Consider the following 57,671-nt stretch of genomic DNA (forward strand, 5'->3'; position numbering starts at 1 on the left):
GTTTATAAACAGTCTATCGAGGGAGTAAATGGTGAAAAGTCAAAAGTGGGCTTTCAGGCAGGCCTGGGTGTGAATATTCCCACAGGAGCAGCAAATTTTTCCATTCAGCCGGAGCTGAACTTTATAAGTAAAGGTACAAAAATCAAAAACGCATTGGTCAACCAGAATTTTAATTTCAATTACATAGAAGTTCCGGTTTTAGCGAAGTACAGCTTCGGACCCGTCTATGTAAACGCAGGACCATCAGTGGGCTTTTTAATGGGGAAGAATAATGCTGTAAAAGCGGTCTATGGGAAAACAAAAACTATCGATTTTGGGCTGCAGATGGGAGCGGGAGTTGCCATTCCAGCAGGACCGGGTAAGCTTATTGTTGACGGAAGATATAATTTAGGTTTGAGTAATATTTCTGACGCTAAAGGAGCGGCAATCAAAAACAGAGGTTTTGCAGTATCGCTTGGATATGCGATTTCCTTATAATAGTTGTTTTCAATGTTGGTCGGAGCCCTTCGGTTTTAACTGCAGGGCTCTTTTATGAAATAATTTGTAAGTTTTGAAACAATTTTTATAAAAAAATTTCAATCTGAATACGCCCATACGACTAATATAAAATTACAGCGCTAACAAATAGCATACACACTAAAAGATTTTAAATTGAAAAGCCTGCTCAAAAGTTGATGCAGGCTATGTTAATTAAATATAGAAGTATCTTAAAAATCCATCCAGGCCTTAAAAGACGATGCTTTTTCCCGGCTGATGATCAATTCTGCTTCAGGCTGGTTAATGAGTTCAATCTTTAATTTACCGTTGAAGTCATTAAACACATTTTTTACAGAATTAATATTAATAATATACTGTCTGTTGGCTCTGAAGAATGATTTTGGATCCAGCTGTTTCTCCAGTTCTTCAAGGGTTTGCGGAATTACTTCCGAAGATTTTATCAGTTGGGCTTTGGTAATTCCCAGGTCAGTAAAAAAATATAAGATATCTTCGGTTAAGATTGTTTTGTAGCCATCTTTATGAGAAATCAAAAATCTTTTTCTAAACTCCTTTGGCTGAATATAGTTTAACAAACCTTCTAAAGCAGTTCCTACAAAGGGAATGCTTTCCATAAAGCCTTCATATTTCTGCAATGCTGCTTCTAATTCTTCCTCTTCAACAGGTTTTAGAAGGTAATCCACACTATTATATTTAAAAGCCTTTACGGCATACTCGTCATAAGCAGTTGTAAATATGACGGGACACCTCACGTCTACCTTAGTGAAGATCTCAAAGCTTAGACCGTCGGAAAGCCTGACGTCCATCATAATAAGGTCAGGCATGGGATTATTTTCAAGCCATTCTACAGATGAAGCAATGGAATCCTCTACTGATTGTATTTCAGCATGAGGCCTTAATTTTAGGATCAGCCGCTTTAAGCGGTCCGCATTTGGTTTCTCGTCTTCAACGATCAATATTTTTCTAAACTTCATATAATGGTATTTTTGCAATAAAATCTTTATCTGTTTTTAATATCAAGGGTTTCCTGTCCCCCATGAATTCAAACCTGCTTATGATGTTTTTAATTCCAATTCCGGAAGAATTGTTATTATTAAGTAAAGGTACCAAAGAATTGTGCACAACAAGGTAGCGGTCTTGGGTAGTATAAATTTTTATAACAAGAGGGTTTGTTTTTGAAGTCTGATTATGTTTCAGTGCATTTTCAACCAGAAACTGGAGGGTTAACGGCGGTATGAGCATATTCCGGAAAGATCGATCAATAGCAATATCGAAACGTACGCCTTCCCCGATTCTCTTTGTGATCAAATAAATGTAAGCATCCAAAAATTTAAGTTCTTCATCCAATGTTATATTATCTTTTTTTGAATTCACTAATAAATAACGGTACACTTTAGCAAAGCTTTCAGAATATTCGTATCCTAATTGCTGATCTTCCAATATTAATTCTGAAAGAACACTCAGATTATTAAAGATAAAATGCGGGTCGATCTGCAGTTTCAAAGCTTGCAGTTCTGCGGCCATCGCTATTCTTTTATGCTCAGAGGCTTTTAATTTGTGTTGAGCTGCCTCAATAGCTGTCTTTTTCCAACTTTCCAACAAGTAACTACCTGTATTAATAGCACTTATCAGCAAAGAAACCATTATATTAACGGCAATCCACTGAGCCAAGAAAGTGTATTCCTGTATAACCGTATACTTAATGTCAGTAGGACCATAGACATAAAAAATAGAATAAAAGAATAAGACAATAATAATACTTCCTATAATCTGTAAAAGAGCCTGCGTTAGAAGCTTTTTTATATTGCGGACATCCCATGAAAGTTTTTTTTGTAAGAAATTATCTATCAGCATACTCAGTTCCGAGATTACGATTGAAATCACTAAAACCCACAGGAAATCTTCTATAATCACGGACCATGGCTTGTCAATATATTCCTTGTATGCAAAAGGATCAATTAAGTACGTTAAAAGATAGAAAAGCATAAAAGCAATAAGCCATACTGCCATTCGTCTTTTCATTTTATTAAAGAATCCTGTGTTCTTTATCATTTTTATAAAATAGTTTTAATGTAAGCGGTAAAGGTACATATTGCAACTTCCTTTCATTGTTATTTTTAGGTCAGACGGTAAAAAATACTTCTGAAACGTAAATTTAAATACTTAAAGCGATCATCCTACACTTCAAAGCCGAAAATTGACATTTCAGGGCCTTTATAATCATTGTCACCTAATTTTTTAGAAACAACTTCTTCTAAGATAGTACATTTGCAATGTCTTTAAAATAGTATGTGAACAAATAGACGGATATGAGCTTTAGCATCTATTGCTGAAAGTCTTCTACTGTCGGCGGAGGGGGTTGAATCTTATAGACTGCATCAAAATTTATATAACAAAATTGCACAGCAATTGTTTTGTGTCTATGGATAAAAGCAAGAATTAATATCAATAAAAATCTAATCTGTACAATTGCCCTTAGAGGGCGTTGTTATTCCAATTAATCTTGTTTATAGGATCGGAGTCTGCTCTGGTCCTTTTTGAGCGTTTAGTTTTGGGAAGTTTTTTTCTAATTTGATGTAAATGATTCTATTAAAAATTCTGATAAATATTATTTTGCAGATGTGAGCTTCCGATATTCCGAGGTGCTGAAATCAGGCACTTAGAATTATGCGTTTTACTTGACATTATTCGGGTTGCCATTTAATTCGTGAAATTGTTGTTACATATATGAAGTTCACTTGTAACCATAATCAATTTGTCAATTTTTATTGTGCAATTATCTATGCTGATGAATGTATAAGTAAGTTTTATATTTTGATGATCTATCAAGACTAAGATTTTACTGAGCCTGTGTTACTGGCTCCACATTTCTTATGCGATCATAAGAATTGGATTGAATGACGTGACACTTCAATTGATGATTTTGCCGTCTGATCTTCTATTTTTGCTGTTTCACTATATTATCCGAATAATAAAGCCAATGGTTACGTATTTTTGAAATGCAGACGATAAATTCTTGTGTTGATCAGAAAACCGGACACTATTTGAAGCAGTTCATTCAGAGCGTCTTAGCAAGGTTAGTTTCTTCAGCCGAAAGGCAAAATTTTGTGTTTAATCTTGTGATTTAGGATTGGCGATAGTCAATCCTATTTTGTACGTGTAACAGCTGCCTTAATACTTACTGATGTACTGTCTACTTAGAATATAGTCAGAACCTATTCATCTCTAAAGCGAAGCTCTCCGGATTGTATAGACTGGCAGATGATGTATTCATTGCTGCTAACTGTTTAGTACCTCATTAACAATACAGGCCACAGATTATAATTTAATTGGCATTGTGGTCAGTATGAAAGATAAGAAACCGGTTATCAATACAAATGATTCATTATATACACACTTATAATATGGTGTTTTTGTCCTGATGTGACCGCACCTATTTATTTAAATAATATACATTTTTATCTTCAATACCATCATTATTTTGATCATAGTCGTCATATAGTGATAGCACCAGTTCATCATTATTCAATCGTTCGACCTTGTAAATTTCCGTATGAGAGGAGTTTGATCTCTTAGCCGCTATCGTCTGTGCTGTCTGATCGTAGTTATAAATTCCGGCATCTTCATAATCAAACTGGCATTGATTATTTTGTTTAAGAAAATATCTGATCGCATATTTTCCGTCGCTCTTAAACTCGAAGGTTGTATTTGCATCACAACCGGTCAGCGTTTGGGAATATAAAACAGTAGTATTGTCGCTTCCTGATACAACTTCCGCCTTGGAAAATTTCCAATTTGCCACAATCGATGCTGCATTGTCTTCGTTGTCATTATCGGTTTTACATGAAAGTAATAACAGACTCACAGCTCCTAATATATAAAGTTTTGTCATCTTAAAATACATTGATTGATATGTTTAACATAACAAAGTAAATGCCAATCAATTTTGTAACCTTCGACTATTTTTAACAGCGCCTAATGGTTATGCAAGGAATTTAAATTTTAGACTTATTCATTTTCCATTTCTATAAAAATAAAGGGAAACGTAGGCGGCAGTCATGACGTTGTTGCCTCCTCAATAATGTTCAGAATTTGTAGAGGGTTTATACTAAAAAAATAATTCCAACTGATACAAAATATATGTACATTTCACCAGAGCCCTTGTTAGGTTGGACTTCACAGTTTACCATCTGTTTGTCATGATAAGGCTGTTTCTTTATTTTATCATCGTATGGGACTACTTCCGCACTGTGGTGGTGGCATTTCTGAGGTGTCGTCTGTTCTAAGGCGGTATTTGCATGTCCGCTTGTACAGCGCTGGATATTGCATGCCAAGCAATTACCGATTACCATGTTCAGCATCTGTCCCGTATTATTAATATATCTGCTGGTGAGTGCTTCAAAAAGTTGTTTCAATTTAATGCCTTTAAAAGATTATACTCAGCATTTTAACGTCATCATGCAAAAAATCCCGACTATTGCCGGGAAGTATGGTTAAAATACAACTGCACTATACAGTCTTTAATTTTCAAAGGTAACTTTACCATTTTCATCATACTTTTTAACCTTAGAAGGTAAATTCATTTGGTTACCATTATAATTTGCTACTTGTTTAAGCTTTCCGTTCTCGTAATAGTCTTTCCATTCTCCTACTTTTGTTTCTTCATCTGATTGATATTGACCTTCAGATTCCAGGCTTCCGTTTTCATAATAACTTTTTGAACGGATTTCCTGCGAAGAAATATTTATAATTTTAGCCAATTTTCCGCTTTCATAATACTCTTTCCATTCACCCACCGGCTCTCCATCTTTGTAAGTTCCTGCCTCTGCCAGGTTTCCGTTTTCATAATAATTTTTTGTCTCTCCGTTGATTTTTCCGCCTTTAAAAGTTACCGTAGATTGTATTTTTCCGTTTGTATAATAGGTTGTCCCGTCAATTATTTCGCCATTCTTGAAGTGGGACAAAGTTCTTAACATTCCGTTTTCATCATACTCTTTGGCTTCTCCGGTCTGTTTTCCGTCTTTATCTACATATCCGGATAACCTGAGTTTTCCGTTTTCGTAATATTCTTTATGTTCTTTATTTTGAGCGAAAGTATAAGTGCTGCTCATGAGCAATAAGCTAGTAATGATTGATTTCATAGTTCTTTCTGATTATTTTTCATCAAATATATTATTCTTTTATGACATACTAACACACATATTTAGCACGCTAGTTTAAACAGAAAGCCCCCAACACATTGAAAGCGTTGGGGGCTTATATAAAATTCCCTTTTTTTATTATAAAGCAGTCGCAGTATACGTTACGGTTTGTGTATACGTTCCCGCTGGTTTTCCTAAAATATCAGAAGAAGATGATTTTGCCGCTGGAATCGTGTAGTCCAGATTCAGTGTTAATGCACTTCCCAACGGTGCATTTGACACCAGATTTTGCTCAGCTACAGATAAAACAACAGTATTTTTTGTTCCGCCCATGGTTCCGGAAGCAGCAGCAGCTTTGATGGTCAGAACATTTACAGGGATTACGTTGGTTCCATTCATGAAATTCGCACCTCCTGCTTTTACTTTTACATTAAAATTCTTTGTTGAAGTCACTTTTAAAGAGTTGGCTTTAGTAACCGTCTGATCAGAGTTGTAATCTGCTGCAGTAGCATAGTTAAAGTCAACTGTATTGCCGATTGCCGTACTTCCCGCGTCGATAGAGATGACATCATTCAGGGTAATGTTTACGGTTGTTGTTGCCGTAGTATTCTGAGCCTGAACAGTGTTTGTTCCTGATACGAATGCTCCGATAGTTAATGCTGCGATAGCGATTTGCTTTTTCATAAATGGTATTGTTTTATTTTTTATTCCTGTTTAATTGTTCTCTGTTGAACATTACAAATGTGCATCAGCGAAAAAAGTTTCTCTGTAGTGAAACATGGAAGTTGATGTAGTGAAATCGCCACACGTTTTTCGATCACCCGTTTATACAGAAAGCCCACAACACTTCAAAGTGTTGAGGGCTCATAGAACTGCTTTTTTATTATAATCGGTCGCAAAGGTAAGGAACTAAAAAATCAGAATAGATATTATTGAGGGCTCCTAAACAACCGATCACATTTGTAAGCCAGATATAGACTTCTTTATAGAATAGGGTTTACTGCAGCTAAAGCCTGACGGGGATCGTCCAGAAACAACTGGTAAATTTTTTCAGTATCTCCCACATGAATTTCCAGTTCATTATTTTCAAAACTGTTGAGAAACCATGCTGCAACTTGTGCAGCGCTAATCTTGGGAGCATCCAGTCCTTTGGCCAATGGTGTTTCTGTTAATGGGGCATCAGGTCAAATACTTTGATTTCAGATCCTTTTCGCTCCAATGCCAGACGTGAGGCAGTCGCAAATGAATGCAGGGCAGATTTAGTGGCGCTGTACGTTGGATAGGTAAGATTCGGAACAAACGCCAGCCCGGAGGTGGTAAATACAAATGCCGCATTTTCCTGATCAGCTAAAATAGGTTCCAGACCATGTGCCAATTGCACGTTGGCAAGATAGTTTGTTGCCATTTCTGAATGTGAATACGCTGAATTATAAAGATCGCTAAACAAAGCATAATCATTGGCTATCCCCGCATTGAGGATGGCAATATTCAGATCGCTGTGCTCAATCTTTAATTTTTCTATAAAAGTTTTCAATGCCTGTTCATCAGCAAGATCAATTGTAATGGCGATTGCATTAACCAATTTTTCAGCCTCTGTGATCAGCCGGTCAGCCGTTCTGTCCGCCATGATGACGGTATTGTTTTTTTTACTGAACAATTTGGCAATCTCCAAACCGATACCACTTGCGGCTCCGGTTATCAAAATTTATTTCCGGTAATTTCATAAGTATATATTATCGTTGTTTGACTGCTCAACGCGTACATCAGGTTTGGTCCTCCAAACACTGACGAAGATTATGATCCAGAATCATATTCCAGCCAAGCTCAAATCGCTGATAGGCAAAATGTAGATCCTGAGGAAAGCTGCTCAGTCCGGTGTGAGTCAGCCTTAAGACTGTCATATTACCTTGGCCAAACAGTTCAAAAGTAACTTCCGAGTAGCCGGGATAGTCTTGATAGCCCCAGCTGTGTGCCATTAAGCGATCATTTTCTAACCGTGTTATCCTCCAATTTTTCTTATAAGTCGAACCGTCATCCGCAAACCTGAAAGCATTACCGACTTTTAGATCGAAATGCTTAATCTGTGGAAAATACCATATCTTCATAAGTTCGGCATTGGTTAAAGTCTGCCACACCTGTATGACACAAGCATTGTAAACCAGTTCTATTTCAAAGCAATCATTCATATCACGAAGTTAGATAATTACGAAGACAATAGCCCTGATTATTGAATCGGATTGAGTATCTTTAAGGATACCAAATTTAATTTAACAGTGATTGTAATAAAAGCAAAGACGATCACAGTAATCAATAAAATGGGTTATTATGAAGGATCGAGAAAAGCATTTGCTGCACAGAGATGTATAGGATGCAGTGGAACTAATTGGAGGCCGTTGGCGTGGCGCTATAATGGCGTCATTATGCGGCAGCCCGAAGCGTTTTGTAGAATTAAAAAGCGACTTGCATCCTATTACCTCACGAGTACTGACAAAAGAGCTTCGATATTTAGAGCAAAACAAACTCATCATTGTTGAGTATGGAAACGGTGCAAAAAATGCTGTTTGCTATGCCCATTCCGAACATGGGAAGAGTTGCGCACCGGTCATCTTGCAGTTACGTGAGTGGGCTGTAAAGCACCGGAAGCTTATGCTTGAAACATTGAGGACGGAACATTAAAAAATAAGGTATCCTATATTTAATAGTGTTTTTCAGTTTTATATTGTTCGGTCAGTTTCAAGCTTGACGTCGGGCAGGGGGGAACCGGTTTTTTGCTCACTACCGCATATGGTGAGGATGTTGAGAATTATGAAGTTGACTGGCAGGGAAGGCCGTAAAAGAAATATTTTGATCACTTACAGCCGCCACAAACTCCATTCTGATTGTATGGCCTGCGGCTTGATTTGTTTCAGCCTGTTGTAGAAATTCAAAAAGTTTTTATTCCAGATGGAAAAGTTATGCGTAAACCGGTATTCTATAATTTCTGAGCCTATAGCTATTTTAACCTGCCAGATGCGGCTGTTATTGATTTGAATACTGGTCCTGCTAAGTTCGGTGATATCAACGAGCGGATACCTTAAAACAGTGCCTGGCTTGTCAACAGCATAAAAAAAGCGCTCATCATAATATAAATCCTGATTATTAACCAATCGTTTTTCCAGGCCTAATAAAAAAGGTCTTTGTGAAATTTTATACAAGGTAGGAGTTTCAAAAAAGTTGCCGCTAACATCTATTCGGTATTGTGCAAGAAGATGTCCATTATCCGTACTTATATTTTGTTTTGCAAGTTTAAGATGTTGAAGGACGGTTAATAGGATAAGAACGGCGTATATCGAATTGAGAACTACTAAAATAGTTACAAATGATTGATGCTGAGATAAGGTAAGGGTGATGACCACTGTTAATACAGCATAGATTAGCGTCGGGATGAGAATTCGTTTGATCATATAATTATTTTAGCGGTAATACAAATTGATATAGAGACAATAATCAAAAACTTTTCAACACGGTTTGTTTTAGTGCATATTGCCTTTTATGATAATATCGGGATTATATTCAACTGCTTTTTCAATAAGATGTCTTTTCTGAGCTGAGTTGTTGTCTACTGCAAAGAAGAAGGTGCCCCCATTTACTTTATGGAATATCACCAGCCTGTTTTGTTTTCCCCGTGTAAAGATGTTGGTTTTAATCGTAATTTCTTTCAGTTCTGTAAAGTGAAATTCAGGTTGTCGTAACCACTTAAAAACCCGAATTTTACCTGAATAAATAATAAAAGAGGGAAGATACCTTTCTGGCCAGGAACGCGACTCGCTTATTTGTTTCAAAGTTTCCAGATCATTAGCATTCATAACAGCCAGGACCTCTCCATAACTTCTGAAGAAAGAGATACTCAGGATAAAGGTAGTAAGAAGGATGATAAACTGGATGACGAACAGGGGCACAACATAACCATAGCTCGGCAGCTGGAGTTGCTTGCCGAAAAAGGTGTAAACGATTATAAACGATGCGATAAGAACAATAAATATTCCAAGTATAATACCGGTTATTATTTTGTTACTATTAATCTTTGTTAGAAACTTCGCACGATATTCGTTATTATCCATTGGCTTGAAATTTTGAACTCATGAATGAATGCCTGCAATATAAAAGCCAAAACCAGTGCGGATATAATCAACCTTAAAAGGAAACTGATCTGAAACACATCTCTGTACATGAGGTATCAGAAATGATATACCATTATTAGACTGCAATGCCGACCTTATTGCCAGCCTTTGACAAGTACAGTAAATTAGAACTTAAAAATTATTTACACACAGAAAATATATAAAGAAGCAGCATTATGTATAAGCTTTGGCAACTGCAGGCGGGAATTCGAATCAGGAGAAACCGGTAACGCTATTTTTTCTTACCTTTTTCAAACCAGAGGTACAGGCTTCATCTGATTTGATCACGGTGATTTCATAGGCAGATATAAATTTTTTCACTATAATTTCAACTACGTGAATGATTTCCTTGCTGTTGGTCAGGCCCGTATACTGATACAGACCTTTCGGCAGATAATAGTCAATTTTCGTTGTTGCATCCAGAACTTTTGTATATTTAAAACAATTATTTTGCAAAACAATATTTAATTATACCTTCATTCAGTTACCTATGCGTACATCTTTAAAACCAATCTGTACATTTTTCTTATTTCTCTTCAGCTTTTGCTTTCATGCACAGCCAGCGAACGCCTTATCTCTTTCCGATAAAATCTATGGTCTTTCAAAATTCTGGAGTGAGGTCAATTACAATTTTGTATACCTCTATAAAGTAGACAAGCAGCAATGGGAGGCAGCTTATAAAAGGGCTATCGAAAACATTCAGCATACTACAAGTGATTATCAGTATTACAGGGAACTACAGCGTTTATGTGCCGTTTTAAAGGATGGTCATACCCAGGTCTATCTTCCGGAAAACATTGAAAAACAGCTGATGCTGTATTCCTTTGGAGAATACAGAATCGTTCCCATGAATGTTGCCGGAAAGGTATTGATAACGCAAATCAATAAAAGCAAATCTAAAGAAATTCCCTTCGGCAGCGAGATCGTAAAGGTGAATGGTATTCCTACCCAAGCCTATATCAATGAGTCTGTAAAACCCTATATTTCAGTATCTACCCTACATGAGCTTAATAACAAGGCGGCTGCCTTTCTTTTCAGAGGTTTTGAAGGAGAGCGTTTCAATATCGAAATACGCACACCGAATGGTAAGATCAGAAGTTTGACACTGACTCATGCACCAACGGAAGAAAAAGATGTATTTCCCGACTCGATGCCAAGCAAACCTAATTTTGAGCTGAAATGGCTTCAAAACAAAATTGCCTATATTGGAATTCATACGTTTAATGATGCGGAAGTGGTAAAAAGCTTTGAAGAAAAGCTACCGGAAATTCAAGCTGCAAAGGGTATTATTATCGACCTGCGAAACAATGGCGGCGGCAGTGCTAAAAATGCTAAAAATATTGCAAAGTATTTTATAGAAGGCAACTTATTATATGGCGAAAGAACATACAGCAGAGAGATTATACCGACTGATCGCGGAATAGGTTCTTTTCTCACTGCCGAAGACACCCTGAAAGGCAAACCGGAATGGGGACTTTCTGCTGAAGACTCGAAGGCTTATTTCAAAGCTTATCTTGGCAGCAAGTTCTATGAATATCCTTATGCACCTGACACCTTAGCGGCCACTGTAAAACTCCTGATGCCCACCATTGTTTTAACGGGGAATTATACGAATTCCGCAGCTGAAGATTTTTTGATCTTTTTGGATGGTCAGAAACGGGTAAAAAGATTGGGAGAATATACCAGTGGTAGTACCGGGCAACCGTTGCAAATTGATTTGCCAGGAAATGCCACCGCATGGATCTGCACAAAAAGGGCTACATTTCCGGACGGAAGGGAGTTTGTTGGAGTCGGGATAGAACCTGATATCCTTGTAGAAAGGACGACAAATGATATTTTATATCCGCTCAAATATGATTCACAACTTGAAAAAGCTGAGAAATACATAATGAAGATTAAATAGAATTTCAGCGTTTTTTTTAAAACTCATTTTCTAATTAATTTCTATGCCCTAGAAGGAACGCTCCATTATATTGATCATCAGCTGTTAAAGGAATTATTTAACGATAAAAATTGTAACGGAAGATCTAATATGCGAAAAGATGGCATAATAGGAGTATTGAACGGTATAGGTCAAAGTATATTTCAAGTGGTAATTGATGGATGATGATGTATTTCAAAAACTTTGAAATATAGATTCAACTGTTAAATGAATAAAATTTGCAGATCCTGAGATTAAATCTTTTAAAATGATACGCATTGATAGAGGTGAATATCAAATAGGATGGTAGAGCAATTAATTAATTGATCAAGATAATTAATACGACAGTAACTTGTAAGGAGCTATTATGAATTTAGATCTCATTACGTTTATTTCAGAATATAATCGATTACAAATGATTAGTAATTCGAATAGTTCAGCCGAGAGAAATTTCAACAATCCTGAACAGCGAATCTATTTAATAGCTTATCAAAATCTTCTGATGAAACAGTGGATTTGCTTGAGGATTCAATGCTTTAGCAACCGTAGACGATGAAATCATAAGAATACCATGATTTTGACGTTTAACAATATGATTCTTCTATAAATTGAATTTGCCTTTAGTGTTACGTTTGCAGTTTGATTTTCTTAACTTTGAAAAATGAAAGAAAAGGTAAAAAGAGTTGTTTCGGAGTTTAATACTGAATTAAAACTAAAAGGTTTCCGTGCATTCCAGATTGAACAGGACGGAAGCGAAACCCGTGTGTACAGCAGAAAAGAATTTTATAAGATCTGTCTTACGACAGGAAAAAGTAAGATTCATTATTCTGATAAAAGCTTCGAGCAGGAAGGCACGGTGCTTTTTTTCGGAAATCCGCATATTCCGTATTCCTGGGAAACCATTTCAACAACTTATAAAGGCTATACCATTCTTTTTTCTGAGGAATTTTTTAAAAATTCTGAACGTTCCGAAAGCCTCCAACAGTCTTCTTTCTTTAAAATTGGCGGAACTCCCGTTCTGAAAATTACCGAAGAACAGAGACTCTTTCTCAATACCATTTTCCAAAAAATGATTGCAGAGCAGGAAAGCGATTATGTTTACAAGGATGAGCTGATTCGCAATTACATAAGCTTGATTATCCACGAATCTCTGAAGCTGGAACCTGCAGAAGATTTTGACCAAAACAAAAATGCAGCATCAAGATTATCATCCGTTTTTCTGGAACTGTTGGAAAGACAATTTCCCATCGAAACTACAAACCAATCTCTGCAATTGAAATCAGCTCAGGATTTTGCGAAAAATTTGAATGTTCACGTTAATTATCTCAATCGAGCTGTGAAAGAAGTTACCGGAAAATCCACTACGACTCATATTACGGAACGAATTCTCACAGAAGCAAAAGCATTGCTGCAGCACACCGACTGGAATATCTCAGAAATAGCGTTCGCATTAGGATTCGATTATCCAACATATTTTAATAATTTCTTTAAAAAACAAACCGGAACCAATCCAAAAGCATTTCGTTTGGCTGAGGTTTGATTTTCTTAATTTTTGGTTTGATTATCATTAACGGTTAGCACTCCGCTATTTCTAATTTTGTATCAGTAATTTTTAAACAAAATTCAGATATGAAAATAGTAACAACAGTGGTGGCTTTGTACTTTCTTTTCATCGGACAGGCATTTGCGCAGAATAAAAAATCAAATCCAGGAAAAATGAATACAACAGAACAAAACGAATATTATACTTTTCAGCTCAGCGATAAAGTTACCCGAAAAGCGGTTACCTTTAAAAACCGTTACGGAATCATACTTTCCGGAGATCTATATCTTCCAAAAAATAGAGGAAACGAAAAACTTGCGGCTTTGGCAATCAGTGGACCGTTTGGTGCGGTGAAGGAGCAGTCTTCCGGTTTGTATGCCAATCAAATGGCGGAAAGAGGTTTTGCCGTTATCGCTTTTGACCCTTCTTACACAGGCGAAAGTGGTGGCGAACCGAGAAATATAGCTTCGCCCGATATCAATACCGAAGATTTCAGTGCGGCTGTTGATTTCCTGGGGCTTCAGAAAAATGTGGACAGAAATAGGATCGGGATCATCGGGATTTGCGGATTTGGAGGAATGGCACTGAATGCTACTGCTATAGATAAGCGAGTAAAAGCCGTTGCGACTACAAGTATGTATGATATGACAAGAGTAATTTCTAAAGGATATAACGATGTAGTTACACTTAAACAACGAACAAAAACGCTCGTAGAGCTAAACCAGCAAAGATGGAAAGATGCGGAAACAGGGGAACAGGCATATCCATCTTCTCATCTTCCGGAAAAATTAACGGGCAGTGAACCTCAATTTGTAAAAGATTATTTTGATTATTACAAAACTCCAAGAGGTTTTCACGAGCGTTCAGTAAATTCAACCAAAGGTTGGAGATTGACCAGCGCGCTTTCATTTATGAATATGCCCATTTTAAGTTACATCAAAGAAATTTCACCGAGACCTATGCTTTTAATTGCCGGTGAAAATGCGCACTCAAGGTATTTTTCTGAAGACATTTACAAAATGGCTGCGGAACCAAAAGAACTGATGATTATTCCGAATGCGGTTCATGTTGATTTATACGACAAAGTAGATGTGATTCCTTTTGAAAAACTGGAAAATTTCTTCCGAACCAATTTAAAATAATTGAACATTGCAATAGCTGAATCTGCTTTTTAAAATAATGGATTCAGCCTTTTAATTTTCTAAATATTTAATAATGAGCTTTAACGAAGATATCTTCACCAGACTAAAAAGTGGTGAAACAATAATGCCCAATGACCCGGAAATTCAAAAATTACTGGAGGCTTCTTATGAGGTTAAAAAGCAATTGATTGAATTAAATAATTCCACAGAACCGGATGATATTTTGAAAATATTAAGTCAAATTATCGGCAAAGAATTGGAGAATGTAGCGGTGTTTACGCCTATCTACATCAATTACGGAAAAAATCTTAATATCGGAAAAAATGTATTCATCAATTTCGACTGTACTTTTCTGACTCTAGGTGGAATTACCATTGAAGACGAAGTTTTAATAGGCCCGAAAGTAAGCCTCATAACGGAAAATCATCCTTTAGAACCTCAATACAGAAAAGGATTAATTGGAAAATCTATTTTAATCAAGAAAAATGCATGGATTGGAGCCAATGCAACCATTTTGCCGGGAGTTACGATTGGGGAAAATGCGGTGGTAGCAGCCGGAGCAGTCGTTTCTAAAGATGTTCCGGACAATGTTGTGATGGGAGGAATTCCTGCAAAAATCCTCAAAACAATTGAATCATAAATTAAATGTAAAACAATGAAATATTTAATCATCATTCTTTTAGCGTTTAGTCCAACTGTAATTGCACAAAATAAAATAAATTCAAATAAAATAAAATAAAATCAAAGAAAATGAATGTAAATATCCCTACAATAAGTGATTTTCCAACAGGCGAAGAAAACACGGCTTTTGCACAATATTTTATAGGTAAATCCTATTTGGCGCCGCTTACAAGCAATAAAAATTTAAATGTTCCCCTTTCTAATGTTACGTTTGAACCGGGTTGTCGTAACAATTGGCATAGCCATACAGGCGGACAACTTTTGATCGTTGTGGGTGGAGAAGGTTTATATCAGGAAAGAGGAAAACCCGCACGTCGTTTAAAACCTGGAGATATCGTAGAAATTGCTCCGAATGTTGAGCATTGGCACGGTGCGACCGCTAACAGCTGGTTCTCGCATTTAGCAACGAATGGAAATCCGCAAACCAATCAAAATATTTGGCTGGAAGCTGTTTCCGATGAAGAATTTGCGGAAGCCAACAAAAAATAATTTTAGATTGATTTAAATACAAGTGAGTTTTTATAGAGATATGAAAATGCTGTATTATTCCGACAAAGAATTAAATGTGAAGGGAACTGCAGTAGCGAATAGCAAATTAATACTGATGGAAGAACCAGGAAGTACTATTGTAGTTGATAATAACAGGATATATGTTGCGGATATCGATGCTACGGTAAGGAACGAACATAACCACACATTCTATCTCAAATAGGTGCAAGTTCATTTTAGTGTTCATATAAAAACATTAAATTTGACATTATTTATTCTAAAAATGAAGGATATCCCTGTTAGGAAAATCAATCAACAAGATGAGGCACATCTGTCCAACAGTTATTCTGTCAGGGATATTGCACCGCTGCTTGCCAAGAATGATATGATACAGGAACTCCACAGACACGATTTTTTTTATATTTTAATCATTAAAAAAGGATCAGGCCAGCATGATATAGACTTTACCCATTGTACCATACAGGACCATACCGTTTTTGTCATGCGCCCGGGACAGGTACATCGTCTTGATTTAAAAGTAAAAAGTACCGGCTATCTTATTCAGTTTAAAACGGATTTTCTGTATTCTCATAACCGTACCTCACAAAATCATTTGACAAAGCTGATACAAAATAATACCTATCGGCTAGAACCAGAAGGGTTTACGAAAATTGAAAACATTATATTGAATGCATTGAAAGAATATGCAGAAAAAGAAAAAGGATATCAGGAAGTTCTGAAAGCCAATCTAAGCATATTCCTGGTTGAACTGCTTCGACAAAGACAAAAAAAAATAACACCGTCAGTTGCTACCAGTTCATACACACAGGAAAAATTAGAACAATTTCTAGAATTGGTTGAAGAAAACATTACCACGCATAAGCAAGTGTCGCAGTATACAGATTTGCTTCATATCTCTTCATATCAGTTGAGCACAATTACTAAATCTCTATTAAATAAAACCCCGTCCGAAATTATAAACGGCCATATCATTCTCGAAGCTAAACGTCAACTTTTGGCTACATCCAGCCAAGTCAGTCAAATTGCATATAATCTTGGTTATGAAGATCCTTCCTACTTTACAAGGTTTTTTAAAAAACATACCAAAGCATCTCCCGAAATATTCAGGCAGAACTTCAGATAAGTCCTATCGATTCTCATTTTTGTCCTAACAGCATCACTTTCTGCCGAAGTAATTTTGTTCTGTAAATTATTTCAAAAGAAAAACATTATGAAAACAAGAATGAAATTAATGGCTTCGCTAAAAATATGGCTGGCTATTTATCCGTCAATCACACTTCTTTTATTCCTGTTTGGTAAAGCATTAAATACGTTACCGATTTATCAGCGAGCATTCATCTTAACCGTTGTACTGGTTCCGTTTATTGTATTCATTGGAGTTCCGCTGGTTGACTTTATTATACGTCAATTCAGTGTAAAAAGATAATAAATAAGTAAGCATTTATATAAAACCGCTATTAAACTACTTAATACGACAAAATTTATAAACACGATGGTTTTGTGATGATTGCAGTCACTTTTCCATTTTATTTAAACAACTTTATTATGAAAACAGATACAAAACAATTTGACGTAATTATTATTGGAGGAAGCTACTCCGGTTTGGCTGCTGGAATGGCTTTAGGCAGGGCTTTAAAAAAAGTACTTATTATTGATAGCGGCAAGCCGTGTAATGCCCAGACACCATATTCACATAATTTCCTCACTCATGATGGGAATACGCCCTAAAGACATTGTTACCTTGGGAAAACAACAAGTAGAAAAATATTCCACGGTAAGCTTTTACAATGGGATTGCAGCTACCAGCAGAAAAATCGAAAATGGATTTGAAATTGTAACGGAAACAGGTAGTGAATTCCAGGCTAGAAACTCATTTTTGCTACAGGTATTAAAGACATTATGCCAAAAATTGAAGGATTTGCTGAGTCTTGGGGAATTTCTGTTATTCATTGCCCATACTGCCACGGTTATGAGGTTCGGAATACAAGAACAGGTATTCTCGGTAATGGAGATTATGCATACGAGCTTTCAGAAATGATTAATAATTGGACAAAAGATTTAACAATCTATACGAATGGAAAATCAGCCCTAACCAATGAACAAGTGAAAAAACTGAAATCTCACAATATACAGATTGTTGAAAAGGAAATTAAAGAGCTGAATCACATCGATGGCCATATCCAAAATATTATATTTAATGACAATACGGCTTTAGCAATTACAGCATTATATTCTTCCCGCGCATTTATACAGCATTGTTCAATACCGGAAACATTGGGATGTGAAATTACCGAGGACGGGTATTTAAAAGTCAGCGGATTCCACGAAACCTCTGTTGAAGGCATTTACGCTTCAGGTGATAACACCACCCGAATGAGAACCGTCGCCAATGCAGTCGCAATGGGTACTACCGCAGGAATGGCAGCCAGTAAAAAGTTAATTTTAGAACAATTCTAAAATCTATCCACTCAATTACAGTCATTTTTAAATATTACTGAACTCAAATTTCCTCATTGAGATATCATAGTAAATACTTTTTAAAACAATTTGAAAAACAAATTAATCATAAAAATCATAGTTATGAAAATTATCATTGTAGGTGCAACCGGCACTATGGGAACATATTTGGTAAAAGCTCTGGAGAATGAGCACGAAGTAATTAAAGTTGCTTCCAAAGGAGGTGATATCTCAGCTGATATTACTTCAACCGAATCAATTGAGAATATGTTCAGACAAGCGGGTGCGTTTGACGCATTAATTTCAACTGCAGGTCCAACTTTTGTCGGTCCCTGGAGCAAACTGAATAATGAAACCTTCAGAAATGGTGTCGAAGGAAAGATGATGGGTCAGATCAATTTGGTGTTGATCGGTCAGAAATACATTAATCCCAAAGGATCGTTTACATTAATTACTGGTGCATTAACTGATGAACCGCAAGTAAATTTTGCAAATGCCTCAGCGGCTAACGGAGCTGTAGAAGGATTTGTCAGGGCAGCAGCCATCGAGTTGGAAAATGGGATCCGTATCAATGCAGTAAGTCCTACGGTAATTGAAGATTCACCGCAATATTTCCCTTATTTTCCGGGAGAAATTCCAACCACTATGAGACAATTGGAATTTATGTTCAGAAAAAGTGTATTCGGAAAAATAACAGGACATATTATCAAGCCATAGTCGCGAGAACAAAAGATCCGCAGGTCATTATTGCATTTCTAATGAACTGAGGTTGTTATAGAATGGCAGGTTTAAATACCTTTTTACAACAAGTATCGGCGCTTATGATGATTATAGACCAACTGGATATCCGCGACCTGCTTAACGAATAGAAGTCAGGGGAAAATTCAGCTATCCTAAAATGCTTCTAGGGTTCCATCCTTGGGTAGCTGAATATATTTATTCTAGCAGAAAACTGGAACAGGCATTACCCAAGATTCTGCTCCACCCATGCTGTCCCCTTAGTAATAACCATTTGTTTTTTCTCAGTCATATTAAATAGAAATTCAGCAGTCGCAACGCCTTCGTATACATCTGCGCTCTCACCATCCCTGAAAACTTGATCTGGATAAGAAACATTTACTATAAAGCTTAAGTGTTTATAATCTTCAAATTCAATTTTAAATTTTAAAAAATAAGTTATGCCTTTTCTACTTATAAAGATAGGACCCAGGGGAGTTGTGATTGTATTTAAGAATATGCTTTCACCATTTACCAAAAATGTTGCATTGGAAGGCATCGGAACATTTTCCTGGGGTACGACACCGAATTTTGTGTAATTGGAAAGATGGAGACCATTATCCAATTGGATATCTTGTAATAGCCATATCACTTTTCCTGTTGATCCGTTTGGAAATGCCCCATATTCATGATCCATCCAGGTTAAACCGCTAACTTTAATTTCTTCGCTACCTATTTTTATGATGCCGCTAGCCCGTAAATTCGTTAAAGAATAATAATAATTATTTCGTGTGATCGGACTTGTACCGTTGGGATCTACAAGATTACAACCTGTTCCCCAAACAAGCAACGGAGGGCCCTGCTGAAAGAAATCGAGATCAAGCTCACAAGGGGTTTTTATATTAGAATCAGGATCAATATCTGTAAAAGTTGCTTGTACTGACATATTGAGTGGATTACTATCCACAGCCGACATCGCAACAGCACCATCCGTACCACTTTGTCCTAATGCTACAAACCATGGTTGTGTTTTATCATATTGTGCCCAATTCGATGGGCAAGGCATGGTAACATTTACTTTTTGGTAATTACGTTTATTTTTAACGTCAGTTATTTGTATTTGTGTAAAAGCATAACTGTATCCAGCTGAATTATCTTTCATCCCTGCGGCATTAATTTCGAAACCGAAAGTGCGGCCGTCTTCAGTAAATAATGTTCCTACATGCCACCACCACTCCGTAGGTGCACCGGTATGAGCATACTGATCATCCGGTAAAATGATGGAGGATGCGTTTTCTTGGTTTTCTTGATTCTCAGACATATTAGTTTATTTTTAATGTATTAAGTGACTTTATCAGGGATATTTATTACAAAAATTTATATCAAATGACACATCTTAATTATTTTTAAGCAGAGCACCCATATTGTTATGATTGCCGGCCTGCATAAATGTTTAAGATTTCATTTGCTTACACATACAACTCAAAGAATAATTATAAAACGTTTTGTAAAATTCAAGGATCTTATTAGTTGTGATCTTTTATCTCTAAAAATATATATCCTGACAATCCAAAGTAACGAAGATTTCTTTCCTTTTTATAGAGTATAAATACTATATTAATCGTTACGTAGAATTACGGCTCATTACAAAACAGATCAGAAATAAAATATGTAGCTAAGGCAAACAGAATTTAATTTATTGATTATATACCTCAAATAACTAATTTTGTTAATTAAACGGTTGTCACCAAACATTCAGCAATTAATCCTGTTGAGATTGTTTTATTGTTACTCTCCTTTATCGTTTACAGAACTATAAATAGCTTTACGAAAGTCATATAATCAGATTGACGCAATGCGTTTGAAAGTTATGTGCAATTTTATTACAAATTCCTAATAAATGTTGAAATGAAAAAAATGATCATATTTCTAATTATTTTTTGTTCTTACAAAACTTTACTTTCACAAAATAAAATTGAGTTTAATAAATTTCCTTTTGACATTGAAACCTTAAAGGATTTATCCTATAAGAAAGATTCAATAATGCCGAAATTTATGGGTGATAAGTTTTATTATATAAATACGAATACCAATAAAAAAATATCAGAAACTGGCTTTCAAGTTGCCTATCCGTTTGTTGGTAGAAAATCCTCATTAGTAAAAATAGATGACAATTTCGGAATAATTGATATTGATGGAAACTTATTAACCAGACCAATATATAAAGTATTTCAGTTGTGGCATACGCCGATGCGGGACAATTTTGTTGCACTTTGTCATACAGATAATTGTTCTTCATTTGAAGTCTTTGATTTAAAAAAAGGAGAATTTATAGTGCCTGGTAATGGATGTGCGGAACCTTACTTTGAAACAGAAAGGATAATTCCATTTAAAGGAAAAAACAAAAAATATGGTGTAAATAAATTGGATGAAAATTATCAAAATGGAAAAATGATAATCCAACCATTATATGATACTATTTACTGTATCAGAAGGAGTTTAATTGTAGCCAGAAAAAATGGAAAAATAGGAATTGTCAATGAAAATAATAATGCTATATTGCCATTTTCCTACTCTAAAGTTATTCTTTCTAAAGATCCAAATCTTATCGGTTTAAAAATAAACTCAAAGTGGAAATATTATAATTTATATAATAAGCCAATTTTAGTTTTAGAAAGTAAATTTGAATGTGAAAATATTGGAGAAATTATCATTAAAGACGGATTTGGGATTTATAAAATAAATAATAAATACAATGTGTTATTTAAAGATGGAACTTCATTAAATCAGAATTATGATTGGATTTCAGACAAAGGTACAATGGCAATAGACAACAATAAGGTATTTATATTTGGAAACGACAAAACTCCATTTCTATACTATGAAAAATAAAACTGGGCATTAACAAGAATTTTCCAAAAGTGGGCTGAAGTGCTCCAATGAACATTTGTACAAGGTTCACCGGTAGTAATTCTATTGAATTTTAGTGCTAAAAATCCACGCCGTTGGCAAGCCTCAAATGTTACTAATTCTTAAATAAGATTTGATTGCAAATTGTATGTTTGGGGATATTTTTGCAGTAGTATTTTTCGGTTTTTTGACTTAATGATCAAATAATTTTCAATATCATTAAAACAGTAGTTTTTATTTGATCTCGATGACCTATATACATGACACGGCCTATCGTTGCAGGTAAGCACTTGTAACCCTCTCAGGTATTTCGGAAATAGACTTTTAAAAAGATTATTTATTGTTACTATTACAGGCTATGTGTAAAGCGGATACTCAAGAACTTATATACCTTAAAATTCCATGAGGTTTACAACATCATATTATACATTGCCGGAATCTGTCCTTACTATACAAACCGCCCGTGTGAAGGTACGGCCAGAGTGTCGAAATCATCAGCAAGCCTATTTAGGCCAAATCTCAATTCTTCACCTTCCATGTATTGCCCGTGTCCTGAAATCACTAGGGACGGGGCTAAATCTCTTAGCTTGGCTACCGTATCCCTGGCGGCCGCCCAATCTGTCGTTAAGTATCGGGGAGGCCCCTGTACTTCACGTTTCTGAACCAGGACTTTGTAGAATGAATCCTGTTTCACCGTTATAAAAGCGTCGGCAGAGATCAGGATACGGTCTTTCTCACGAAAGAAGACCACCTGACCGGGAGAGTGGCCAGGCGCGTGGATCCAGCGCCATTCGCTGAGTCCCGGTAATGTACCATCCTCCGGATAAGCAGATACACGTTCGGAAATATCTATGGGTTCATGCGGATAAATAAAAGACAGCTTGGCCAGCAAACCGCCTTCAACAGAAGCGTCAGGTTCAGGATATTCCTGTTTTCCGGTAAGGAAAGGAATTTCCAGAGGATGGGCATACACGGGGACATCCCACTTTTCCAATACCGTTACAATTCCACCGACATGGTCAAAATGGCCATGGCTCAGGAATATTGCTGCGGGCGGCCTGTCTTTACCGTAGCGGTCTTCAGCAGCGGCGATAATCTCCTCCCCACAGTGCGGCATTCCGCAGTCTATTAAAAACCAATCTTCACCGGGCTTGCCCAGCATGACCACATTCACGATCTGATTGGTATAATAATAGACATCATCTGCTACCGATGTACCGTTTCCGCTGGAAAACGACGTCATCGGAATTATTCTGTTGTCATCACTCTGTCTCATATTAATATTTTTTTGGGTTTTATATAATTTATCTCTTACTAGAGGTGTCGTGTGCATTCAGGTGCTGTGCACACAAATAAAGTGCTTATAACACGCTACAGCTAAGTGACTGAATGATATTTACAAACAAAAACCATACCTGAACGCGGAGCTTTAATTGTTGCTATTGAGCATAAATTGTTAAAAATTATATAATAATTGCAGAGATTGTGTACGGATAGAGGGCTATTTTAGTCTCTTTTTTTTTAAGAAAATGAAGTAATCCTATACTTTTCCTCTCAGTACGGAATGGATGGGATGCAGGGAAAGATTGCTGATGTCAACATCCCAAAACGGATTGCTTTTGTTGATGACAACATGGGTTTTTCCGGACAGGTCAAAATTTTCCACGAAGCAGTAATACATCAGCTTAACGGTAGTAATCGACCTTTGTTTGCCTTGATGGTTGAAGATGGTAAAGAGCGAACGTTGGGTTCCTTCCATGGAAAGGAGCTGAGATAATATTTGTTCATGCAGAAAGACCTTCCGGCCGGTAGTAGTCCATCCGCTGAGTCTTTTTATCCTTCCTTTGTCGGATACCATAAACCGGTTTTCAAAAAGGGGGATGGGTTGCCATTGTTCACCCGGCAGGCTTTTTACCGACAAATTCATGCAGGGTGGAGGATTCTTTTTATCAATAGGAGGTTTTCCCAGTTTTTTCCAAAGAGAGGCATTAAAGATCTTTTGCTGCAAAGAAGATTTATTTTGTACTACAAAATCCTTCTGTTGCGGGTTGTCACTTTTTAAAAACCAGCGGTATTCCCCAGCGGTCAGAAATTCCTTATGGATTACATCCATAATGGATTCGGGCTGCAGACCAATGTGCTCGGCGGCATCATACATGCTGTTAAAATGAGCCACAAGTTCGCCTTCGACAGTATATTGACTGACAGCCTGCCGATAAATAACATTTCGGTTCCTGACACGGTTTTCAGCAAACTGAGTCTTCCTTCTTTCACTGGCAGATATCTTCTGTAGGTTGGAATAGTGTACGTGCAGACTGTCTCTGTCTTTGGTTATGATAGAAATACTCCGATCGCTGTAATCGAATTTCTCAACAAAGTGGTAATACACCAGCCTGGCCACTGATTTTCGGTATTTTTTACCGCCTGACGACAAGGAGCAGTGAACATGGTAACTGTTTTGTTGAAGATATTGATTGAAACGTTTTACAAAAATCAGCTCCATCATTATTTCGGGCATCATCCTTTCTCTACCGAATAATGATGATGCCTGGCGTTCCAGGCTTTTCAAACGTCCGTAGCTGGAGATCGCATAATGGTCAAATCCTTCGATCACCTTCCACTGTTCATCAGGCAGGTTTTGTAAAGATTTGTTATACAGGACCTCTTTCACATAAGGCGTTTCTAAAGGGAGAGGAAGTTTCATGCAATTTTATTCAGTATCAATAGATTCTTTTCACCGTAAAGGTAGCAATACTAAATAATATCCTTAGCGATACCATCTACCATATGCCTACATCAGCAATATACATATGCGATTACCAAAAAATGATAATCGCATATATAAGATTTGAAATTCAATTACTCAGATACTTTGAGGTCACCATTATCTTTGCCCCATGTAAAGGCACCGACTCCCTCGGCTACACCAGCAAATGTACCGATAAGAGAACCTGATTCGGTCATTAATGTCAGTGATACGGCTCCTTCTTCGATGGCACCTGCGACAATTGCCCATTCACAATTACCTGCTACCGTGCTAGGATCTACCACAAATGCTCCGGCAACCTCACATTCTATTACAGCTGCTACAGCGCCCCATCCGTGAGCTTCAAATTCAACTGCTTTCACGTTTGTGATATTGGTTAAAGCCAATGTGCAGGATACTCCATAATATACAAGCCCGCCGGCTTCAAGTGTTCCTCCTGCAGCCCAAACCGATGTTGAATCATCAAAAGAAAGAAGCGCCTTATTAGCCATGTTAACCGGACTATTTTCCGGACTGTTCTTAATTATTTCAATTTGTTTCGTGAGTGCTTGCTGTGCTAAGCTTTTTAGATCCTTAATCGTCGTAGATGATGTTGTACTGGTTGTCATGATTTTGTTTTTTGGTATTTCATTATGCTTACTCTAATTGGTTTTCAGCTTCCCCATTTGTTATGAGTATTTACTGCCTTTATTAACCTTAGAATGGGCAGCGAAAAACTTATATTGTATACCAAAAATAAGGCTTTAAAAAATGGTAACGATCAGTATAACTACGTAATTTTCAATTCAGTGTGTGCTTATTTCAATCATTTCCTTTCTACGTAATAATGTAGACAATCCACGTGTTAAGTCTACGTCCTATTTTCATTGTGAGTGCAACTTTGTTTAATTTTTTATGATTCATATACAATGCGACATATGCTGTCGTTGATGGATGTTGTAGGGCAAAGAAATACCGATGTTATTGGGAGACGTGAGGGTTAACCTCTGACAATTCTGAATTCAGGATGTCAGATGGTGCATTCTAAAGCTTACAGCAGGAATTTTGATTGAGATCCAGTATCCGTGTAAAGAAATAGGAAGGTGTATTACTCCGGATCACTATGTAAAGTTTCTAAATCTTTTAGGAGTAGATTTTTCTATACCGCAGGTCTTCTATACCTTGACATAGGAGGAACGCATGCGCTTATTTTGCTCACATATCACAAACCCTGAAACATTAATCATTATATTTTCACATTTAAAATAGAGTTGTGAATGAGATAATTAATTTCTGGTTTAACTCGTCATCTTGTATCAATAGCACATCCACCGATAGCAGATGTGCGTAAGTAATAAAGCGATTAATTATGCACCCTCTTTGACGATGGTTTCCTTGTTCGCCATCGCAATATAGTTTGCCGTGTCAAAGAAATTGGGCTCATCGGGATGAACCTTGGTTAAATAATTTTCTGAATTGAAGAAGCTGTTGAAATCCTCAAACGAGTCAAAGAAGATTTCTACAACGGCATCATACAACGGCTTTGGAAAACCGTCTGCAATGATAGGGTGGTTGACTACATACTTTCTAACATAAAGTTCTGTCTCCGGAATGGAACAGAATAAAGGAGCGTGTATGTTTTTGTGATAGTCGATAAATTCTTCAAGACTCATACTTGGTAGTTTCTGTACCAAAAACGTAAATTTGATCATTATTTCTTTCTTTATAATCTTATGCAATATTATTGTATTATGATGTGCAAGTCAATTACGCACAAATTTGTGCGGGAATCGTTATAATTTATTAACCAAGTTTATGTACAAAAAGAAAATTCCTGCCAGAACCGAATGCGGACTGCATCTATTTAAAGAACTGTTAGGTGGAAAATGGAAGCTGATGCTGCTGTTTTATATTTCAGAAGGCATCATAAGACCCGGTGCGCTGCAAAAAAAAATATCCGCAGACCGGAGGGTAATGACGAAGCAGCTGGATGAGCTGTTACAGGATGGGTTTATTACAAAATGTTCATACGAAACGAAAATTCCCAGAGTTGAATATCAGTTAACACCTCTTGGGAAAAGTCTGTTGCCTCTGATCATGAGCCTGGAGAAGTGGGGCGAAAACAACAGGACCGTTTTAGAAGCAGCACTTATCGAAAAACAATAAAGAAATCATTACTAATATAACATTGCATTTAGCACGAAATAATTTACAATTTAGAATAAAGTGTACAGTCCGGACGACAAATTAAGGGCCACAAAACAATCCAACCAAATGAGATAATGTGTACCTTTGAGAGGCAAGCAAATAGGTATGAATATAAATAACAACAAGTATTTACTCTCGAATTATGTTTTCGTTTTAGGAGTATTATTGTTACTTGTCAATGACCAAGTTTTAAAGTTTACTTATCCAAGTTTCATTACGGGGAAATTATCTGATATTTGCGGTATAATAATATTTCCCTTTTTTCTAACATTTATTTTTCCGAAATTGAAGCAGAACAGTGTTTTTGCTGCATTAATAATTTTTGCATTTTGGAAAAGCGAATATTCTCAAGATTTAATAGATTTTTACAATGAATATTCCTTGATGGAAACTACAAGAATTATAGATTATTCGGATTTATTTGTGGCAGTGTTATTGCCATTTCCCTATTATATCATAAAAAATATTAATAAATTCCAACATCTATTTATTACCAGGCTAAACCCGTATGTAGTTTTCTTCCCTTCTTTATTTATTTTTATTGCTGAGGCTCCTCCTCCAAGTTTTTATTATACGATGAACAATGGAAATCTGAAATGTTATAAATGTAATATAGTGGTTAATTACCATAAGGATACCCTAATAAATACATTAAAGGAAAATGGAATTGAGTTTGATTCCGTCAAACCAATTTATTACCGGGGAGTAGTTGATTCAACCAGTGGAGCTAGAAAATGTATTAAAAATCAATTGATTATTGACAATGATACTTTGAGAAATATTAATATGACCCTATTTCCTCTAAAAAACAATAAAACCCAAATATACTTTAATGGGATGGATGTTCCTCATAATTTGAAGAACAACAAAAAGTTAGAAAGAAAATTAAGACGACATTATAAAAAATTAGTTTTTAATGGAATAAAACGGATACTTTAAAGAAATTTTTTAACAAGTATTTATAAGGCCGAAAAGGCATTAGGAAATCATAATGGTGTTAATGAAAATTCTTGGATTAGAAATCCCCGGTTTAATTAAAAATAGATATGAAGTATTTAAGATTTATTATATTATTCATTATTTTCATAGGCATGATTATTTATGTAACAGCAATTGGATCAGAAGAATATGTTGAAAATAATAAAGTTTTAGGAAACGGTGTTGTCTTTGAAGGAATTGTTACTGATATCAAAACTTCCAATAATCACGGTTTTGGTATATTGACTGTAAATGTTTTTAAATCAACGTCTAAAGAGTTTTCAAGAAAGTTAGACTATGGAATTTACTATAAAGATCTGAAATCAAAGGATCAAGGAGAGGTTTATATCAAATATTCATTTGGATATTTAGATTGCTTTTTCTATTTTCACAAAAATTATCATTTTGTACCATATAAAATTAGCGACCCAATCAGATTATCCACGGATTATGGAAATCTGGGAATCTGCTGTAGTGGCTACTCATGATTTTCTCTCAGCAGAGGATTTTAATTATTTTGTAGAAGCTATTCCAAGAGATTATTTGCCAAATTTGAATGTTTATTTGGTTACTGAAGAGAATGAAATTGTGGGTTTTGCTGCTGTTGCTGAAGATACTCTGGCAATGCTTTTTATTCACAACGATTTTCGGGGAAAAGGCTACGGAAAAATATTGTGCAAATTTATGAAAGAGATAACTGCATTTACCAAAGTAGATGTCAATGAACAAAACTCATTGGCACGCCGGTTCTATGAAAATATGGGTTTCAGAAAAATTTCGCGATCAGCAAAAGATAATTCAGGAAAAAACTACCCGATTATCCACATGAGTCTGTAAGATTAAAAAAATATTACACAGGGATTCTGTTCCTTTACCCAATACCTATGTATTTGCTATCCTTATCAGTACCATCAAGTCATAAATATTGAAACATTTGAGAAGACTTTAGCAAAATCTCAGCACTGCGTACTATGTAGGTGGAAGTGAAACTAAAAGTTTCTGTATGCACTTATAATGGGATTGAATATTTACAACAATGATAATAAATACTATTTAGTTTTTTGCTACCATCTTACCTCCAGATTCGATCAATATATACATAAATTACCATACATTGTAACACTCGTAAATTTTAATTGTATGAACGAAAAGTAATACTATAATACATTTCAATGTTTAGAAGCATTTATATTTGGTGTCTTGCCTACAGATATTTTTTATTATTTTAATAATAATGGAGTAAAGTACTGTTTGGAAAAGAATTGGAGGAAACTGTTTTATAATTAAAATAAGTATTACGGTTAGTGAACCGTAATCTCCAAAGAAAGGTGATAATATATGAATATTTCAATTAAAAATAATTTTACGGTTTAGGTATTTTTTTTAACGACATCTACCAGATGATCAATGTCAAAAGGTTTCTCAATATAGTCATCAGCTTTGCATTGTTCTGCCTTTTTGGATAATTCTGGAGAGGTGGAAGTCAATACGGCTGATAAATCTTCAGTGGAAGGATCTGTCTTCAACTCTTCAATCACCTCAGTTCCTCTTTTATCTCCTTTGATATATTCATCCACAATAACAACATCAGGATTGATATCGTCAATCTCCTCAATCGGATCGGTATTTAATGATGGCGTCACATCATATCCTTCGCTGGTCAAGATCTGATCCATAATTTCTAATATTTGTTCGTCATCCTGAATCAGTACCACTTTTTTCTCCATAAGTCATTAATTTTTATGTAAATGTATGAAAAAAAATAATCGAAATTAGCGACCTGAAATAGGTCCGCCTCACTATTGACAGCACACATCAGTTTCGATTCATCAGTTATTTATTTAACAATACAAATCAGAGGATTTAATCATTGGATGATCTGCGTTATGATACCTCTATCATCAAAAAATAACCGTGCGAAGCCATGTCATAAAAATCAGCAGTTTTCGTTAACCTACGCTTGATCATGTAGGAAATTTGATTGCATTATCAAATGCAGAACCGCACCAATGGCGGCTGAGCTTTATTTAGAATGCGATAAACTAAACATTTATTCCAACAAATTCAGGCCAATCCAATTATTGTCTTTAAAGTCCCCACCAGTTTTGGCTGCGAATATTCTTGCTCATATGTCGAAATACCTTCAACAGGATTAAAAAAAATGACAAAATGTTTTTATGCTTTACTCATCTTTTATTACAATTTTATATCGTTCCTATATTTATACAGTTAATAAACCCAAGGTCTCGGATTTGTATTCCTTGAGTAATAAAAAAGAAGCTTTTGTAATGTACAGCCCTAAAAGTCTATCTTGTTGATGGCAGTCTTTTTATTTACGAAAGTATTACCTGATAAGACGTATTGCTCCTGACGGAAGAGGCTAATGGATCGTTTTATCATTGTAAATATCGGTTTATATGACGACAGCTTAATACTAGAGATAACATAAATTTATATGTGTCCTCAACACTTAGAAAGTGTTTAAGGTTCTGATAACGAATATGTGTGGTTATTTCACTACATGAACTTCAATGTTTCACTACAATGAAACTTTTGCCGCTGCCGTAAATTTGTATTGTTCAAAAGATGACAACTCAATAAGTATAAAATAAATAATCCGATCTCGGATCAGAATTTATTAAAGTAAATTGATAATAATATATAAAACATATCTGCTGGGAATAGATGTATCAAAAAATTGATCTTATTTGTTAGTCAATTGTTGGCCTAAAAGATCTGTAACTGTAAGATTCCATTCAGGATGCAAGCAAAATGCAGTTCCTGACTGAAAAGTTTTTTTTCATATTAATATTTTGTGTTTTTCATAGGCTTCCTACGGGAGGCCTTTGATTTTGTATCTAATCCCGATATAGAGAAAACAGTAGCTAAAACTTATATCGTTTACCAAAAATAACGCAATAAAATGGTAAGGATCAATATAACTGCGTAATTATCAAATCAATATTCGCTTTTTGTCAATCATTTTCTCCTACTTAATAATATAGACAATCAACGTTTTAAGTCTACGCCTTACTTTCATTATGAGTTGTAACATTGTTTTATTTTTCACGATGCATATATGAAACGACATGTTTTGTCGTTAATGGATTATAGTTTTGCAAGCGATATCATGATTATGGATATATTAGGATATTCCATCTGATGAAATTCATATTAAATTGATATTGTATTTCTTTTTAACGTTGTATAAAAGAAGTATTTTTGCAACAATTTAAAATTAATAATCAACAACTCGAAATAAACATTAAGAATGAATAAAATCTACTCAGGGGCATTATTCCTATGCTCCGTTCTGAGCATTTCCGCCCAGGAAGTAGTCTGGCAGAAAGACATCAAATCCTCTACTCAGGATTTTCTTTCCCAGGTTACTACAACCATCGACCAGCAATATTTGATAACAGGAAGCTCCATCCGTCCTGAAAGTGAAATTTCGAAAGCCGGAGGCAAAAGCAATATGCCAGTAGCCAACAGCCAGCAGCCGAATAACGGTTACGATTTTCATTTAATTAAACTCAACCAGCAGGGAGATCAGGTTTGGGAAAAGTATTTCTCCGGACAAAACCATGATTTCTTATCGGCTACAGTAAATACCCAGGACGGCGGGTTCCTTATTTCAGGAACTTCATTTAGCAGTAAGGGATTGGATAAAAAAGATGATTCCAAGGGCGGATCGGACATCTGGCTGATCCGGATCAATGAATTCGGGGATGAATTGTGGCAGAAAACAATCGGAAGCGATTCCGATGAAGAAGCCAGAGCGGTGATCCAGACGACCGATATGGGATTCTTTGTGGCGGGTAACGTTCAGAATTCTTCAAAAGGTTACGGTTCCAAAGACGTATTGATTGTTAGACTCGATAAAAACGGAAAGGATTTATCACAACTCATTATAGGCGGAAAAGGCTTGGATGAAGTAGAGAAAATGATCCCTACCAAAGACGGCGGGGCATTGCTCGGAGTGTATTCCAGGAGCGGAGCTGTAACGATGAATGATAAGCGATCATTGATGAATGATGGTTCCCAGAATCAAGGTTCAGCATCCGGAATCAATCATCAATTATCAACCATCAATTATGCCAAAGCCAGCGGCAATTTCGGTGAGGGTGATTACTGGATTATCAAGCTGAATAAAGAGGGCAAAGTAGAATGGGAAAAGAATTTCGGAGGGAAAGGTGATGACCATTTAAGAACATTGGCCATGACTTCCACAGGATACATAGTTGGTGGAGAATCAAGATCGGAAAGATCCGGAAACAAAACAGCGGGAATTGAAGAAGGAACGGATTTATGGCTGATTTCTTTAAATGAAAGAGGGGATGAAATCTGGCAAAAATCCTACAATTTCAAAAACCGGGATGTGCTGATGGGAATGAGCGTGCTGCATGCTTCAGATGATCAATCGTCAAAAGGAATTCTTTTAGGAGGTTATACCCAGGCTGAAGGAAGAATAGAAAGTGATGATGAAACGTTCTGGATGCTGTATCTGAATGAAAAGGGAGAAGAACAGTGGAGAAAACATGTGAAAGGAGAATCCAGGAAAAGAGAGGAGCGACTTTCTGATATTAAGCTGAACAGAGACGGATCCATAATTCTAGCGGGAACCAGCGCAGAGGAATTGGGGAAAGAGAACTGGAAGATTGTGAAACTTGGAGATAAACAGATTGACCAGCTGATTGAAAAGCAGGATATTAAGATTTACCCGAATCCGGTAACAGATTACGCCTATGTGGAAATCGGCTTCCCTTCGACAAGCTCAGGGACCACACCGTCGACAGGCACAGGGCAGGGGTTTGAAGCAGAGATTATCGTGTATGATATGGGCGGAAGACAGCTTCAGAGCTTAAAAACCAAAAATAAAGTAACCAAGATTAATACCCAGAATCTTATTCAGGGAGCGTATCTGGTGACGGTGAAAACGAATGATAAAACAGCGAGTGCTAAATTGATTAAAAAGTAATTAGAATGAGAAAAATACATTATATATCATTATTTTTGGCAAATTTCTGCGGAAGTTTACTATTTTCCCAAGGAACGGATGGAAATTTCTTTTCGGCCCCTTCTGCCGCATCTATACCGAGTTTCATCAATGCTCCCGTATCATTATCTACAGGAATACCGGATATCAATATCCCTTTCTTTACTTTGTCTACCCACAATCCGTCATTGGGAATAAATACCGGTATTTCTTATCATCCCAATAACTCCCTTAAACGCAGTAAGGCTTCAGATGTAGGCTTGGGATGGTCCCTATATGGTGTTAGCTGTCTTATATACAGGGAGGTAAATCCTGCAAACGGAATACCTACCGATGGGTATTATTACGCTTTTATGGGACATAACGGTAAATTTTTATTAAAAACAGGTTCTTCCGGGGAGAAATATATTGTGATGCGCACTCAAACCCAAATCACCATTACCTATAACCCAACAGCCAACAGCTTTACGATTATAGATGAATCCGGTAACTCCTATTCATTTGACAGGCAGGATATAGCATATTCTAAGTATCTTAATAATACAACGCCGTATACTTCTACATACTATCTGTCTTCAATAAAAGATGTAAACCAAGTTACCCAAATGCAGTTTGAGTATTTGGAAGATATTTATAATGCACCCGATTTTCCGTCGCCACAGATTAAAAGCTTAAAATTAAAAAAAGTGATTTCACCCGATTTCGGAAGCATGGAATTCACATACAACCTTAATACCAGCCTGAGACAGAAGTTATCAGACCCTTTTCAGCTGGAGACTGCAGAATTAAAAAACAAAGCTGGAAAAACAATTCAGAAGTATAGTTTACAATACAGTGAAAATAACTTTACTTTTAGCGATTCCAATACGTCATCCTGCGCTCCTGAAGATGTTCTGTCGGGATATTACAATAAAAGAGTGTTGAATTCCATTCAAAAATATGGAACTTCTTCTGCATTCGAAAAAACGGAATTTGAATATAATGATGATTTTTTCGCCGGCAATTACTGGACCAGCTCAAGCTGCCACTGTCTGCCTTCAGAATCCGATAATCCGAAATATCTGGCTCTGGGTCTTTTAAAAACAATAAAATACCCTGCCGGCGGACAGGTACGGTATGAATTTGAGCCTAATCAGTATATTGAAAAGAAAACCAATACCTTTGACCCCTTCACTCTTGATTTTACCCCTAAGTATATTTTTCCGTACGATATTATAGACCGTGATGCGCAAGTATTGGAAGAAGTAGGTACCTATAATTTTGATACTCACCACGCAACTACGGTTAATTTCAACTTAACAGCTAATCCGGATGATTCTGATGGAGCAAGCTATCTGATGTACTGTGTGAATGATCCTGTGTACTATACAGACAGCCCGACATGGGACCCGGGATCTACTCCATTTATCAATATAGAGCTGACTTCGGGAGTTACAGGAAACGATGGAATTACCAAATATATGCCCGGAACCAATACATTCAAAGTGGTCGGAACCGGAGGCGGAGGTACGGTTACCATTAAAAGAATACGATATAAATCTTTGCCAATTCCTAATTACACGACCGGAAGAGGCGTACGAATAAAGAAAATTGAATTTATGGAAAACAATGTTCCTTTAGGTTCCGAAACACGCAATTATTCTTATCAGCAGTTTGCCAATACTTCTTTAACCAGCGGCTTTTTTCTTAATTCTAATGATTCGGAACCTGTTGTGTATAAGAATGTAAAAGAAACGGTAGGAGAAAATAAAGGATATGTCCGTTATTATTTTAAAACCATGGAAGATACTCCGGAGAATATAAATGCAGATGGCAACATTTCTCCCCCGTATACCCACTACAATGTTCTGAGAAATGGCCTCCTTACTAAAAAAGAAATTTTTGATGCAGCAGCAAATACGGTAGCTAAAGAAGAATATGCATTTGAATTGTATCCTGTAGGAGATTTCTATCCATTGAGTGAAAGTGTAGGAAGTATCAAGGTGAAAAACTCCATAATCAAAAAACAAACCTCCACCTCCACCGCTTTTTTCGGCCAGGATGCCATTTCTACCGTAACGGAATCGGTAAGGGATGCACAGGACCTGAATGTGGCAAATAAAAAAACAATAACACGTGAGGGAGAAGTGTTGGAAGAAAATTATACCTATACCAAAGCCGGCAGCCTCAGATTGTGGGGAGCCAAAATCAAGGACCGCCTGATTATGGCCGAATCTAAAAAAAATGGAACTACTTTAGCTAAGACAGAAACTAAATATGACGACACCACTCATTTCTATCCGACTTCACAAATCACATATTTGCCGGATAATCTCAGCCAGTTTTTAACAACCACGGTATACGATATTTATGATGATAAAGGCAATCTGTTGCAATACAGATCCTTTCCCGACTCAGGATCGCAGGGATATCCTGTAACCATAATCTGGGGATACAATAAAACAGTACCCATTGCAAAGATAGAGGGAGCCCGGCTTTCGGATATTCCGGCATCGCTTATCACCACAATTGTAAATGCATCCAATGAAGATGCAGATGCCACAGCCGCTACAGAAGCTGCCAAAGAGGCCGCTTTACTGAACGCGCTCAATACTTTTATCAAAGATCCTGCTCTTTCTAATTTCATCGTGACAGCCTATACTTATGATCCTCTGGTAGGAATGACCACTACATTAGCCTCCGGAGGAATAAAGGAAAATTATAAATACGATTCATTCGGAAGGCTGCAAAAAGTGGTAGATGCCAACGGAATTACGGTGAAGGAATACAAATACAACAATAAAAACTAGACGATGAAAAAGGACATCAGTATATATAACTTGCAATCGATAAAAAAGTATATTTCACTCCTTGCGCTGGCTTTGGCTTCAGTGTACCATGCGCAGGCGCTTCCTACTTCTACAGAAAACTACATTTACACGAAAGTTTACCTTTCTGAAGACGGAAGCAAAAAATCTGAGACCGTACAGTATTTTGACGGATTGGGCAGACCTAAACAGGTGATACAGGTGAAAGCTACCCCACAGGGACAGGACCTGGTAACTCCGATTGTTTATGATAATTTAGGAAGACAAAGCCAATCGGTACTTCCTGTTCCTGTGCCTACGGCAAACCTGGGTATTCAGAATATATCCGTTGCTTCTGCCAACAGCTATTATGGCGTAGCCAACGCTTATTCCGAGCAGAAGTTTGAAGCTTCGCCAATAGGAAGAGTGCTTGAAGCAGCTGCTCCAGGGGCCGACTGGGCCATGGGTACGGGACATACGCAGAAAATGCAGTACAGCGTAAATAAAACCACGGACAAAGTAAAAAAATATACGATTACCAACACCTGGCAAAATACCGTAACGGTATCTTCCCTGCCTGCAGTATCCTTTTACAGTGAGAAAGTATTGACCAAAACTTCGGGAACCGATGAAGACGGGCAGACCACCATTGAATTTAAAAATGAGCGGGGACAGACAGTCCTTGTACGGAAACCACTGAATTCACAGACTAATGCAGACACTTATTATGTTTATAATGATTACGGGCATCTCATCTATGTCATTTCACCCAAAGCCGACGAGCAGATCTCATTAAATAACAACACCGTCACCCAGAAAATCCTGGATGATCTCTGCTACCAGTATGTTTATGATAACAAGCACCGGATGGTGGAAAAGAAACTTCCGGGCAAGGGCAAAGATTATATGGTATATAATACTGCCGACAAACTTATTATGAGCCAGGATGCCAATATGAGGACTTCTTCGAGCTGGGCATTTACCAAATATGACAAATTTGGACGGGTGGCATATACCGGTATTTCAATAACTTCATTGACCAGGCAGTCCTTACAAACCAATGTTAATGCCAACGCCAATGTTTACGAAATAAGAAAGGCAACAACATTTACGGTAAGTGGAATGCCGGTATACTATTCTAATGTAGCAGCTCCTGTAAATGTGGGAAAGATTTTATCCGTTAATTATTATGATACCACTCCTTCATACAATTTCAACCCTTCTTTTCCATCAAGTATTTTAGGAGAGCCTACCCTTACCGAAACTCTTACTGCAGAAGGTTTAAGCACTAAAAACCTTCCGGTGATGAGCCTGGTGAAAAATATTGAAGACGATAACTGGACGAAGAGCTATATCTACTACGATAAAAAAAGAAGAGCTATTGGAAGCTATTCCATCAATCATTTAGGCGGCCGTACCCAGACAGAATCTAAGCTGGACTTTGCAGGCGTTGTCCAGCAGAATATTACCCGCCACAAAAGGCTGAACACGGATACGGATAAAGTCATTACCGAAAACTTCACCTATGATTCCCAGAACAGGCTTTTGACCCATACCCACCAGGTAGACAATAATCCGGTAGAATATCTGTCACGGAACACCTATAACGAACTTTCGCAGCTCACAACCAAGAAAGTGGGCGGTACCGTTTTAGGAGGCGGTCTTCAGACTGTCGATTACACGTATAACATCCGCGGATGGATAACCGCGATGAACGATCCTGCTAATTTAGGGTCTGATCTTTTCGGGTATAAGATCAATTATAACCAGGTGGAAGGATTGGAAACCCCTGATGCGCTGGATTCATCCCTTAAAGTAAAGCCGAGGTACAACGGGAATATTGCCGAAGTATCCTGGAAGACCTTAACGGAAGAAAATGAGCCGCTGAAAAGATACGGCTATTCTTACGACCCTCTTAACAGGCTTACAGCCGGATTCTACCAGAAAGCGGGAAATGAAGCGGCTAAAGAATATTTTGAAAAACTGGAGTATGATATCAATGGAAATATCACAAGGCTGAAAAGATCCGAAGGGCTTGCAGCGGGCAGTACTATCGCCATGATGATCGATAACCTGAAATACGATTATACCGGAAACAGGCTTACAAAAGTAACCGAAGAACAGATCGGAAACAATAACGGATATCCTTATTTGGCAACCCCTAATACCATCCAGTATGATAATGGTCTTGCTGCAGGCAGCGGGAATATGACCTCCCATTTGGATAAAGGAATTTCTTCCATTCAATATAATTATTTAAATTTACCTCAGAAAATTACCCAGAATGCCAAAATAACGGATTATCTGTACAGAGCGGACGGGGTAAAGCTAAAGAAGCTCTTTGGAGATATAGAAACCAATTATCTGGACGGGTTCCAGTATAAAAGCACCAAGCCTTCGGAATCATCCGCAGGAGGAGGAATTGGTGTTGAAGATCCCGAGGAAATTGCTGAGATAAAGTTAAGGATGATGCCCACTTCCGAAGGATATTATGACTTCCTTTCGAATGCATATATTTACAACTATACGGATCATTTAGGCAACGTAAGATTAAGCTACTCGGATTCAAACAAGGACGGGGCGATCCAGCCAAGGAGGTATTTTTACCAGCAGTGCAGCGGGCCCTGGGATCCTTTTAATCCGCCGATCTGTATTGATTCCTATAAGCCGGGCGAAATTGTAGAGGTTAATAACTACTATCCTTTCGGGTTGTTGCATAATTATACGCGGACCACACAGAATGCGTACCAGTATAAGTACAACGGGAAGGAGCTGCAGGAAACAGGAATGTATGATTACGGCGCTAGATTTTACATGCCTGAAGTTGGGAAATGGGGTGTTGTAGATCCTTTGGCAGAGGCTTCAAGAAGATTTTCACCTTATGTTTATGGAAATAATAATCCTGTCAGGTTTATTGATCCGGATGGAAGGTTATCGCAATCGGCCATACAGTCCATGCTGACATCACCATCAGGAACTACCTGGTACAATACGGGGTCTGGCTTTGCGAGTGACGGAGGAGACCGTCCTATAGATTATGAAGGCAATCCCATTTGGGAGTCAAACTATGGAGGTATTGCACAGAGCACAGGATTAGGATCGATGGGAGAAGGCGGTGGAGGAAGTCCCACTTTTGAGATAGGCATTTATGGAAAATTCGCACAAGCCGCATTTGATCTTCTAAAAGAATCAATGAAAGGACAATTAAATTTAACCTTTAAAGATGGAATGGTTAGTGGCTCAGCAGTTGAGGGAGTTGAATTATCCGAAGCAGCTACCACGTTATTGGAAGCAATTAAGAATCCGGATATTAAAGTTAGATTAGAAACGGTATTTGGATTTCGATATTATGATGCAAATCTAAAAACAGATGTATTTTCTCTTGGGGATGCATTTAAAGGAAGCTTTGTATATAATGGAAAAATAACAGCTACGAATATTGTTAGTCCAAAAATAACTGAAGAATTTGACAAGTTTTTAAACTCAGAAAAAGGTGTTAGTTTTTTACACGCAGCATTAGAAGCTTATATAGGTGCATTACATTTTCCTGGTAAGGACAGAAATACGGCTTACGATTATTCTCATGCAGAAGCTGCCCGTATAGACTCAAGATATAAAGACCTACCGTCAAATTATATACAAGGAGGATCTGTCCAGAGAAATACGCAAGGAAGAGTTATTAGCGAAACTGTGTTTTTTAGAGATATAAATACAAATAAAATTATAATAGATTTCGGAACTATAAAATATTAACAAATGAAATATCAATATATAATCCTAATATTTTTATTATTTATAGGTTGTAATGTACAAAAGAATGACACATCACAAAATTCCAAAATTATTAAAGCTAAACTTTATAAAATTGATTTTAAAGATAGTATAATTATATACCGTATTAGAAACGAAAAGATGGACGGTGTTTTTGCAAAGGGGAGATATTGCGAGAACAAGGCAAAAAAACAAAAATTGCTTCAGGAGAATAAAACATATACGTTTATTTTGGAACAAGAATCTGTTGATAATCATGTTTCTATCGTTCGTGATGTTGATTATTATATGGCAGGATATCTGATACGGAAGGCGGGTACACCAACAATCTATTATTGGAATTGCTTAAATGTCTGTGGTGAATACATCATAAAAGAAAATTAAGATGACAATATACCGTTCTCGCAGATTTGTAACCTCTGTTCTCGCGAATTTTAATCCATGAGCAATAATAAAAACCCCCAACGCTTTGCATCGGGGGTTTGTGTTTACAACACAGTAAAATTTAATTTGATATTAAAAAAAATAAATATAATTATTTAAATTTACCTCAGAAAATCACCCAGAATGCCAAAGTAACGGATTATCTGTACAGAGCGGACGGGGTAAAGCTAAAGAAGCTCTTTGGAGATATAGAAACCAATTATCTGGACGGGTTCCAGTATAAAAGCACCAAGCCTTCGGAATCATCCGCAGGAGGAGGAATTGGTGTTGAAGATCCCGAGGAAATTGCTGAGATAAAGTTAAGGATGATGCCCACTTCCGAAGGATATTATGACTTCCTTTCGAATGCATATATTTACAACTATACGGATCATTTAGGCAACGTAAGATTAAGCTACTCGGATTCAAACAAGGACGGGGCGATCCAGCCACCAGCAGTGCAGCGGGCCCTGGGATCCTTTTAATCCGCCGATCTGTATTGATTCCTATAAGCCGGGCGAAATTGTAGAGGTTAATAACTACTATCCTTTCGGGTTGTTGCATAATTATACGGGGACCACACAGAATGCGTACCAGTATAAGTACAACGGGAAGGAGCTGCAGGAAACAGGAATGTATGATTACGGCGCTAGATTTTACATGCCTGAAGTTGGAAGATGGGGCGTTGTAGATCCGTTAGCAGAGGCTTCAAGAAGATTTTCACCTTATGTTTATGGGAATAATAATCCTGTCAGGTTTATTGATCCGGATGGAAGGTTATCGCAATCGACCATACAGTCCATGCTGGCATCACCATCAGGAACTACCTGGTACAATACGGGGTCTGGCTTTGCGAGTGACAGAGGAGACCGTCCTATAGATTATGAAGGCAATCCCATTTGGGAGTCAAACTATGGAGGTATTGCACAGAGCACAGGATTAGGATCGATGGGAGAAGGTGGGGGAGGAAGCTCACCTAGCTCATGGATAAATAAAAATTCCGGCCCAGGCCCTTCAATTGATTTGCTTAGTTTGGTTCTAAGTCTATCAGGATTAAATCCTAATGCACCTGCAAATATGATTAGTTTAGGTATAATAACATCATTATTTGTTCCTAAAGATGCTTGGATTGCCGTAGCAACTAAAGATACTATGGAAGAATGGTCTAAAGAATATATCAAATTTAATATTGATTCACGTGGCTTATTCATAGACAGCGGTCGCCCAACTGGAAAACCTTTTAAAGCGATAACAAACCCCAATACAGGAAAAATTTTACTTGCGCCGGGGCTTGTAGACGGAAAAAGAACGAATTATGGCCTTGGTGATACCGTTATACACGAAGTGGATCATTTTCTTAATTGGAAAAACGGTTTGTTACAGGGAAATCATCCATTGATTGAAAATATGAATGAAATTTCTGCTTATAAAGCTGCTGGTAAATGGACCGGAGTGATAGACTCTGGTATAAATAATTACTTATATGATATTAATAAATATATATTAAACATTAAAATGCTGATAAAATGAGAAGAATAATAATATTAATAATAACAAGTATTAATTGTATTTTTTGTTCATCACAAACAAAAATTAATAAAAGTAAAGAAATAGACATATTAATAAAAATGCCTATACATCTTAATTCGCAAGAACCAGTAAAATTTACTATACAGAATAAAAGTAATAATAGTTATATTATTGATCCTTATGGTTTTGCTGGAGAGTCTTATTGGTTATTTGAGAATAAAAGACTTAATTCACTTGGTCTGGAAAAGGGTTATTATTCCCGTGAAAATGTAGATTGCCAGAATGATATAATAATTATCAAACCCAAAGAAAGAATTCAAACAACAATTAATTTAAATTATTCTGAAATACATAGATATGACTTTTCTAAAAGTGGGCACTATATTTGGAAAGTTGAGTCTAAACATGATAGAGAAAATGCAATGCCTGCAAGCTGTAGACAATATATCAATGAGCTGGAAATAAAAGGATATCATTTCTTAAACGATAGTATCGTAGCAAACATTCCTTTTGTTAAATAAATAACCTTCTCGCGGACTTGTAATCCGTGAATAATAATAATAATAATAATAATAATAATAATAATAATAATAATAATAATAAAGAGACTGTTTTAAAGACAGTCTCTTTACGTTTAATCTATTCCAGAATGCCAAAGTAACGGATTATGTGTACAGAGCGGACGGGGTAAAGCTAAAGAAGCTCTTTGGAGATATAGAAACCAATTACCTGGACGGGTTCCAGTATAAAAGCACCAAGCCTTCGGAAACATCAGCGGGAGGAGGGCTTGTTGTTGAAGACCCTGATGAGATTGCTGAAATAAAGTTAAGGATGATGCCGACTTCCGAAGGATATTATGATTTCCTTTCGAATGAGTATATTTACAACTATACGGATCATTTAGGCAACGTAAGATTAAGCTACTCAGATTCAAACAAGGACGGGGCGATTCAGCCAAGGAGGTATTTTTACCAGCAGTGCAGCGGACCCTGGGATCCTTTTAATCCGCCGATCTGTATCGATTCCTATAAGCCGGGTGAAATTGTAGAAGTCAATAATTACTATCCCTTCGGGTTATTGCATAATTATACGGGGACCACACAGAATGCATACCAGTATAAATACAACGGCAAGGAGCTTCAGGAAACAGGGATGTATGATTACGGCGCAAGATTTTATATGCCTGAAATTGGGAGATGGGGCGTTGTAGATCCGTTAGCAGAGGCTTCAAGAAGATTTTCACCCTATGTTTATGGAAATAATAATCCTGTCAGGTTTATTGATCCGGATGGAAGAATTACGGTGGATAATCTCAGCGGGCAGTATAGCCTGGGAAGCGCTGTAGCTGGCTTTATTAACAGAAATGGTTTAGACGAAAATAACTTGCCATTAATGTACACCGATGATAGTGGGATAATGACTGTTAACACGGCTTTGGGTAATGATGGTCAAGACGGTGGCGGTGGAAAACCAAGTATAGAAGAATTATTAGCAATGCTTGAGCCACAATCAGAGTATTTTAAAGGGATTGATTTTTCGCAGTTTACAGATGATGACCCACCGGGTAATTCTTTAAGTAGATTTAGAGAGAAATCAGCAAATTGGGTACAGGATAATATTAGGGAGCCTTTATCTTGGTTTGATAATAACACTCGAAATATTTTCACTCTTGATGCAGCTGGACAAGCCAGAATGGATGACATGAGAGGTCAGATGTCGGGATATATGAGTCGTACCGTTGGAGGAGGAATTAGATGGGGAGCGGAACATGGACTCATAGGTTCAGGATTAAGTACTGGGAATATTGGAGCTTTTAGACAATTAAATCCTAATCGAGTTCCTTTTAAGGCATTTTCAGAAATGACAGAGGTTGATGTAAAAAGTTTTCAACATGCCATATCTAGACATGGAAAAGATTTTGGTTTAAATTGGAGTAGAAAAAATATTTCTACATTAGTTGATAGTTTTAATACAGCGGCATCTGAAATCAGAAGAAAAGGTGGTTTTACGGGATACCAACGTATTCAATATGGAGTAAGAGGTTCTGGGAAATCCGGAAGTTTTATTGAAGCAAGAACATTTGAAATGGTTAAAGACGGACAAGTGTATTACTATTACGAAACAAAAGGAGGAAGATTTATTAGTGCAGGATTAAAAGCAACACAATAATTATGGAATTAGTTGATTTATATATATATATTGATAAAATTAATGGTAAAATCGTCTCTGACTTTATTAAAAATTGTTTAGAGGGTTTAAAGCCTGAATATAACATTTTTGAATATCCTCCATATTTTGGAGAAATTGAATATGAAACAGACGATTATAAAGAAATGCTCTCTTTTATTTTAGAAAAAGAAGGTAGGGAGTATAGATTTTATTTTGAAAATGAGCATGACCTTAAAAGACCAAAGGGAATGATTTTCATTAATAAAGATCATTCTGCATATTTAGGAATAGGTGTAAAGCCAAGCGAAGAAAAAAAATTTGTGAAGCAATTTATAGAAAAGTATAAAGTTTTGCCTACTGCTTATTATAATGGAGCAATCCCATATTAAATTGTGTCACGGAACCGATTCTCTGATCATAAGTCCAGAATAATAATAGACCACATCAAAGTTAGGTATTAATATTTATAGTGTATCAGCATTTTTAGCAAAAAAATCTTTATTTTTTTTGGTAAGCATTTTTTCACGAGCCTGAAAACGGAGAAGGCGTGGGAGGCCCCAATCCGAAAAATAGCCCAGGTACTGGATTTGTGGGATTCCTTTCAAACTTTTTTGGTAAACTTTTTGGAACAGCTAAAAGAGATGCACAATTTTCTACAGTCTTACCGGGGGCAGCTATTTCTAGAGTAAATACTGTAGAAGTTGGAGAGGTGATTTTTGAAGGTTTTGATACTGCTATAAAGTGGGAAGAAGCTATTGCAGTAGCAGGAACTATTGCAAGGTTAGGGCAATGGGGAATACCCCTAATGCTAAACGGAGACAGCTCTCATGCTCGTGGTTATGATATACCTCTTACAGGAGCAACTGATATGCCGGGTGATGAACCTGAACAAATAGTCACCTTGTACAGAGGGGTTCACGGAAAGCATCCTGACTTAGCAAATGCTTATATGGGAATGGCTATACCTTGGGGAGGGTCTGCTACTGCATTACAACATAATAGAGGGGATAATAATAGTATGTTTACTTCTTGGAGTACGAGTATTAATGTCGCTAATTATTCAGCTTCGAGAAGAGGGCCTGGAGGAATAATATTAAAACAATCTTTTCCTGTATCAAGACTTTCTTTTTTTGATCGTCATAATGAAGGAGAAGTTCAGGTTTTTGGCCCTGTATATGGAGCACAAAAAATTATACCCTGGAATGCAGGGACATGGACACCGTATATAAAATAGTTTTAATAATATAAATAACTTAGTTATGAATGATAAGATAATAAATGATCTATATGAAATAAGAGATCATTTAAATCAAGTTGAAAACTATATTAATAGAATTAGAACTATTAAAAATATTTTTACAACAACATTTATTCAAACAAGACAGCATTTGTATGATATATATAACGATCGTCTAGATCTTAGTATCCAAACAAAAAATTATTTTGATGGACATAGAGAGGTTGTAAAGAAAATGAAAAAATCAGATTTGAAAAATATAAGATTATCAGTAATTGATGGCGAAAGAAAAAGTTGTTCTATTTTTAGTAGTGAAGATTACAATATCATTTTGGGAATTATTTTTTATGATAACTAACTTTTTATCAACATAGTACATATTTCATGTACCGCGGATTTATAATCCGTGAGATATAAGAGGCTGTTGAAAGACAGTCTCTTTATTTACTTAAAAGCAATTTGATTTTAAAAATTATATTTACAACAATGTTGATCAATATAACTACAACGGCAAAGAGCTTCAGGAGAGGGGAATGGATGATTACGGCGCTAGGTTCTATATGCCGGATGTTGGAAGATGGGGCGTTGTGGATCAGTTGGCGGAAGCATCCAGAAGGTTTACCCCTTACCATTACGGGAATAATAATCCGTTGAGGTTTATTGATCCGGATGGAAGAATTACGGTGGATAACCTCAGCGGGCAGTATAGTCTGGGAAGTTCTGTGGCAAGCTTTCTGCAAAGATCAGGAGTAGATGAAGAATATTTGCCTAAATTCTATTCTGATGACAGTGGGGTGATGATCGTTAATACGGCTTTGGGTAATGATGGCCAAGGGGGCGGAGCAACTATTGGACAAATTATGGACAGTCTAGGGTTTGAAGCAAGTGGGAGCATTGACTATTTTGCGGCATCTATCGGGGTGTTAAATTTAAAACAACAGTTGGTTGATGCTGGCTGGGATAATCCGGAAAGAAAGACAGCTGAATTTAATGATTGGACAAAACTAGTTGATAAAGTTCCAATGCTTAGTAATTTATATGCAATAAGCAAAAATCCTACATTTAACGAAGTTAAGAATTGTCCGTCTTGCCCACAAGGAGAAGAAAAAGGATCATTAATAGATATAAATATGCTTAAAATAAGTAATATATTGACATATGGTTATACAATAGGTCATGAAGTGGTTCATGCTTTTGTACAATTGAATAGTTCTTCTTTTATGGAGGCTATGGGACGAAGATCTTCAATTTCATCACGCGGCCTTCAATTCTATAAAGAATATGCATCTTATTCATGGGAAATTAGTGTTGGAAATTTAAATATCAAAGATGTATGGCAATATTCCGTAGATAATTATGGGCCAAAAGCCAAGAGGCCACAGTATTTTGATAGTGAAATACAATTTATACAAGAAAGAAAAACTAATCTCAATTCAGTATTTAATAAACTTTATTATGAAGCAATTCGAAAACTACATTCTAAATAAAACCTTTGTATTACTTTTTTTATTATTAATATCATTATTTAAATCTCAATTAAGTATCAATTACACGATTGAAAAAATTCCGAACAGTAGAAGACATATTTTAAATATTAATATAGAGAATAATTCAAACATCAATTATGCAATACCTATAGATACAACAGGATTTCGAGTTTACTATCCTGATGAACCATCATCTAACTTTTATTACGAATTTGCTGATAAGGGTCTTGGCGTAATGTTATTATTCAAAGAACAAAATAAATATATTATCGGTGAATCTAGATCACATGATTTTAGACAATCGGATCTAAATATGCGAGAGGATATTAAAAAACAAAAGATTACTGGAGAAGAAAAACTTAAAATCTGGCAAGAAAAGTATAAAATTAAAAATAAATTATTGGCTAAAAAGAACATGTATCTATTTAATAATATAATTTTTTTACAGCCAGGAGAAAGACTTTCGTTTCAAAAGACATTTGATTTTTTAGATTTTAATAATACCGATTATTATTATAACTTATACTTTCTTCAGCCAGAAATTCAATATATTTTGAGATTAAAATATTCTATTAATAAAAAAATTTATTTAAATCTCACTACTGAACAGAAGGTTAAATTAAAAGGTTATAAATTATTTTGTGGAGATTTGCTAAGTAATGAAAGTCTATTTGAATTTTCAAAAAGTGATCTAAAAAATTAGATAGATTCAATTTCGCAGATTATCAACCGCCCTGAAAATTTGTACTCCATATATAATAATAAAAAGAGGTTGTTTGATGACAACCTCTTTTTATTATTATGATCTACTGAAGGAAATTGATTGAAAATATGAAAGAGATTTCAGCTTATAAGGCAACTGCAGCATGGACTGGGATATTAGGTTCTGGTATAAATGATTACTTATATGAAATTAATGAATATATTTTAAATCTTAAATGTTGATAAAATGAGACGAATAATAATATTAATAATTACAAGCATTAGTTGTATTTTCTGTTCCTCACAGACAAAAATTAATAAAAGTAAAGAAATAGATATTTCGATAACAACACCTCTAAAATTAGAAACTAAAAAGGAGATAATGTATAGTATAAAAAATAATAGTGATAAAACGTATATTATTGATCCATATGGGTTTGCTGGTGAATCATATTGGTTATTAAACACAAAAAAAATGAATCCTATACAATTTTCTCGAGGGTATTATTCACATGATAAAAGTGACTGTATTAATGATATAATTATAATAAAATCTAATGAAAAAATTGAAAAAGCTTTAAGCTTAAATTACAGGGAAAGAGCAATATATGATTATTCTGAAACGGGAAATTATGTTAGGGTTGTTAAATCAAATCACAACAAACAAAACTCCATGCCATTAAGTTGTAAACAGTATATAGACGATTTGGAATTAAAAGGTTATCATTTCTTAAACGATAGTATCGTAGCAAACATTCCTTTTGTTAAATAAATAACCTTCTCGCGGACTTGTAATCCGTGAATAGTAATAAAGAGACTGTTTTAAAGACAGTCTCTTTACGTTTGATCTATTCCAGAGTACGAATGATGGGTGGTGATATGTTTGGTTTTTCGGATATTGCAGGTATTTGTATTGAAAGAAATTCTGAGGATCACCCATATATAGGAATGGCTTTGGGGGTGATTGGAATTGTTGCGTTAAAGAAACCTCAATTAGCATTAGCAGAAGAAAAAGCTGTTTTTTACTCTGTTGCTTTTGAAATGAAACTTAGTACAAGCTCATATCCTGGAATATATAGAGGAGGGCATTTCTGTGAAGCAAACAAAGCTCTTGAGGCAGTAATGAAATCTGATGTGAGATTTGCTTCGTCTATGGATGAATTGGGAATAGTTATCCCCCGATCACCTGCGGGTTCAATATTAGGAAAATTACCTACAAATTGGGTTTGGCATCATCATGTAGATGAAGGAATTATGCAGTTAGTTCCTAAATCACAACATACAGTTGGAAGACTTTTTGGAGTACTATGCATCCTGGAAATAGGGGTGGTTTTTCAATTTGGGAAAATAAATGTAAAATAATATTTTATGAATTTAATAGATTTAGTTAGTAAAATTAATGATGTTGATGAGGATTTAATTATCTTTTTAAAGAATATGGATGATTACAAATCAGAAATAATTTTATCTTATCCAGAAGATGATGATAATGGAATCAAGGAAGAAAATGGAAATAAATATCATTATCTTTTAGAAGTTTTTTTAGCAAAAGAGTTTATTGAAGATTGGGTTGCTAGTTTAGAGAGTGCACCATCATATGAAGATATTGCTAAAAGGCTTTACGAATATGGTATAAATGACGCATAATAAACCTCAAAGCCACCTATTTGGTGGCTTTGTTATTTTGCATTTCAATTCTTTCTTTTACCGCAAGGAATTACAGGAGACGGGAATGTATGATCATGGAGCAAGGTTTTTATATGCCTGAAATCGGAAGATGGGGCGTTGTAGATCAATTAGCAGAGGCTTCAAGAAGATTTTCACCCTATGTTTATGGAAATAATAATCCTGTCAGGTTTATTGATCCGGATGGAAGGTTATCGCAATCGGCCATACAGTCCATGCTGGCATCACCATCAGGAACTACCTGGTACAATACGGGGTCTGGATTTGCGAGTGACAGAGGAGACCGTCCTATAGATTATGAAGGCAATCCCATTTGGGAGTCGAACTATGGAGGTATTGCACAAAGCACAGGATTAGGATCAATGGGAGAAGGCGGGGGAGGAAGTCCCACCTTCCAGTTTCCAAAAGGAACTGAAGACTATTATAAAAAAAATTATCCTGCTTTTTATGATTTAGTGAAAAATATTTTGCCTAATATTATTCATGATCCTAATTTTTTAAAAGCTATTATGGATGTAACAGGGATGAATGAAGCAGATATTAAAAAGGCATTTATTTACGGAGAAGGTCCGATAATTCACGCAGATAATGTGTATGGTGATGGTTTTTATGACTATTCTGGAAGTTTTGCAAAAGAAGATTTAAATTCCATTTCCGTTGATATTACTAAAGTATTAAATTGGTATGAAAATACCAACAGAGATCCTAATACAATACAAGGAGTCGCAAATATATTTTATATGGTAGCTTTAGTTGGACATGAATCAGCACATTGGGGAAATCAAATAAATGGACCAACTGGAAAAAAAATGGTTTTTTTGAAAAAATTCAGTAATACGCCTGGACAGCCAGAGCATGGGGAGGCTTTTGAATTTAAACTGTTTAATGGATTATATCCTAAAGCAACTATTGGAAATGGAATTTTACATATTGGACAACCTAATAACTTATCTAAATATCTAAATAATTTTGTATCTAAAAACTTTCAAATGTTATCAAATATTTTCCAATCTAAGTAAGCTTAAAATTCAAATATTATGTCTTTTTTTTTATTTATATTTATATCTGTTTCTAGTCAGCAACATGTACAAACAGATTCAAAGGAAATATTTACAAATGAGTTCTTTTCAAATAAACGCGTTCATTATATTTTAAAAGACTATCTTAAAAAAGATAAAATCACGATTTTCGACAAGGATAGCCTTATCACTGACAAACCTTTAAATTATTCTAATGCAAGAATAACACTTGCTATTGACAACAAACTGTCTAATGCTGATTTATTTGTACAGTATTATATTTTAAATCCAGATTTAGCATATGTATCACTTTGGGGGGGTATTAGCGCCATCTCTTTCACTTTCGCTAAGAAAGGAGGAAAATGGATTTTCTTTGATTACAGTATCCGAGAAACTCGATAAATGGTTTTCCCTTGCTCTCGCACGATTGTATCGTCCAGGAGATAATAAAACGATGTGAGAAGGCGTTGGAGGAAGTCCCACTATGGGATTATAATATGGGATTCGATACTACAAATGTAGTTGACTTAAATGACGCGCCTAAATCTGCTATTGAATTTGCAGTAACTACGGCACTTGGAATGACTGATGTAGTAGGAAATACACAAATAAATAGAACACAAATAAGTGTAGGTAAATCAGAACACTTTTTATGGAATAAAGATGGACAAATTGAATTTGATAAGGATGATCGATCAACTATTGCTCAGACTGGAGTGCATGAAACATTACATGAACTTGGATTAGGACATTTAGATAAGGAAACTTTAAAGGATCCCAAAAATATAGTTCAAGCTCATCCTATTGGTACGGTTGTTACACCACAGCAAAGATCAACAATTATAAAGAATGTAGAAGAACAGCAAAAAACTGAATAATCAAATAATTATGAATAATATATATAAAGTTTACTTTGTAATTTGTTTTCTATTCTTAACAAGTTGCTCTAATACACATCTTTTATATGAAAATAAGGATTTGTCAGATAAGATAGAAGGAATATCAAAAGTATTGTATGATAAATATGAGCTTCATAAAGATGAAAAATCATTAATTGTATTTGAATCGAACTTTAACAATATGGTGAAAATTATTAATGATAATAAAATTATATTTAACCGCAATATTGAAACTAAACCAACACTAGGATTTGCAGCTCCATGTATTATAAATAATTTTAGTGATGTTTCAATTTTTATTGATGGTAAGAAAAAAATTACGTTAAAACCAGAAAATATAAATAATTATAAATTTATTTATATTAATAAACATGGAAATAGGTATAGTATTTTATTTACAAATAAAGCACATAGCTACAGATAATGGATAATTAAATGATATTAGAATTGCTTATTTCTTCATCTAATTTAACAATAAAATAGTTAATAAAATGAATATTACCCTGAACTCTCGTATTTATAATGCGTGAGAAATAAACAAATCACCCTCGCAAAATGCGAGGGTGATTGTTTTTATAGAGCTGCTACATTTTTATTAAATAAGTCTTTAAATTTTTTGGTGGTAAGTATTTTACCAGAAGTATAAATATTTCATCCATCCAATATAATTATTTAAATTTACCGAAGAAGATCACTCAAAATGTCCAGATAACAGATTATGTGTACTGTGCAGACGGATTGGAAGTGAAGAAGTTCTTTAATGGCTTAGAAACCGATTACATGGATGGCTTTCAGTATAAGTTTACCTATGCATGGGAAGATGAAACCGGAACCATGACCAGTGACGGAATGAAATCGAGGATCATCCCTACTTCGGAAGGTTATTTTGATGAATTGAGTAACAGGTATTTTTATAATTATACGGATCATTTGGGTAATGTAAGATTAAGCTACAGTGATGCAGACGGAAATGGTCAGGTGACGGGAGATATTGTCGTTAATAATTGTTCCGTTTTACCGGATGGAAGTACAGCTTGCAACAACTATATCGTCACGGGTCAAGCAGAGGGTGTAACGAATTATTATCCTTTTGGGCTAATGCATAATACGCAAAGCTATAATTTTGATAACGCGTATAATTATAAGTATCAGGGACAAGAGTTGCAAGAGACTGGTTGGTATAGCTTTAAGTGGCGAAATTACATGCCCGATATCGGAAGGTTTACCACTATCGATCCGCTTGCGGAAAAATATAATACTTGGTCGCCTTATAGTTTTGCCGGAAACAGGATTTCTGTTTACAGGTAATTAGAAGGTTTAGAACCTTTTGATCCTATGGAGGAAGAGATAATGAGGGAAACGGGAGAAAGCCCACTCATTAGACAGGTACGATTTAATCCTGCGATTCCTGAAACTTACAGAAATTCTAATCAACAACCTCTTATTACTCCTGAAGTTATTGAAGAAAGGATAACAGATATTGAGGAAGTTGTTGTTACTGGAGCAAGAGCAAGCAGAGGATTTATTGAAAGGGCAATTGATTGGATTGGAGAGCAATTTACTGGAGATAGTAATACATTACAAGTTCGACAGAATGCACAAAAAGGAGCTAATTTTGAGCAAGTCCCTAAGCAAGATTTGAAGAATAGCGGTGAAACAAATATCCAAGAGCAGGTTACCATAAAACCAAATCAACCCTGAGCAAAAAATGTAAGGATTGATATGACGAGTAATAAAGGTGGAGTAATAAATTTAACAGAAGCAAAATCTTCAAGTACAGCACCATTAACAAAAAATCAAACAGCAGGTTTCCCAATCATACAAAATAGCGGAGGAACAGTTGTTGGAAAAGGAAAGCCAGGAATTCCCGGAGGAACTGTAATACCCCCAACGACCATTAATGTTGTAAGACCAAAAGATAATAAAACAAATTAAAATTATGTCAGTAGAAAATAGCAGTGTAATAGATCTTATAAGTACTAAAGATAACATTGTAACATTAACAATATCAGATCATTTAGAATGGGATGCTGAAAACCATTTTGAACTATTGGAAGCAAAGCTTAACTCTTACATAGATGTTTTAGATAATCAAAGTATTTATGAACTTTATCCCGATTCAGTAGGAAAAGAATTAGCAATCCGAGTAGTATTTAAGTATAAGCCAGATAAAGAAGGAGAAAAGTTTTTAAATTCTATATCTGAAATTTTTGAAACGTTACCATATAATTTTTCTTATTATACATTGTAAAAAACGCCACTGCAATCGCAGTGGTTTTTAGTACGATCGAAATAAAAATTTCTGTTGTAAATCATCATTCGATAGAATAAAAAGAGTTGATTTTGATTGCTGAAATGTTTTGAGGCTTACTATACCACCCTAATTAATTATATTATTTATAAAAGTGATATAACGAATATATTTAAATTTTGTCTTATAATGATTGTCAACGTATTGCTGAACTTTTGTATATTTAAAACAACTACCTCACAAAAACGATTATAATTATGATAATAGGATTGGATATTGGCACTTCATCCACAAAAGCCGTTGCATTTGACCTGGAAGGTAACGTTTTGGCAACACACAGTATATCATATCCTATACTGAATCCTTTGGAAGGAGATTATGAACAGGATCCTGAAGTTATGTATAGCGCGTGTATCGCTTCCGTTACAAATGTGATGATCGAATTACAGGACCTTAAAAAGATGCAACCGCCGATGTGTATTTCGGTTAGCAGTGCCATGCACGGATTAATAGCTGTTGACAGATTGGGCAAGCCACTCACAAATTGTATCATTTGGGCTGATCGGAGAAGTGAAGACATCGCTATTGAATTGAAAGCAACTGAAAAAGGACGACTGCTATATCAACAGACCGGTACGCCCATTCATCCCATGTCTTTGCTTTGCAAATTAATGTGGATACAATCCAATGATGAAGAACTGTTAGTTCGATCCCATAAATTTATCGGCATTAAGGAATTTCTTTTTTACCGACTCTTTGGTAGCTATCTGGTTGACCATTCCATTGCGTCCGCTACGGGACTATTTGACATACACCAGCTAGCATGGTCGGAATTAGCGTTGAATGTAGCAGGAATCTCTGCCGAACAACTATCGACGCCCGTACCTGTTGATCATGTTACAAGATTGCTGGATCCAGATATCGCAGCCTCTATGCACATCCCCGAAGGTACCACATTTGTTATTGGCGGTGGTGATGGTTGTCTGGCCAATTTGGGGGTCGGGGCTGTGAAACCGGGAGTCGCTTCTGTGACGATTGGCACCAGCGGAGCGATACGGGTAACCTGTCCTCTGCCAAACCCGGAGCAAAAGCAACGGTTATTTAGCTATCTCCTTAGACCGAATGAATATATCGTTGGGGGAGCTGTTAATAATGGGGGTATTTTGCGGAGCTGGTTCCGGGATACCTTCTTGGACGAATCGATCGGAAAAATACAGGATAAAGATGCTGACGCTTTATTAAACGAAATGATCGATTCCATCGATCCGGGATCAGAAGGCTTGATTTTTTTGCCCTATTTAACTGGTGAACGTGCCCCGCACTGGAATTCCAATGCAAAAGGCGTTTATTTTGGAATACAGTTGCAACACACAAAGGCCCACTTTGCTCGTGCAATGATGGAGGGCATGCTGTTCGCCATCTACAGCGTAGGAATTGCGTTGGAGGAAAACACCGGCCCTATTCACAAAATATATGCAAGTGGCGGTTTAGCGCGTTCTCAGAATCTGGTTCAAATGTTAGCAGATATTTTCAACAAGCCTGTTTTCATTAAAAACACCGTAGAAAGCTCTGCATGGGGAGCGGCACTCATAGGTATGGCAGCACTAGGCATTGAGGTTAAGGAGCCAATCACAGAGGCAGATAATGCTGAACAAATGTATATACCGAGAGGAGAAAATCATGCTGTGTATGTAAGAAATTTTGAACAATTTCAGCGACTTTACCATAAACTAGAAGACGAGTTTTAAATTAAATCCACCGCTATGCCTTTAATCATTATCGTATTTGGAGTGGTTATGCTGCTCATTTTAGTAACTGTGATCAGACTAAACACTGTATTTTCCTTGCTTATAACTTCTATCGCTGTAGGCTTTGCCATGCGAATGAGCGTTGAGGAGATTCTTAAATCTGTTGAAACCGGCGCAAGCAGTACGATGGGACAATTAGGACTTTTGTTGGCCTTTGGATCAGTTCTTGGAAAACTGATGGCAGAAGGCGGTGCGGCAGAGCGTATTACAACGGTATTGACAGCGGTATTTGGCAAAAAGAATTTACCGTGGGCTATGGTGCTTACAGGTTTTTTGGTTGGCATACCGTTATTTTATAATGTTGGATTTATCGTATTGGTGCCATTTGTTTTTATGGTTTGTGCGTCCAACAAATTGCCCATGCTATACGTAGCCATTCCACTATTGGCAGCCCTATCCGTAACGCACGGTTATCTGCCTCCCCACCCGGGAGCTATGGCCATAGCACTTACCTTTAAAGCTGACATAGGCTTGACAATGGCCTATGGCATGATAGTGGCGATTCCTGCAATTCTTATTGGCGGGCCGTTATTTGGACGAACCCTTAAAGGCATCGCAACGAATCCGCCCCCGGAACTTTTTCCTCAAAAGCGTCAGGATGCCGAAGGGAGGCTTCCGGGGTTTGGAATTAGTCTGCTCACAGGCCTGTTTCCAGTATTGCTGATCGCGTTGGGGTCTTTTTCTCATTTACTATTGCCGGAAACGTCACGTTGGCTGATAGCTTTACAGTTTGTAGGAGATCCTGTTATTGCGTTAATGATTGCCTCCCTATTAGCAATGTACACAATGGGCATTCGTCAGGGTAAAAGCTTAAAGCAACAGTCAGAGAGTGTGGAAGAAGCCTTCCGCGGCATAACCATGATCCTGTTTATTATTGCAGCATCCGGCGTTTTCAAACAGATACTGGTGGATAGTGGCGTAGCCAACTATATCGCGAATTTGACAAACGATCTCAGTCTATCGCCGCTGGTATTAGCATGGTCTATCGCAGGGATTATCCGCCTGGTTATCGGTTCAGCTAGTGTTGCCGGGCTTACGGCGGCGGGTATTATGCTACCTATCGTACAGGCTGGCCATGTTACTCCTGAATTAATGGTCTTGGCAACCGGCGCAGGCAGCCTGATGTTCTCACACGTTAATGATCCGGGTTTTTGGATGTTTAAATCTTATTTTGGAGTTAGTATAAAGGATACATTTCGCTCCTGGACGCTTATGGAAACCATAGTGTCCATTACCGGATTAGCTGGCGTACTAATATTACAATGGCTGGGAGTATAATCACCAATGGATTCTATTCGCCCACGGATTCAAATAGAATATAAATACTCATCTTTTCAATATTTACATTTCAAAGTAGCTGAGAATATGCTACTCTGAGTAAAATATTAATTCACAAATGAGAAATAGTACAATGAAATCGTTTATATTGACAGCAGAGCGCTACGTATTATGGTATAGATGTCGGACCATAAATTAAAAGACGATTTCACAATAATTTCGAACGAATATAACAAAATGTGTATGCTGAAAAATAGTATAAAATGATTAAGCTCTGCTCAGATGAAGCAAATCTAATATGTATTAAAAAATCATTTATCAGTAAAAAAGTAACTTTTTAATTTACACAGTTAGTGAGACACTACCTTTAAATTGTAGATCCATTCTTTGCTTTATATATTAATTTTTGCATCTTCTGTATATCTACCATCAGGGTAAAGGCTCAAGTAATACTGCGACCATTTTATCTTATCGTTATCTTTTTCCATTAGCAACTCACATACTTCCCAAATATTATAATCAACAATGTTATCGATAGAATATCCATTGTTGTATGCCATTACATAATAGTCTAATGCTGTTTTGTAGTCCTCTTGGTAAAAGTAAAATTCTCCAATAATGTTTTCTACTGAACCTCTTTCAACTTTGTCAACTAGGCTTCCAGCTATTGCTTTTGCTTCGTCCAATTGTTTATCTTCTAAAATTTTGTGAACTTTATTATAGGTAGAAAAAATAACCTTCCAGCATTCCTCTGCAAGATGTTCTACAAAATCTCTAAAATATCTGACACCTTTAATAGTATAGAAAGTATCATCGGGTTGATTCGCCACTTTTTCCCTGCAATACCCGTATTCACCCCGTGGGTAATTTTGATCATTAGGAATAAATTGCAGGATTTCTTTGGTCAGAGGATTATATGCTGTAAGCTTTCCTCTGTATGCACTAGCAAAAACTATTAACTCTTCATGATTTATCCTATCCTGCAATGGAATATTATTTTTCGTACAAGCTAATTCATAATCTATTCCCCAATCACCAAAACCTTTCGTACATCGATATTTTGTAAAAATAAATTGTTGTAGTAAAAAAAAATTATGGTTAAAATAACCATAATCAGTAGCAATGCCACCTATTTGACTCAACACCAGCTGGTGTTCGTCTATAATGTCTAACTCCTGATCCCTAACATCTTTAAAAACACTTAGCCAACCACAACTTTTGCCTTTATGAGTCCATGAGAAAAGTGTATGCGGCTCTTGATCTATTTCTAAGTTCAATACTCGTGCGGTATTGATCAACGCTGTCATTTTTGGAAATGTGTTCTGAAATTCCTTACTCAATTCAAAATCGGTATTTAAAATTTTTATTTCCGTGGCTTTGTCATGATAACCATATACCATTCGCAACCTCTTTAAGTCAAAGTTTTCTTCTGTATTATTATTCATCTGTTTATTTAATTTGCGAATTCATGAGAATCTTCCTTTACACATTAATTTTTTGTATTTCAGTATACTCACAATTGGGTATAAACTCAGATATTGTTGTTCCCATATTGGTTTATCGTCAGGAGTGAATTTATATTCATAAAGAAATTGTTTTTTCTGCCCAAAGATCAGGAATGATATAAGAAATAAAAATAAAGTCTCTGTACGCTTCATCGTTATCAGGTTTGGAACGTAAATATAGCATTTAATTCCTAAAGTTTTTACTCGAAAAATTTAATCGCTTCCACAATATTTACAAATTATATTTTGCTATAGATGAATTAATTATAGAATCTATATTTGGTATTTTATCATTTCGTCTTGTACATTATCATTTTTTTCTGTAATTGACATTACTGGCTGAAATATTCCAGTTTGAAACAGGTGTCGTCATGTCAATACTCTTGCATTAAGTGACTGCAACTACCGAATAGAGAAGGCTGAAAACTTTCACAAGAATAAAAAAACAATGAATTTTGGCCTTGGAACCAAACTGTAAATCAATAGATTTTTAATGAAATAAAGCTACTGCAACT

General features: G+C 36.2%; 61 protein-coding genes and 1 pseudogene (1 of these 62 running past the window's edge). 44 read left to right on the top strand and 18 right to left on the bottom strand.

Annotation, left to right across the window (positions count from 1 at the left end; translation table 11 throughout):
- Nucleotides 1-477, top strand: the 3' portion of a protein-coding gene (locus HHL20_RS04915; RefSeq protein WP_169230057.1) for a porin family protein. It extends 117 nt beyond the left edge of the window; 477 of the gene's 594 nt are visible here — the last part of the coding sequence; the start codon falls outside the window, past its left edge; its stop codon occupies nucleotides 475-477.
- Between the two features lie 230 nt (nucleotides 478-707).
- Here HHL20_RS04915 and HHL20_RS04920 read toward each other — a convergent pair whose 3' ends face one another.
- The 8 genes from HHL20_RS04920 to HHL20_RS04955 all read right to left on the bottom strand — a co-directional run bounded on the left by HHL20_RS04920 (nucleotide 708) and on the right by HHL20_RS04955 (nucleotide 7,822).
- Nucleotides 708-1,469, bottom strand: coding sequence for a LytR/AlgR family response regulator transcription factor (locus HHL20_RS04920; RefSeq protein WP_169230058.1), 762 nt, complete (start codon nucleotides 1,467-1,469; stop codon nucleotides 708-710).
- Nucleotides 1,459-2,547 (bottom strand): sensor histidine kinase, encoded by a 1,089-nt coding sequence (locus HHL20_RS04925; RefSeq protein ID WP_169230059.1) that lies wholly within the window; start codon nucleotides 2,545-2,547, stop codon nucleotides 1,459-1,461. Before HHL20_RS04925 ends, HHL20_RS04920 begins: the two co-directional genes overlap by 11 nt.
- A 1,381-nt stretch (nucleotides 2,548-3,928) precedes the next feature.
- Nucleotides 3,929-4,387: a lipocalin family protein gene (locus tag HHL20_RS04930; protein ID WP_169230060.1), complete on the bottom strand. Its 459-nt coding sequence runs from the start codon at nucleotides 4,385-4,387 to the stop codon at nucleotides 3,929-3,931.
- A 628-nt stretch (nucleotides 4,388-5,015) separates the two neighbouring features.
- Nucleotides 5,016-5,636: a toxin-antitoxin system YwqK family antitoxin gene (locus tag HHL20_RS04935; RefSeq protein ID WP_169230061.1), complete on the bottom strand. Its 621-nt coding sequence runs from the start codon at nucleotides 5,634-5,636 to the stop codon at nucleotides 5,016-5,018.
- 138 nt (nucleotides 5,637-5,774) lie between these two features.
- Nucleotides 5,775-6,320, bottom strand: a complete 546-nt coding sequence (locus HHL20_RS04940) for a peptidoglycan-binding protein LysM (protein ID WP_169230062.1) — start codon at nucleotides 6,318-6,320, stop codon at nucleotides 5,775-5,777.
- 299 nt (nucleotides 6,321-6,619) lie between these two features.
- On the bottom strand, nucleotides 6,620-6,793 hold the full coding sequence (locus HHL20_RS04945) for a hypothetical protein (RefSeq protein ID WP_169230063.1): 174 nt from the start codon (nucleotides 6,791-6,793) through the stop codon (nucleotides 6,620-6,622).
- Between the two features lie 11 nt (nucleotides 6,794-6,804).
- Nucleotides 6,805-7,338: an SDR family NAD(P)-dependent oxidoreductase gene (locus HHL20_RS04950; protein ID WP_169230064.1), complete on the bottom strand. Its 534-nt coding sequence runs from the start codon at nucleotides 7,336-7,338 to the stop codon at nucleotides 6,805-6,807.
- A gap of 61 nt (nucleotides 7,339-7,399) precedes the next feature.
- Nucleotides 7,400-7,822: an SRPBCC family protein gene (locus HHL20_RS04955; protein ID WP_169230065.1), complete on the bottom strand. Its 423-nt coding sequence runs from the start codon at nucleotides 7,820-7,822 to the stop codon at nucleotides 7,400-7,402.
- Nucleotides 7,823-8,009: 187 nt separating this feature from the next.
- Between HHL20_RS04955 and HHL20_RS19735 the strand changes: the two genes are divergently transcribed.
- The gene (locus HHL20_RS19735) at nucleotides 8,010-8,312 is read left to right on the top strand and encodes a winged helix-turn-helix transcriptional regulator (protein WP_169230066.1); all 303 of its coding nucleotides are present in this window, start codon (nucleotides 8,010-8,012) and stop codon (nucleotides 8,310-8,312) included.
- Nucleotides 8,313-8,488: 176 nt separating this feature from the next.
- On the opposite strand, the gene HHL20_RS04965 is transcribed toward HHL20_RS19735, so the two are convergent.
- From HHL20_RS04965 to HHL20_RS04975, 3 genes are all read right to left on the bottom strand, one after another.
- Nucleotides 8,489-9,079, bottom strand: coding sequence for a hypothetical protein (locus HHL20_RS04965; protein ID WP_169230067.1), 591 nt, complete (start codon nucleotides 9,077-9,079; stop codon nucleotides 8,489-8,491).
- Nucleotides 9,080-9,148: 69 nt separating this feature from the next.
- Nucleotides 9,149-9,736 carry a hypothetical protein gene (locus HHL20_RS04970; RefSeq protein ID WP_169230068.1) on the bottom strand — a complete coding sequence of 196 codons (588 nt, stop codon included), beginning with the start codon at nucleotides 9,734-9,736 and terminating at the stop codon, nucleotides 9,149-9,151.
- A gap of 273 nt (nucleotides 9,737-10,009) precedes the next feature.
- Entirely contained in the window at nucleotides 10,010-10,252 is a 243-nt protein-coding gene (locus HHL20_RS04975) for a hypothetical protein (protein ID WP_169230069.1), read from the bottom strand.
- 34 nt (nucleotides 10,253-10,286) lie between these two features.
- On the opposite strand from HHL20_RS04975, the gene HHL20_RS04980 reads away from it, so the two are divergent.
- The 11 genes from HHL20_RS04980 to HHL20_RS05025 all read left to right on the top strand — a co-directional run bounded on the left by HHL20_RS04980 (nucleotide 10,287) and on the right by HHL20_RS05025 (nucleotide 18,767).
- The gene (locus tag HHL20_RS04980; protein WP_169230070.1) at nucleotides 10,287-11,699 is read left to right on the top strand and encodes a S41 family peptidase; all 1,413 of its coding nucleotides are present in this window, start codon (nucleotides 10,287-10,289) and stop codon (nucleotides 11,697-11,699) included.
- A gap of 679 nt (nucleotides 11,700-12,378) precedes the next feature.
- The gene (locus HHL20_RS04985) at nucleotides 12,379-13,257 is read left to right on the top strand and encodes a helix-turn-helix domain-containing protein (RefSeq protein WP_169230071.1); all 879 of its coding nucleotides are present in this window, start codon (nucleotides 12,379-12,381) and stop codon (nucleotides 13,255-13,257) included.
- Nucleotides 13,258-13,346: 89 nt separating this feature from the next.
- On the top strand, nucleotides 13,347-14,402 hold the full coding sequence (locus tag HHL20_RS04990) for an alpha/beta hydrolase (protein WP_169230072.1): 1,056 nt from the start codon (nucleotides 13,347-13,349) through the stop codon (nucleotides 14,400-14,402).
- A gap of 73 nt (nucleotides 14,403-14,475) precedes the next feature.
- A complete protein-coding gene (locus HHL20_RS04995) occupies nucleotides 14,476-15,042 on the top strand; it encodes a DapH/DapD/GlmU-related protein (protein WP_169230073.1) in 567 nt (188 codons plus the stop codon).
- Nucleotides 15,043-15,152: 110 nt separating this feature from the next.
- Nucleotides 15,153-15,572 (top strand): cupin domain-containing protein, encoded by a 420-nt coding sequence (locus HHL20_RS05000; protein WP_169230074.1) that lies wholly within the window; start codon nucleotides 15,153-15,155, stop codon nucleotides 15,570-15,572.
- Between the two features lie 22 nt (nucleotides 15,573-15,594).
- Nucleotides 15,595-15,795, top strand: coding sequence for a hypothetical protein (locus HHL20_RS05005; protein ID WP_169230075.1), 201 nt, complete (start codon nucleotides 15,595-15,597; stop codon nucleotides 15,793-15,795).
- 60 nt (nucleotides 15,796-15,855) lie between these two features.
- Complete coding sequence (locus HHL20_RS05010) at nucleotides 15,856-16,716, top strand: AraC family transcriptional regulator (protein WP_169230076.1); 861 nt, start codon at nucleotides 15,856-15,858, stop codon at nucleotides 16,714-16,716.
- A gap of 87 nt (nucleotides 16,717-16,803) precedes the next feature.
- A complete protein-coding gene (locus HHL20_RS05015) occupies nucleotides 16,804-17,019 on the top strand; it encodes a hypothetical protein (protein ID WP_169230077.1) in 216 nt (71 codons plus the stop codon).
- Between the two features lie 119 nt (nucleotides 17,020-17,138).
- Nucleotides 17,139-17,321, top strand: a complete 183-nt coding sequence (locus HHL20_RS19675; RefSeq protein WP_317165952.1) for an FAD-binding protein — start codon at nucleotides 17,139-17,141, stop codon at nucleotides 17,319-17,321.
- A 171-nt stretch (nucleotides 17,322-17,492) separates the two neighbouring features.
- Nucleotides 17,493-18,050 (top strand): NAD(P)/FAD-dependent oxidoreductase, encoded by a 558-nt coding sequence (locus HHL20_RS19680; RefSeq protein ID WP_317165953.1) that lies wholly within the window; start codon nucleotides 17,493-17,495, stop codon nucleotides 18,048-18,050.
- A gap of 123 nt (nucleotides 18,051-18,173) precedes the next feature.
- A complete protein-coding gene (locus tag HHL20_RS05025; RefSeq protein ID WP_169230078.1) occupies nucleotides 18,174-18,767 on the top strand; it encodes a short chain dehydrogenase in 594 nt (197 codons plus the stop codon).
- Between the two features lie 247 nt (nucleotides 18,768-19,014).
- Here HHL20_RS05025 and HHL20_RS05030 read toward each other — a convergent pair whose 3' ends face one another.
- Nucleotides 19,015-20,088 (bottom strand): lipocalin-like domain-containing protein, encoded by a 1,074-nt coding sequence (locus HHL20_RS05030; protein ID WP_169230079.1) that lies wholly within the window; start codon nucleotides 20,086-20,088, stop codon nucleotides 19,015-19,017.
- Nucleotides 20,089-20,675: 587 nt separating this feature from the next.
- Between HHL20_RS05030 and HHL20_RS05035 the strand changes: the two genes are divergently transcribed.
- On the top strand, nucleotides 20,676-21,659 hold the full coding sequence (locus HHL20_RS05035) for a WG repeat-containing protein (protein ID WP_169230080.1): 984 nt from the start codon (nucleotides 20,676-20,678) through the stop codon (nucleotides 21,657-21,659).
- 466 nt (nucleotides 21,660-22,125) lie between these two features.
- On the opposite strand, the gene HHL20_RS05040 is transcribed toward HHL20_RS05035, so the two are convergent.
- The 4 genes from HHL20_RS05040 to HHL20_RS05055 form a co-directional block, all read right to left on the bottom strand.
- Complete coding sequence (locus tag HHL20_RS05040) at nucleotides 22,126-22,953, bottom strand: MBL fold metallo-hydrolase (RefSeq protein ID WP_228463085.1); 828 nt, start codon at nucleotides 22,951-22,953, stop codon at nucleotides 22,126-22,128.
- Between the two features lie 264 nt (nucleotides 22,954-23,217).
- Nucleotides 23,218-24,381, bottom strand: a complete 1,164-nt coding sequence (locus HHL20_RS05045; protein ID WP_169230081.1) for an NUMOD4 domain-containing protein — start codon at nucleotides 24,379-24,381, stop codon at nucleotides 23,218-23,220.
- Between the two features lie 155 nt (nucleotides 24,382-24,536).
- A complete protein-coding gene (locus HHL20_RS05050) occupies nucleotides 24,537-25,052 on the bottom strand; it encodes a hypothetical protein (RefSeq protein ID WP_169230082.1) in 516 nt (171 codons plus the stop codon).
- A gap of 738 nt (nucleotides 25,053-25,790) precedes the next feature.
- Nucleotides 25,791-26,135 (bottom strand): EthD domain-containing protein, encoded by a 345-nt coding sequence (locus tag HHL20_RS05055; RefSeq protein WP_169230083.1) that lies wholly within the window; start codon nucleotides 26,133-26,135, stop codon nucleotides 25,791-25,793.
- Between the two features lie 103 nt (nucleotides 26,136-26,238).
- Here HHL20_RS05055 and HHL20_RS05060 point away from each other — a divergent pair, with 103 nt between their 5' ends.
- The 4 genes from HHL20_RS05060 (at nucleotide 26,239) to HHL20_RS05075 (ending at nucleotide 28,446) form a co-directional block, all read left to right on the top strand.
- Nucleotides 26,239-26,589: a winged helix-turn-helix transcriptional regulator gene (locus tag HHL20_RS05060; protein ID WP_169230084.1), complete on the top strand. Its 351-nt coding sequence runs from the start codon at nucleotides 26,239-26,241 to the stop codon at nucleotides 26,587-26,589.
- Nucleotides 26,590-26,736: 147 nt separating this feature from the next.
- A complete protein-coding gene (locus tag HHL20_RS05065) occupies nucleotides 26,737-27,570 on the top strand; it encodes a hypothetical protein (protein ID WP_169230085.1) in 834 nt (277 codons plus the stop codon).
- A 107-nt stretch (nucleotides 27,571-27,677) separates the two neighbouring features.
- A complete protein-coding gene (locus HHL20_RS05070; RefSeq protein WP_169230086.1) occupies nucleotides 27,678-28,097 on the top strand; it encodes a hypothetical protein in 420 nt (139 codons plus the stop codon).
- Nucleotides 28,060-28,446 carry a GNAT family N-acetyltransferase gene (locus tag HHL20_RS05075; protein ID WP_169230087.1) on the top strand — a complete coding sequence of 129 codons (387 nt, stop codon included), beginning with the start codon at nucleotides 28,060-28,062 and terminating at the stop codon, nucleotides 28,444-28,446. The genes HHL20_RS05070 and HHL20_RS05075 overlap by 38 nt, the downstream gene beginning before the upstream one ends.
- A gap of 533 nt (nucleotides 28,447-28,979) precedes the next feature.
- On the opposite strand, the gene HHL20_RS05080 is transcribed toward HHL20_RS05075, so the two are convergent.
- The gene (locus tag HHL20_RS05080) at nucleotides 28,980-29,336 is read right to left on the bottom strand and encodes a response regulator (RefSeq protein WP_169230088.1); all 357 of its coding nucleotides are present in this window, start codon (nucleotides 29,334-29,336) and stop codon (nucleotides 28,980-28,982) included.
- Between the two features lie 1,544 nt (nucleotides 29,337-30,880).
- On the opposite strand from HHL20_RS05080, the gene HHL20_RS05085 reads away from it, so the two are divergent.
- The 26 genes and pseudogenes from HHL20_RS05085 (at nucleotide 30,881) to HHL20_RS05205 (ending at nucleotide 55,651) form a co-directional block, all read left to right on the top strand.
- Nucleotides 30,881-32,587 (top strand): T9SS type A sorting domain-containing protein, encoded by a 1,707-nt coding sequence (locus HHL20_RS05085; protein ID WP_169230089.1) that lies wholly within the window; start codon nucleotides 30,881-30,883, stop codon nucleotides 32,585-32,587.
- 5 nt (nucleotides 32,588-32,592) lie between these two features.
- Complete coding sequence (locus HHL20_RS05090) at nucleotides 32,593-35,394, top strand: hypothetical protein (RefSeq protein ID WP_169230090.1); 2,802 nt, start codon at nucleotides 32,593-32,595, stop codon at nucleotides 35,392-35,394.
- Nucleotides 35,395-35,397: 3 nt separating this feature from the next.
- A complete protein-coding gene (locus HHL20_RS05095; protein WP_169230091.1) occupies nucleotides 35,398-39,144 on the top strand; it encodes a DUF6443 domain-containing protein in 3,747 nt (1,248 codons plus the stop codon).
- 3 nt (nucleotides 39,145-39,147) lie between these two features.
- Nucleotides 39,148-39,546 (top strand): hypothetical protein, encoded by a 399-nt coding sequence (locus HHL20_RS05100; protein ID WP_169230092.1) that lies wholly within the window; start codon nucleotides 39,148-39,150, stop codon nucleotides 39,544-39,546.
- 365 nt (nucleotides 39,547-39,911) lie between these two features.
- Entirely contained in the window at nucleotides 39,912-40,070 is a 159-nt protein-coding gene (locus HHL20_RS19685) for a hypothetical protein (RefSeq protein WP_317165955.1), read from the top strand.
- Nucleotides 40,071-40,143: 73 nt separating this feature from the next.
- Complete coding sequence (locus tag HHL20_RS19690) at nucleotides 40,144-41,115, top strand: RHS repeat-associated core domain-containing protein (protein ID WP_317165957.1); 972 nt, start codon at nucleotides 40,144-40,146, stop codon at nucleotides 41,113-41,115.
- A complete protein-coding gene (locus HHL20_RS05110) occupies nucleotides 41,112-41,636 on the top strand; it encodes a hypothetical protein (protein ID WP_169230093.1) in 525 nt (174 codons plus the stop codon). Before HHL20_RS19690 ends, HHL20_RS05110 begins: the two co-directional genes overlap by 4 nt.
- Nucleotides 41,637-41,775: 139 nt before the next feature.
- Nucleotides 41,776-42,415 (top strand): annotated as a pseudogene (locus HHL20_RS19510) (RHS repeat-associated core domain-containing protein); the annotation flags it as partial.
- Between the two features lie 871 nt (nucleotides 42,416-43,286).
- Nucleotides 43,287-43,673 (top strand): hypothetical protein, encoded by a 387-nt coding sequence (locus HHL20_RS05120; RefSeq protein WP_169230095.1) that lies wholly within the window; start codon nucleotides 43,287-43,289, stop codon nucleotides 43,671-43,673.
- A gap of 158 nt (nucleotides 43,674-43,831) precedes the next feature.
- A complete protein-coding gene (locus tag HHL20_RS05125) occupies nucleotides 43,832-44,518 on the top strand; it encodes a hypothetical protein (protein WP_169230096.1) in 687 nt (228 codons plus the stop codon).
- Nucleotides 44,519-44,543: 25 nt separating this feature from the next.
- Complete coding sequence (locus HHL20_RS05130; protein ID WP_169230097.1) at nucleotides 44,544-44,879, top strand: hypothetical protein; 336 nt, start codon at nucleotides 44,544-44,546, stop codon at nucleotides 44,877-44,879.
- Nucleotides 44,880-44,997: 118 nt separating this feature from the next.
- Nucleotides 44,998-46,008: an RHS repeat domain-containing protein gene (locus HHL20_RS05135; RefSeq protein ID WP_317165982.1), complete on the top strand. Its 1,011-nt coding sequence runs from the start codon at nucleotides 44,998-45,000 to the stop codon at nucleotides 46,006-46,008.
- Nucleotides 45,977-46,711: a hypothetical protein gene (locus HHL20_RS05140; RefSeq protein ID WP_169230099.1), complete on the top strand. Its 735-nt coding sequence runs from the start codon at nucleotides 45,977-45,979 to the stop codon at nucleotides 46,709-46,711. The genes HHL20_RS05135 and HHL20_RS05140 overlap by 32 nt, the downstream gene beginning before the upstream one ends.
- A gap of 246 nt (nucleotides 46,712-46,957) precedes the next feature.
- Nucleotides 46,958-47,482, top strand: coding sequence for a hypothetical protein (locus tag HHL20_RS05145; protein WP_169230100.1), 525 nt, complete (start codon nucleotides 46,958-46,960; stop codon nucleotides 47,480-47,482).
- A 92-nt stretch (nucleotides 47,483-47,574) separates the two neighbouring features.
- The gene (locus HHL20_RS05150) at nucleotides 47,575-48,072 is read left to right on the top strand and encodes an HNH endonuclease (protein WP_169230101.1); all 498 of its coding nucleotides are present in this window, start codon (nucleotides 47,575-47,577) and stop codon (nucleotides 48,070-48,072) included.
- 6 nt (nucleotides 48,073-48,078) lie between these two features.
- Nucleotides 48,079-48,357 carry a hypothetical protein gene (locus tag HHL20_RS05155; RefSeq protein WP_169230102.1) on the top strand — a complete coding sequence of 93 codons (279 nt, stop codon included), beginning with the start codon at nucleotides 48,079-48,081 and terminating at the stop codon, nucleotides 48,355-48,357.
- A 95-nt stretch (nucleotides 48,358-48,452) separates the two neighbouring features.
- Complete coding sequence (locus HHL20_RS19515; protein WP_228463086.1) at nucleotides 48,453-49,415, top strand: RHS repeat-associated core domain-containing protein; 963 nt, start codon at nucleotides 48,453-48,455, stop codon at nucleotides 49,413-49,415.
- Between the two features lie 18 nt (nucleotides 49,416-49,433).
- Complete coding sequence (locus HHL20_RS05165; protein ID WP_169230103.1) at nucleotides 49,434-49,817, top strand: hypothetical protein; 384 nt, start codon at nucleotides 49,434-49,436, stop codon at nucleotides 49,815-49,817.
- A 95-nt stretch (nucleotides 49,818-49,912) separates the two neighbouring features.
- Nucleotides 49,913-50,293 carry a hypothetical protein gene (locus HHL20_RS05170; RefSeq protein ID WP_169230104.1) on the top strand — a complete coding sequence of 127 codons (381 nt, stop codon included), beginning with the start codon at nucleotides 49,913-49,915 and terminating at the stop codon, nucleotides 50,291-50,293.
- Between the two features lie 10 nt (nucleotides 50,294-50,303).
- Nucleotides 50,304-50,738 (top strand): hypothetical protein, encoded by a 435-nt coding sequence (locus tag HHL20_RS05175; protein WP_169230105.1) that lies wholly within the window; start codon nucleotides 50,304-50,306, stop codon nucleotides 50,736-50,738.
- 296 nt (nucleotides 50,739-51,034) lie between these two features.
- Nucleotides 51,035-51,622, top strand: a complete 588-nt coding sequence (locus HHL20_RS05180; RefSeq protein WP_169230106.1) for an RHS repeat-associated core domain-containing protein — start codon at nucleotides 51,035-51,037, stop codon at nucleotides 51,620-51,622.
- A 27-nt stretch (nucleotides 51,623-51,649) separates the two neighbouring features.
- Nucleotides 51,650-52,015, top strand: a complete 366-nt coding sequence (locus tag HHL20_RS05185; protein WP_169230107.1) for a hypothetical protein — start codon at nucleotides 51,650-51,652, stop codon at nucleotides 52,013-52,015.
- A gap of 21 nt (nucleotides 52,016-52,036) precedes the next feature.
- Nucleotides 52,037-52,249, top strand: coding sequence for a hypothetical protein (locus tag HHL20_RS05190; protein ID WP_169230108.1), 213 nt, complete (start codon nucleotides 52,037-52,039; stop codon nucleotides 52,247-52,249).
- Between the two features lie 4 nt (nucleotides 52,250-52,253).
- On the top strand, nucleotides 52,254-52,565 hold the full coding sequence (locus tag HHL20_RS05195; protein WP_169230109.1) for a DUF6572 domain-containing protein: 312 nt from the start codon (nucleotides 52,254-52,256) through the stop codon (nucleotides 52,563-52,565).
- Between the two features lie 257 nt (nucleotides 52,566-52,822).
- Nucleotides 52,823-54,313 carry a gluconokinase gene (locus HHL20_RS05200; protein ID WP_194306227.1) on the top strand — a complete coding sequence of 497 codons (1,491 nt, stop codon included), beginning with the start codon at nucleotides 52,823-52,825 and terminating at the stop codon, nucleotides 54,311-54,313.
- A 15-nt stretch (nucleotides 54,314-54,328) separates the two neighbouring features.
- On the top strand, nucleotides 54,329-55,651 hold the full coding sequence (locus HHL20_RS05205; RefSeq protein WP_169230110.1) for a gluconate:H+ symporter: 1,323 nt from the start codon (nucleotides 54,329-54,331) through the stop codon (nucleotides 55,649-55,651).
- A 392-nt stretch (nucleotides 55,652-56,043) separates the two neighbouring features.
- Here HHL20_RS05205 and HHL20_RS05210 read toward each other — a convergent pair whose 3' ends face one another.
- Entirely contained in the window at nucleotides 56,044-57,096 is a 1,053-nt protein-coding gene (locus HHL20_RS05210) for a hypothetical protein (RefSeq protein ID WP_169230111.1), read from the bottom strand.
- Nucleotides 57,097-57,671: the final 575 nt, after the last annotated feature.

The sequence above is a fragment of the Chryseobacterium cheonjiense genome (assembly GCF_012927265.1).
GTDB lineage: Bacteria > Bacteroidota > Bacteroidia > Flavobacteriales > Weeksellaceae > Chryseobacterium > Chryseobacterium cheonjiense.

Excerpts from the sequence above, each read along its gene's own strand:
- HHL20_RS05200 (WP_194306227.1), top strand. The coding sequence starts at position 52,823 with ATGATAATAGGATTGGATATTGGCACTTCATCCACAAAAGCCGTTGCA.
- HHL20_RS05035 (WP_169230080.1), top strand. The coding sequence starts at position 20,676 with ATGAAAAAAATGATCATATTTCTAATTATTTTTTGTTCTTACAAAACT.
- HHL20_RS05100 (WP_169230092.1), top strand. The coding sequence starts at position 39,148 with ATGAAATATCAATATATAATCCTAATATTTTTATTATTTATAGGTTGT.
- HHL20_RS05080 (WP_169230088.1), bottom strand. The coding sequence starts at position 29,336 with ATGGAGAAAAAAGTGGTACTGATTCAGGATGACGAACAAATATTAGAA.
- HHL20_RS04985 (WP_169230071.1), top strand. The coding sequence starts at position 12,379 with ATGAAAGAAAAGGTAAAAAGAGTTGTTTCGGAGTTTAATACTGAATTA.
- HHL20_RS19675 (WP_317165952.1), top strand. The coding sequence starts at position 17,139 with ATGAAAACAGATACAAAACAATTTGACGTAATTATTATTGGAGGAAGC.
- HHL20_RS05095 (WP_169230091.1), top strand. The coding sequence starts at position 35,398 with ATGAAAAAGGACATCAGTATATATAACTTGCAATCGATAAAAAAGTAT.
- HHL20_RS05015 (WP_169230077.1), top strand. The coding sequence starts at position 16,804 with ATGAAAACAAGAATGAAATTAATGGCTTCGCTAAAAATATGGCTGGCT.
- HHL20_RS05070 (WP_169230086.1), top strand. The coding sequence starts at position 27,678 with ATGAAGTATTTAAGATTTATTATATTATTCATTATTTTCATAGGCATG.
- HHL20_RS04995 (WP_169230073.1), top strand. The coding sequence starts at position 14,476 with ATGAGCTTTAACGAAGATATCTTCACCAGACTAAAAAGTGGTGAAACA.
- HHL20_RS05190 (WP_169230108.1), top strand. The coding sequence starts at position 52,037 with ATGACGAGTAATAAAGGTGGAGTAATAAATTTAACAGAAGCAAAATCT.
- HHL20_RS05055 (WP_169230083.1), bottom strand. The coding sequence starts at position 26,135 with ATGATCAAATTTACGTTTTTGGTACAGAAACTACCAAGTATGAGTCTT.
- HHL20_RS04990 (WP_169230072.1), top strand. The coding sequence starts at position 13,347 with ATGAAAATAGTAACAACAGTGGTGGCTTTGTACTTTCTTTTCATCGGA.
- HHL20_RS05205 (WP_169230110.1), top strand. The coding sequence starts at position 54,329 with ATGCCTTTAATCATTATCGTATTTGGAGTGGTTATGCTGCTCATTTTA.
- HHL20_RS19515 (WP_228463086.1), top strand. The coding sequence starts at position 48,453 with ATGGAGCAAGGTTTTTATATGCCTGAAATCGGAAGATGGGGCGTTGTA.
- HHL20_RS05120 (WP_169230095.1), top strand. The coding sequence starts at position 43,287 with ATGGAATTAGTTGATTTATATATATATATTGATAAAATTAATGGTAAA.
- HHL20_RS04925 (WP_169230059.1), bottom strand. The coding sequence starts at position 2,547 with ATGATAAAGAACACAGGATTCTTTAATAAAATGAAAAGACGAATGGCA.
- HHL20_RS05060 (WP_169230084.1), top strand. The coding sequence starts at position 26,239 with ATGTACAAAAAGAAAATTCCTGCCAGAACCGAATGCGGACTGCATCTA.
- HHL20_RS05185 (WP_169230107.1), top strand. The coding sequence starts at position 51,650 with ATGGAGGAAGAGATAATGAGGGAAACGGGAGAAAGCCCACTCATTAGA.
- HHL20_RS05140 (WP_169230099.1), top strand. The coding sequence starts at position 45,977 with ATGAAGCAATTCGAAAACTACATTCTAAATAAAACCTTTGTATTACTT.
- HHL20_RS05170 (WP_169230104.1), top strand. The coding sequence starts at position 49,913 with ATGGGATTCGATACTACAAATGTAGTTGACTTAAATGACGCGCCTAAA.
- HHL20_RS05085 (WP_169230089.1), top strand. The coding sequence starts at position 30,881 with ATGAATAAAATCTACTCAGGGGCATTATTCCTATGCTCCGTTCTGAGC.
- HHL20_RS05025 (WP_169230078.1), top strand. The coding sequence starts at position 18,174 with ATGAAAATTATCATTGTAGGTGCAACCGGCACTATGGGAACATATTTG.
- HHL20_RS05075 (WP_169230087.1), top strand. The coding sequence starts at position 28,060 with ATGGAAATCTGGGAATCTGCTGTAGTGGCTACTCATGATTTTCTCTCA.
- HHL20_RS05155 (WP_169230102.1), top strand. The coding sequence starts at position 48,079 with ATGAATTTAATAGATTTAGTTAGTAAAATTAATGATGTTGATGAGGAT.
- HHL20_RS05065 (WP_169230085.1), top strand. The coding sequence starts at position 26,737 with ATGAATATAAATAACAACAAGTATTTACTCTCGAATTATGTTTTCGTT.
- HHL20_RS04940 (WP_169230062.1), bottom strand. The coding sequence starts at position 6,320 with ATGAAAAAGCAAATCGCTATCGCAGCATTAACTATCGGAGCATTCGTA.
- HHL20_RS05110 (WP_169230093.1), top strand. The coding sequence starts at position 41,112 with ATGAGAAGAATAATAATATTAATAATAACAAGTATTAATTGTATTTTT.
- HHL20_RS05130 (WP_169230097.1), top strand. The coding sequence starts at position 44,544 with ATGAATGATAAGATAATAAATGATCTATATGAAATAAGAGATCATTTA.
- HHL20_RS04970 (WP_169230068.1), bottom strand. The coding sequence starts at position 9,736 with ATGGATAATAACGAATATCGTGCGAAGTTTCTAACAAAGATTAATAGT.
- HHL20_RS05165 (WP_169230103.1), top strand. The coding sequence starts at position 49,434 with ATGTCTTTTTTTTTATTTATATTTATATCTGTTTCTAGTCAGCAACAT.
- HHL20_RS05050 (WP_169230082.1), bottom strand. The coding sequence starts at position 25,052 with ATGACAACCAGTACAACATCATCTACGACGATTAAGGATCTAAAAAGC.
- HHL20_RS04920 (WP_169230058.1), bottom strand. The coding sequence starts at position 1,469 with ATGAAGTTTAGAAAAATATTGATCGTTGAAGACGAGAAACCAAATGCG.
- HHL20_RS04965 (WP_169230067.1), bottom strand. The coding sequence starts at position 9,079 with ATGATCAAACGAATTCTCATCCCGACGCTAATCTATGCTGTATTAACA.
- HHL20_RS05090 (WP_169230090.1), top strand. The coding sequence starts at position 32,593 with ATGAGAAAAATACATTATATATCATTATTTTTGGCAAATTTCTGCGGA.
- HHL20_RS05150 (WP_169230101.1), top strand. The coding sequence starts at position 47,575 with ATGATGGGTGGTGATATGTTTGGTTTTTCGGATATTGCAGGTATTTGT.
- HHL20_RS05175 (WP_169230105.1), top strand. The coding sequence starts at position 50,304 with ATGAATAATATATATAAAGTTTACTTTGTAATTTGTTTTCTATTCTTA.
- HHL20_RS04955 (WP_169230065.1), bottom strand. The coding sequence starts at position 7,822 with ATGAATGATTGCTTTGAAATAGAACTGGTTTACAATGCTTGTGTCATA.
- HHL20_RS05040 (WP_228463085.1), bottom strand. The coding sequence starts at position 22,953 with ATGAGACAGAGTGATGACAACAGAATAATTCCGATGACGTCGTTTTCC.
- HHL20_RS05145 (WP_169230100.1), top strand. The coding sequence starts at position 46,958 with ATGAGACGAATAATAATATTAATAATTACAAGCATTAGTTGTATTTTC.
- HHL20_RS05010 (WP_169230076.1), top strand. The coding sequence starts at position 15,856 with ATGAAGGATATCCCTGTTAGGAAAATCAATCAACAAGATGAGGCACAT.
- HHL20_RS05195 (WP_169230109.1), top strand. The coding sequence starts at position 52,254 with ATGTCAGTAGAAAATAGCAGTGTAATAGATCTTATAAGTACTAAAGAT.
- HHL20_RS05210 (WP_169230111.1), bottom strand. The coding sequence starts at position 57,096 with ATGAATAATAATACAGAAGAAAACTTTGACTTAAAGAGGTTGCGAATG.
- HHL20_RS05045 (WP_169230081.1), bottom strand. The coding sequence starts at position 24,381 with ATGAAACTTCCTCTCCCTTTAGAAACGCCTTATGTGAAAGAGGTCCTG.
- HHL20_RS19685 (WP_317165955.1), top strand. The coding sequence starts at position 39,912 with ATGATGCCCACTTCCGAAGGATATTATGACTTCCTTTCGAATGCATAT.
- HHL20_RS04930 (WP_169230060.1), bottom strand. The coding sequence starts at position 4,387 with ATGACAAAACTTTATATATTAGGAGCTGTGAGTCTGTTATTACTTTCA.
- HHL20_RS05000 (WP_169230074.1), top strand. The coding sequence starts at position 15,153 with ATGAATGTAAATATCCCTACAATAAGTGATTTTCCAACAGGCGAAGAA.
- HHL20_RS05030 (WP_169230079.1), bottom strand. The coding sequence starts at position 20,088 with ATGTCTGAGAATCAAGAAAACCAAGAAAACGCATCCTCCATCATTTTA.
- HHL20_RS19680 (WP_317165953.1), top strand. The coding sequence starts at position 17,493 with ATGCCAAAAATTGAAGGATTTGCTGAGTCTTGGGGAATTTCTGTTATT.
- HHL20_RS04935 (WP_169230061.1), bottom strand. The coding sequence starts at position 5,636 with ATGAAATCAATCATTACTAGCTTATTGCTCATGAGCAGCACTTATACT.
- HHL20_RS04980 (WP_169230070.1), top strand. The coding sequence starts at position 10,287 with ATGCGTACATCTTTAAAACCAATCTGTACATTTTTCTTATTTCTCTTC.